This window comes from Verrucosispora sp. FIM060022 (assembly GCF_003977705.1).
GTDB classification, from domain to species: domain Bacteria; phylum Actinomycetota; class Actinomycetes; order Mycobacteriales; family Micromonosporaceae; genus Micromonospora; species Micromonospora gifhornensis.
Genome location: NZ_RQIV01000009.1, coordinates 111,866 through 169,227, shown reverse-complemented (window position 1 = coordinate 169,227; position 57,362 = coordinate 111,866). Strand labels below are relative to the sequence as shown.

Annotated in this window: 52 protein-coding genes, 1 pseudogene and 1 riboswitch (2 of these 54 running past the window's edge); of the genes and pseudogenes, 14 read left to right on the top strand and 39 right to left on the bottom strand. The window is 70.4% G+C overall.

The window, feature by feature from the left end; genetic code table 11:
* The 25 genes from EG812_RS22725 to paaA form a co-directional block, all read right to left on the bottom strand.
* Positions 1-331, bottom strand: the start of a protein-coding gene (locus EG812_RS22725) for a polyprenyl synthetase family protein (protein WP_126712755.1). 737 nt of this gene lie to the left of the window's left edge; 331 of the gene's 1,068 nt are visible here — the first part of the coding sequence; the start codon lies at positions 329-331; its stop codon lies beyond the left edge, outside the window.
* 107 nt (positions 332-438) lie between these two features.
* Positions 439-1,989: an NADH-quinone oxidoreductase subunit NuoN gene (gene nuoN / locus EG812_RS22720; protein WP_013731031.1), complete on the bottom strand. Its 1,551-nt coding sequence runs from the start codon at positions 1,987-1,989 to the stop codon at positions 439-441.
* A gap of 52 nt (positions 1,990-2,041) precedes the next feature.
* Entirely contained in the window at positions 2,042-3,565 is a 1,524-nt protein-coding gene (locus EG812_RS22715; RefSeq protein WP_013731030.1) for an NADH-quinone oxidoreductase subunit M, read from the bottom strand.
* A 100-nt stretch (positions 3,566-3,665) separates the two neighbouring features.
* Positions 3,666-5,624: an NADH-quinone oxidoreductase subunit L gene (gene nuoL / locus EG812_RS22710; RefSeq protein WP_126712696.1), complete on the bottom strand. Its 1,959-nt coding sequence runs from the start codon at positions 5,622-5,624 to the stop codon at positions 3,666-3,668.
* A gap of 12 nt (positions 5,625-5,636) precedes the next feature.
* Positions 5,637-5,954 carry an NADH-quinone oxidoreductase subunit NuoK gene (gene nuoK / locus EG812_RS22705; protein WP_013731028.1) on the bottom strand — a complete coding sequence of 106 codons (318 nt, stop codon included), beginning with the start codon at positions 5,952-5,954 and terminating at the stop codon, positions 5,637-5,639.
* A complete protein-coding gene (locus EG812_RS22700; RefSeq protein WP_013731027.1) occupies positions 5,951-6,721 on the bottom strand; it encodes an NADH-quinone oxidoreductase subunit J in 771 nt (256 codons plus the stop codon). The genes nuoK and EG812_RS22700 overlap by 4 nt, the downstream gene beginning before the upstream one ends.
* The gene (nuoI, locus tag EG812_RS22695; protein ID WP_013731026.1) at positions 6,718-7,359 is read right to left on the bottom strand and encodes an NADH-quinone oxidoreductase subunit NuoI; all 642 of its coding nucleotides are present in this window, start codon (positions 7,357-7,359) and stop codon (positions 6,718-6,720) included. The genes EG812_RS22700 and nuoI overlap by 4 nt, the downstream gene beginning before the upstream one ends.
* A 1-nt stretch (position 7,360) precedes the next feature.
* The gene (nuoH, locus tag EG812_RS22690) at positions 7,361-8,707 is read right to left on the bottom strand and encodes an NADH-quinone oxidoreductase subunit NuoH (protein WP_013731025.1); all 1,347 of its coding nucleotides are present in this window, start codon (positions 8,705-8,707) and stop codon (positions 7,361-7,363) included.
* Positions 8,704-11,199 carry an NADH-quinone oxidoreductase subunit G gene (locus EG812_RS22685; RefSeq protein ID WP_126712695.1) on the bottom strand — a complete coding sequence of 832 codons (2,496 nt, stop codon included), beginning with the start codon at positions 11,197-11,199 and terminating at the stop codon, positions 8,704-8,706. The genes nuoH and EG812_RS22685 overlap by 4 nt, the downstream gene beginning before the upstream one ends.
* Positions 11,199-12,515 carry an NADH-quinone oxidoreductase subunit NuoF gene (gene nuoF, locus EG812_RS22680; RefSeq protein ID WP_013731023.1) on the bottom strand — a complete coding sequence of 439 codons (1,317 nt, stop codon included), beginning with the start codon at positions 12,513-12,515 and terminating at the stop codon, positions 11,199-11,201. The genes EG812_RS22685 and nuoF overlap by 1 nt, the downstream gene beginning before the upstream one ends.
* Complete coding sequence (gene nuoE / locus EG812_RS22675; protein WP_013731022.1) at positions 12,512-13,549, bottom strand: NADH-quinone oxidoreductase subunit NuoE; 1,038 nt, start codon at positions 13,547-13,549, stop codon at positions 12,512-12,514. The genes nuoF and nuoE overlap by 4 nt, the downstream gene beginning before the upstream one ends.
* On the bottom strand, positions 13,546-14,871 hold the full coding sequence (locus EG812_RS22670) for an NADH-quinone oxidoreductase subunit D (protein ID WP_013731021.1): 1,326 nt from the start codon (positions 14,869-14,871) through the stop codon (positions 13,546-13,548). The genes nuoE and EG812_RS22670 overlap by 4 nt, the downstream gene beginning before the upstream one ends.
* Complete coding sequence (locus EG812_RS22665) at positions 14,868-15,599, bottom strand: NADH-quinone oxidoreductase subunit C (RefSeq protein ID WP_013731020.1); 732 nt, start codon at positions 15,597-15,599, stop codon at positions 14,868-14,870. Before EG812_RS22665 ends, EG812_RS22670 begins: the two co-directional genes overlap by 4 nt.
* Positions 15,596-16,273: a NuoB/complex I 20 kDa subunit family protein gene (locus EG812_RS22660; RefSeq protein ID WP_013731019.1), complete on the bottom strand. Its 678-nt coding sequence runs from the start codon at positions 16,271-16,273 to the stop codon at positions 15,596-15,598. Before EG812_RS22660 ends, EG812_RS22665 begins: the two co-directional genes overlap by 4 nt.
* A gap of 13 nt (positions 16,274-16,286) precedes the next feature.
* A complete protein-coding gene (locus EG812_RS22655) occupies positions 16,287-16,652 on the bottom strand; it encodes an NADH-quinone oxidoreductase subunit A (RefSeq protein WP_013731018.1) in 366 nt (121 codons plus the stop codon).
* A 97-nt stretch (positions 16,653-16,749) separates the two neighbouring features.
* Complete coding sequence (locus tag EG812_RS22650; RefSeq protein ID WP_126712694.1) at positions 16,750-18,024, bottom strand: geranylgeranyl reductase family protein; 1,275 nt, start codon at positions 18,022-18,024, stop codon at positions 16,750-16,752.
* 93 nt (positions 18,025-18,117) lie between these two features.
* The gene (locus tag EG812_RS22645; RefSeq protein ID WP_043719359.1) at positions 18,118-18,330 is read right to left on the bottom strand and encodes a hypothetical protein; all 213 of its coding nucleotides are present in this window, start codon (positions 18,328-18,330) and stop codon (positions 18,118-18,120) included.
* Positions 18,331-18,390: 60 nt separating this feature from the next.
* On the bottom strand, positions 18,391-19,101 hold the full coding sequence (locus EG812_RS22640; RefSeq protein WP_126712693.1) for a demethylmenaquinone methyltransferase: 711 nt from the start codon (positions 19,099-19,101) through the stop codon (positions 18,391-18,393).
* A 175-nt stretch (positions 19,102-19,276) separates the two neighbouring features.
* Positions 19,277-20,464 (bottom strand): COG1361 family protein, encoded by a 1,188-nt coding sequence (locus tag EG812_RS22635; protein ID WP_126712692.1) that lies wholly within the window; start codon positions 20,462-20,464, stop codon positions 19,277-19,279.
* A gap of 291 nt (positions 20,465-20,755) precedes the next feature.
* Entirely contained in the window at positions 20,756-21,946 is a 1,191-nt protein-coding gene (mqnC, locus tag EG812_RS22630; protein ID WP_126712691.1) for a cyclic dehypoxanthinyl futalosine synthase, read from the bottom strand.
* A 209-nt stretch (positions 21,947-22,155) separates the two neighbouring features.
* A complete protein-coding gene (gene paaE, locus EG812_RS22625; RefSeq protein ID WP_126712690.1) occupies positions 22,156-23,280 on the bottom strand; it encodes a 1,2-phenylacetyl-CoA epoxidase subunit PaaE in 1,125 nt (374 codons plus the stop codon).
* Positions 23,277-23,753, bottom strand: a complete 477-nt coding sequence (paaD, locus tag EG812_RS22620; RefSeq protein ID WP_013731011.1) for a 1,2-phenylacetyl-CoA epoxidase subunit PaaD — start codon at positions 23,751-23,753, stop codon at positions 23,277-23,279. The genes paaE and paaD overlap by 4 nt, the downstream gene beginning before the upstream one ends.
* Before the next feature lie 17 nt (positions 23,754-23,770).
* Positions 23,771-24,496 (bottom strand): 1,2-phenylacetyl-CoA epoxidase subunit PaaC, encoded by a 726-nt coding sequence (gene paaC / locus EG812_RS22615; RefSeq protein WP_013731010.1) that lies wholly within the window; start codon positions 24,494-24,496, stop codon positions 23,771-23,773.
* A 114-nt stretch (positions 24,497-24,610) separates the two neighbouring features.
* Positions 24,611-24,898, bottom strand: coding sequence for a 1,2-phenylacetyl-CoA epoxidase subunit PaaB (paaB, locus tag EG812_RS22610; RefSeq protein WP_013731009.1), 288 nt, complete (start codon positions 24,896-24,898; stop codon positions 24,611-24,613).
* Complete coding sequence (paaA, locus tag EG812_RS22605; RefSeq protein WP_126712689.1) at positions 24,895-25,950, bottom strand: 1,2-phenylacetyl-CoA epoxidase subunit PaaA; 1,056 nt, start codon at positions 25,948-25,950, stop codon at positions 24,895-24,897. Before paaA ends, paaB begins: the two co-directional genes overlap by 4 nt.
* 364 nt (positions 25,951-26,314) lie before the next feature.
* On the opposite strand from paaA, the gene EG812_RS22600 reads away from it, so the two are divergent.
* Both EG812_RS22600 and EG812_RS22595 read left to right on the top strand, forming a co-directional pair.
* Positions 26,315-27,292, top strand: a complete 978-nt coding sequence (locus EG812_RS22600; protein WP_013731007.1) for a serine hydrolase — start codon at positions 26,315-26,317, stop codon at positions 27,290-27,292.
* Entirely contained in the window at positions 27,292-28,236 is a 945-nt protein-coding gene (locus EG812_RS22595) for a serine hydrolase (RefSeq protein WP_013731006.1), read from the top strand. Before EG812_RS22600 ends, EG812_RS22595 begins: the two co-directional genes overlap by 1 nt.
* Before the next feature lie 152 nt (positions 28,237-28,388).
* On the opposite strand, the gene EG812_RS22590 is transcribed toward EG812_RS22595, so the two are convergent.
* A complete protein-coding gene (locus EG812_RS22590) occupies positions 28,389-29,240 on the bottom strand; it encodes a menaquinone biosynthetic enzyme MqnA/MqnD family protein (protein ID WP_013731005.1) in 852 nt (283 codons plus the stop codon).
* Positions 29,241-29,556: 316 nt separating this feature from the next.
* Between EG812_RS22590 and EG812_RS22585 the strand changes: the two genes are divergently transcribed.
* From EG812_RS22585 to EG812_RS22565, 5 genes and pseudogenes are all read left to right on the top strand, one after another.
* The gene (locus EG812_RS22585) at positions 29,557-31,968 is read left to right on the top strand and encodes a HelD family protein (protein WP_126712688.1); all 2,412 of its coding nucleotides are present in this window, start codon (positions 29,557-29,559) and stop codon (positions 31,966-31,968) included.
* Positions 31,969-32,001: 33 nt separating this feature from the next.
* Complete coding sequence (locus EG812_RS22580) at positions 32,002-32,907, top strand: ABC transporter ATP-binding protein (RefSeq protein ID WP_126712687.1); 906 nt, start codon at positions 32,002-32,004, stop codon at positions 32,905-32,907.
* A 12-nt stretch (positions 32,908-32,919) separates the two neighbouring features.
* Positions 32,920-33,657 carry an ABC transporter permease gene (locus EG812_RS22575; protein WP_102661048.1) on the top strand — a complete coding sequence of 246 codons (738 nt, stop codon included), beginning with the start codon at positions 32,920-32,922 and terminating at the stop codon, positions 33,655-33,657.
* Between the two features lie 98 nt (positions 33,658-33,755).
* On the top strand, positions 33,756-34,520 hold the full coding sequence (locus EG812_RS22570; protein WP_126712686.1) for a VOC family protein: 765 nt from the start codon (positions 33,756-33,758) through the stop codon (positions 34,518-34,520).
* Positions 34,521-34,765: 245 nt separating this feature from the next.
* A pseudogene (locus EG812_RS22565) lies at positions 34,766-35,991 on the top strand (IS110 family RNA-guided transposase).
* 233 nt (positions 35,992-36,224) lie between these two features.
* Here the strand turns inward: EG812_RS22565 and EG812_RS22560 are convergent.
* From EG812_RS22560 to mqnE, 7 genes are all read right to left on the bottom strand, one after another.
* On the bottom strand, positions 36,225-37,061 hold the full coding sequence (locus EG812_RS22560; protein ID WP_126712685.1) for an ABC transporter ATP-binding protein: 837 nt from the start codon (positions 37,059-37,061) through the stop codon (positions 36,225-36,227).
* The gene (locus EG812_RS22555; RefSeq protein ID WP_013730998.1) at positions 37,058-38,149 is read right to left on the bottom strand and encodes a FecCD family ABC transporter permease; all 1,092 of its coding nucleotides are present in this window, start codon (positions 38,147-38,149) and stop codon (positions 37,058-37,060) included. Before EG812_RS22555 ends, EG812_RS22560 begins: the two co-directional genes overlap by 4 nt.
* Positions 38,150-38,180: 31 nt before the next feature.
* Positions 38,181-39,116 (bottom strand): ABC transporter substrate-binding protein, encoded by a 936-nt coding sequence (locus EG812_RS22550; RefSeq protein ID WP_126712684.1) that lies wholly within the window; start codon positions 39,114-39,116, stop codon positions 38,181-38,183.
* 85 nt (positions 39,117-39,201) lie between these two features.
* A riboswitch (cobalamin riboswitch) is annotated at positions 39,202-39,334 on the bottom strand.
* Positions 39,335-39,462: 128 nt separating this feature from the next.
* A complete protein-coding gene (locus EG812_RS22545) occupies positions 39,463-41,343 on the bottom strand; it encodes a M14 family metallopeptidase (protein ID WP_126712683.1) in 1,881 nt (626 codons plus the stop codon).
* A gap of 164 nt (positions 41,344-41,507) precedes the next feature.
* Complete coding sequence (locus EG812_RS22540) at positions 41,508-41,861, bottom strand: DUF4229 domain-containing protein (protein ID WP_043722643.1); 354 nt, start codon at positions 41,859-41,861, stop codon at positions 41,508-41,510.
* A gap of 75 nt (positions 41,862-41,936) precedes the next feature.
* Positions 41,937-42,359, bottom strand: coding sequence for a hypothetical protein (locus EG812_RS22535; protein WP_013730994.1), 423 nt, complete (start codon positions 42,357-42,359; stop codon positions 41,937-41,939).
* A gap of 79 nt (positions 42,360-42,438) precedes the next feature.
* Positions 42,439-43,608, bottom strand: coding sequence for an aminofutalosine synthase MqnE (mqnE, locus tag EG812_RS22530; protein ID WP_013730993.1), 1,170 nt, complete (start codon positions 43,606-43,608; stop codon positions 42,439-42,441).
* 266 nt (positions 43,609-43,874) lie between these two features.
* On the opposite strand from mqnE, the gene EG812_RS22525 reads away from it, so the two are divergent.
* Positions 43,875-45,428, top strand: coding sequence for a C40 family peptidase (locus EG812_RS22525; protein WP_126712682.1), 1,554 nt, complete (start codon positions 43,875-43,877; stop codon positions 45,426-45,428).
* Positions 45,429-46,099: 671 nt separating this feature from the next.
* On the opposite strand, the gene EG812_RS22520 is transcribed toward EG812_RS22525, so the two are convergent.
* Positions 46,100-46,426: a hypothetical protein gene (locus EG812_RS22520; RefSeq protein WP_126712681.1), complete on the bottom strand. Its 327-nt coding sequence runs from the start codon at positions 46,424-46,426 to the stop codon at positions 46,100-46,102.
* Between the two features lie 560 nt (positions 46,427-46,986).
* Between EG812_RS22520 and EG812_RS29120 the strand changes: the two genes are divergently transcribed.
* The 3 genes from EG812_RS29120 (at position 46,987) to EG812_RS22510 (ending at position 49,903) form a co-directional block, all read left to right on the top strand.
* The gene (locus tag EG812_RS29120) at positions 46,987-47,154 is read left to right on the top strand and encodes a hypothetical protein (protein ID WP_158632533.1); all 168 of its coding nucleotides are present in this window, start codon (positions 46,987-46,989) and stop codon (positions 47,152-47,154) included.
* A 174-nt stretch (positions 47,155-47,328) separates the two neighbouring features.
* On the top strand, positions 47,329-49,074 hold the full coding sequence (locus EG812_RS22515; RefSeq protein ID WP_502697210.1) for a DEAD/DEAH box helicase: 1,746 nt from the start codon (positions 47,329-47,331) through the stop codon (positions 49,072-49,074).
* Positions 49,075-49,273: 199 nt separating this feature from the next.
* A complete protein-coding gene (locus tag EG812_RS22510; protein ID WP_199743925.1) occupies positions 49,274-49,903 on the top strand; it encodes a putative glycolipid-binding domain-containing protein in 630 nt (209 codons plus the stop codon).
* Positions 49,904-49,987: 84 nt separating this feature from the next.
* On the opposite strand, the gene cds1 is transcribed toward EG812_RS22510, so the two are convergent.
* Positions 49,988-51,079, bottom strand: a complete 1,092-nt coding sequence (gene cds1, locus EG812_RS22505; RefSeq protein ID WP_013730987.1) for an L-cysteine desulfhydrase Cds1 — start codon at positions 51,077-51,079, stop codon at positions 49,988-49,990.
* A gap of 37 nt (positions 51,080-51,116) precedes the next feature.
* The gene (locus EG812_RS22500; protein ID WP_013730986.1) at positions 51,117-51,575 is read right to left on the bottom strand and encodes an Lrp/AsnC family transcriptional regulator; all 459 of its coding nucleotides are present in this window, start codon (positions 51,573-51,575) and stop codon (positions 51,117-51,119) included.
* Positions 51,576-51,843: 268 nt separating this feature from the next.
* On the opposite strand from EG812_RS22500, the gene EG812_RS22495 reads away from it, so the two are divergent.
* Positions 51,844-52,110, top strand: coding sequence for a BldC family transcriptional regulator (locus tag EG812_RS22495; RefSeq protein ID WP_013730985.1), 267 nt, complete (start codon positions 51,844-51,846; stop codon positions 52,108-52,110).
* Positions 52,111-52,140: 30 nt separating this feature from the next.
* On the opposite strand, the gene EG812_RS22490 is transcribed toward EG812_RS22495, so the two are convergent.
* Positions 52,141-52,770 (bottom strand): UbiX family flavin prenyltransferase, encoded by a 630-nt coding sequence (locus EG812_RS22490; protein ID WP_126712679.1) that lies wholly within the window; start codon positions 52,768-52,770, stop codon positions 52,141-52,143.
* 169 nt (positions 52,771-52,939) lie between these two features.
* Here EG812_RS22490 and EG812_RS22485 point away from each other — a divergent pair, with 169 nt between their 5' ends.
* Positions 52,940-53,995 (top strand): terpene synthase family protein, encoded by a 1,056-nt coding sequence (locus tag EG812_RS22485; protein ID WP_126712678.1) that lies wholly within the window; start codon positions 52,940-52,942, stop codon positions 53,993-53,995.
* A 21-nt stretch (positions 53,996-54,016) separates the two neighbouring features.
* Here the strand turns inward: EG812_RS22485 and mqnP are convergent, their stop codons facing one another.
* Positions 54,017-55,018 (bottom strand): menaquinone biosynthesis prenyltransferase MqnP, encoded by a 1,002-nt coding sequence (gene mqnP, locus EG812_RS22480; RefSeq protein WP_126712677.1) that lies wholly within the window; start codon positions 55,016-55,018, stop codon positions 54,017-54,019.
* Positions 55,018-56,478, bottom strand: a complete 1,461-nt coding sequence (locus tag EG812_RS22475; protein WP_013730981.1) for a menaquinone biosynthesis decarboxylase — start codon at positions 56,476-56,478, stop codon at positions 55,018-55,020. Before EG812_RS22475 ends, mqnP begins: the two co-directional genes overlap by 1 nt.
* 146 nt (positions 56,479-56,624) lie before the next feature.
* Between EG812_RS22475 and EG812_RS22470 the strand changes: the two genes are divergently transcribed.
* Positions 56,625-57,362: the 5' portion of an aromatic acid exporter family protein gene (locus tag EG812_RS22470; RefSeq protein ID WP_126712676.1), read on the top strand. Its footprint extends 183 nt past the window's final position; 738 of the gene's 921 nt are visible here — the first part of the coding sequence; its start codon is at positions 56,625-56,627; the stop codon falls past the right edge of the window.

Here is a 57,362-nt window from a genome sequence, read left to right as displayed (position 1 = left end):
GCGTCGCGAGGTGGGTGAGCTCCACCACCACGGCGGCCGACACGATCTCCGCCCGGCTCGGGTCGCCGAACTGCGCGCCCAGCGCCACCAGCAGCGGTCGGAAACGCTTCCCACCGGCGTCCGCCAGGTGGCGGGCCGCCTCGGTCACGAACGGGTCGGCGCTGGCGACGGTGTCCCGCAGTTCCGCCTCTACCGCCTCCAGCAGACCCAGCACGGACTCCTCCGTGCGAGAGTCGGCGAGATGAAGGCCGAGCGCGCCGAACTGACCTGCGCCAAGCCGGTTCCGGCGGGCACCGGAGCCGGTGACACCTGAACCCTCGCCACCCCTGATCGCCACAGCTCCACCATGCCACACGGCCTCTACCTGCACCGGACCGGGGATACGCGGCGAGGGCCGGCCCACAGTCGTGGGCCGGCCCTCGTCAGCAGGGTCCGCAGCTACCGCACGAACTCGGCGGCGCCGGAGGCCAGATCCAGCAGCGGGCCCGGCGCGACGCCGAGCACCAGGGTGGCGATCACGCCGATCACCAGGGCCGCCGAGGTCAACCCACCGGGCACGGTGACCGTCGGAGTCGACTCACCCGGCTCGGACAGCCACATCATCACCACGACCCGCAGGTACGGGAAGGCCAGCACCATGCTGGTCAGCACACCGGCGATCACCAGCCAGACCTGCCCACCCTCCAGGGCCGGCCCGAACACCGCGAACTTGCTGGTGAAGCCGCTGGTCAGCGGGATGCCGGCAAAGGCCAGCAGGATGAAGGTGAACACCGACGCGTACAGCGGGGAACGCCGGCCCAGCCCTGCCCAGCGGGACAGGTGGGTGGCCTCCCCGTCGGCGTCCCGGACCAGAGTCACCACCGCGAACGCGGCCAGCACCGCGAAGCCGTACGCGACCAGGTAGAACATGGTCCCCGACAGCCCGTTCGCACCCGGCGCCAACACGCCGACCAGCAGGTACCCGGCGTTGGCGATGGACGAGTAGGCCAGCAGCCGCTTGATGTCGGTCTGGGTCACCGCGAACACCGCGCCGACCAGCATGGTGAGCACCGCCACCACGCCGAGCACCGGAGTGAAGTCCCAACGCGCACCCTCGAAGGCGACGTGGAACACCCGCAGCAGGGCACCGAACGCGGCCACCTTCGTGCAGGCCGCCATGAAGCCGGTCACCGGCGTCGGCGCGCCCTGGTACACGTCCGGGGTCCAGACGTGGAACGGTGCCGCAGCGGCCTTGAACAGCAGACCGATCGCCACCAGCGCCATACCGGCGAAGAGCAGCACCGGGCTCTGCGTCGAGTTGGCCACCGCCGCGTGGATGGTGGCGAAGTCGACCCCGGCCGGGCGGTCGCCCAGGCCGGCGGTGAAGCCGTACAGCAGGGCCAGACCGAACAGGAAGAAGGCCGAGGCGTACGCGCCGAGCAGGAAGTACTTCATCGCCGCTTCCTGGCTCAGGATGCGGCGGCGGCGGGCCAGCGCACAGAGCAGGTAGAGCGGCAGCGAGAAGACCTCGAGCGCGATGAACATGGTCAGCAGGTCGTTCGCCGAGACGAAGATCAGCATGCCGCCGATGGCGAAGGTGACAAGCGGGTACACCTCGCCGGCACCGCCGGCGTGCTGCGCCTGCCGCCGGTCGTCCGGCGAGTCGGCGGTGATGGCGGCCTGGGCGACGAACGCGCCACCGCGCTCGATCGCCCGCTCACCGATCATCAGCAGCGCCACCGCCGACAGGACCAGGATCCCGCCCTGGAGGAACAGCGTCGGACCGTCGATGGCGATCACCCCGATGGTGATCAGCCGCTTGTCGGCGTTGAACACCACCATGGTCAGCGCGGCGAGCACCGCCAGCAGCGCCAGCGGCAGCTGGATGGGGTGCCGCAGGCGGCGAGGCACGAACGCCTCGATCAGCACCCCGACCACCGCGGCGCCCATCATGATCAGGATCGGCGCGAGTGCCGCGTAGTCGATCGGCGGCAGTTCAAACTCGTTCACCAGACCAGCCTTTCGTTCGCGACTGCGGGGCTCGCAAGCTCACTCCTCGCGCTCACCGGGCGGCCTCCTGCACGGTCGGAGCCGGGTCGGTCCGGCCGACGTCCTCCATCGTCGCCTGGATGGCGGGGTTGATCACGTCCGTGACCGGCTTGGGGTAGAACCCGAGCAGCACGATCAGCGCGATCAGCGGCGCGACCACGAACTTCTCGCGGAGGTTCAGGTCCCGCTTCATCCCGTCGATCTCGGTCAGCGCCGGGTTGAGTGTGCCCTGCGTGGTGCGCTGCACCATCCAGAGCACGTACGCGGCGGCCAGAATGATGCCGAGCGTGGCGATCACCGCCACCGGCTTGTTCACCGTGAACGTGCCGATCAGCACCAGGAACTCGGAGACGAACGGCGCGGTGCCGGGCAGCGCCAGCGAGGCGAGACCGGCGAAGAAGAGCACCCCGGCCAGCACCGGAACCAGCTTGCCGGCACCACCGAAGTCGCTGATCAGGGCCGAGCCCCGGCGGGCGACCAGCATGCCGACCACCAGGAAGAGCAGGCCGGTGGCGAGCCCGTGGTTGACCATGTAGAGCACCGCACCCGTACCGGCCTGGGTGGTGAAGGCGAAGATGCCGACGCCGATGAAGCCGAAGTGTGCGATCGAGGTGTACGACACCAGTCGCTTCAGGTCGTTCTGTCCGACCGCCAGCAGCGCGGCGTAGATGATGCCGATCACCGCGATGGCCAGCGCCCAGGGCGCGAACCACTGCGCCGCGTCCGGGAACAGCGGCAGGCAGTAGCGCAGGATGCCGAAGGTGCCCACCTTGTCCAGCACGCCGACGAGCAGTGCGGCGGCACCGGCCGGCGCCGCGCCACCGGCGTCCGGCAGCCAGGTGTGGAACGGGAAGAACGGTGCCTTGATCGCGAAGGCGATGAAGAAGCCGAGGAACAGCCAGCGCTCCGCACCGGTGGAGATGTCCACCTCGGACAGCGCCACCCAGTCGAAGGTCTTGCCGCCGACCACCCAGAGGCCGATCACCGCGGCCAGCATGAACAGACCGCCGACCAGGGAGTACAGGAAGAACTTGACCGCCGCGTACTGCCGCTGGTGGCCGCCGTAGCTGCCGATCAGGAAGTACATCGGCACCAGCATGACCTCGAAGAACACGTAGAACAGGAAGACGTCGGCGGCGGCGAAGACACCGAGCATCGTGCATTCGAGGACGAGCAGCAGCGCGAAGTAGGCCGGTACCGACCGCTTCGAGGATTCGGCGTCGTGCCAGGAGGCCAGGATCACCAGCGGCACCAGCACCGCGATCAGCATCAGCATGACAAGCGCGATGCCGTCGGCGGCGAAGGTGAAGTTGACGCCCCAGTTGGGAATCCACGGGTACGACTCGCGGAACTGGAAGCGCTGGCCGTCGACCTGCCAGGTCACCCACATGACGATCGACAGCGCCAGCACCAGCAGGGACCAGCCGAGCGCGACCTGCTTGGCCAGGGTCGGCCGGCTACGCGGCAGGAGGGCGACCACCACTGCGCCGACCAGCGGCGCCACGGTGAGCACCGAGAGGAACGGGAAGTCGGACATTATGCGGCCTTACCTCCGTCGTCGAAGCGCGGTCCGCCGGCGACGGCCGCCTGGGAGAGTGTCGGGAAAGCCGCGCGGTTTCCCGACCCCGGAAGGTGGATCACGCGAACCACCCCGCCTGCACGGCCAGGAAGGCGGCCACCACCAGCAGCGCGCCGGTCAGGATCGAGGTGGCGTACGACCGGACGAAGCCGGTCTGCATCCGCCGCAGGCGACTCGAACCGCCGCCGACGCCGGCAGCCAGACCGTTGACCAGCCCGTCGATCCCCCGGTTGTCCAGGTAGACCAGCGCCCGGGTGAGGAAGATGCCCGGCTTCTCGAAGACCGCCTCGTTGACCGTGTCGGTGTAGAGGTTCTTGCGAGCGGCGGTGACCAGCACCCCGGCCGGCTGCGGCTCGATGGCCGTACCGCCCCGGAACAGGAACCAGCCGAGCAGGGCACCGAGCACGGTGACGCCCAGCGACAGCGCGACGATCGCCCAGTGCGGCAGCACCGCGTCGTGGTGCGCCTCGCCCGCGCTCAGCCCGGCGGTGGCGGTCAGCCAGTCCGGAACCGAGGTGGCCAGCAGCCAACCGGCGCCGAGGGAGCCGATGCCGAGCAGGATCAGCGGGATGGTCATCAGCGGCGGGGACTCGTGCGGGTGCTCGATGTCCGTGGTCCACCGCTTCGGCCCGTGGAAGGTGAGCACGAACAGCCGGGTCATGTAGAAGGCGGTCAGCGCGGCACCGAGTACCGCGGCCCCACCGAACAGCCAGGCGGTCCAGCCCTCCCGCTCGAACGCGGCGGCGATGATCGGTTCCTTGGAGAAGTACCCGGAGAACGGGAACATGCCGATGATGGCCAGCCAGCCCGCACCGAAGGTCAACCAGGTGATCTTCATGTACTTGGAGAGGCCACCGAAGCGGCGGATGTCCACCTGGTCCTTCATGCCGTGCATGACCGAGCCGGCACCGAGGAACATGTTGGCCTTGAAGAAGCCGTGCGCCAGCAGGTGCACGATGGCCAGCGCGTACGCCGCGCCACCCAGGCCGACACCGAGGAACATGTAGCCGATCTGGCTCACCGTCGACCAGGCCAGCACCCGCTTGATGTCGTCCTTGGCGCAGCCGATGATCGCGCCCATCACCAGGGTCAGCGCACCGACGCTCACCACCACCAGTTGCAGGGTGGTGTTGGCCGAGAAGATGATGTTGGACCGGGCGATCAGGTAGACGCCCGCGGTGACCATCGTCGCGGCGTGGATGAGCGCCGACACCGGGGTCGGGCCCTCCATCGCGTCCGGCAACCACGCCTGCAGCGGGAACTGACCGGACTTACCGGCGGCCCCGAGCAGCAGGAGCAGGCCCAGCACCAGCACGGTGCCACCGGCCAGCGCGCCGACGCCGTTGAAGACCTCGTCGTACTGGGTGGTGCCGAGCGTGGCGAACATGATGAAGATGGCGATGGCCAGACCGGCGTCACCGACCCGGTTCATCAGGAACGCCTTCTTACCGGCGGTGGCCGCAGCCGGCCGGGTGTTCCAGAAGGAGATCAGCAGGTACGACGCCAGACCGACGCCCTCCCAGCCGAAGTACAGCATCACGTAGTTGTTGCCGAGAACCAGCAGCAGCATGGCCGCGACGAACAGGTTGAAGTAGGCGAAGAACCGCCGCCGGCCCGGGTCGTGCGCCATGTACTCGACCGCGTACAGGTGGATCAGGAAACCCACGCCGGTGATCAGCAGGACGAAGACCCCGGCCAGCGGGTCGAAGAGCAGGCCGAAGTCGACGTGCAGGCCGCCGACCGCGATGAAGTCCCAGAGGCTCAGCTGGACCGACTTGTTCTCCAGGCCGCGCAGACCGAGGAAGTAGCTCAACCCGAGCACGAACGCCGCGCCGATGGCGGCGACGCCGAGCCAGTGTCCCCAACGGTCGGCCCGTCGCCCGAGCAGCAGCAGCACCGCGGCGCTGAGCAGCGGGATCGCCACCAGCAGCCAGACGCTGCTCAGCAGGCCGTCGGCCGTCGCGTACGAGACCGTCTCGGCCGGAGCAGCCTGGGCGTACGTCAGAATTTCGTCCACCGGTGGGCCCCTCTAGTACTTCAGCAGGTTGGCGTCGTCGACGCTGGCGGAGCGCCGGGTGCGGAAGATCGCCATGATGATGGCCAACCCGACCACGACCTCGGCCGCCGCCACCACCATCACGAAGAACGCCATGATCTGGCCGTTGAGGTCACCGTTCATCCGGCTGAAGGTGACCAACGCCAGGTTGGCCGCGTTGAGCATCAGCTCGACACACATGAACAGCACGATCGCGTTGCGCCGGACCAGCACCCCGGCCGCGCCGATGGTGAACAGCACCGCGGCGAGGACGAGGTAGTAGTTCGGCTCGACCGAGAAGAAGTCACTCATTTCTCAGTGCCCTTCAGGGTGGTCTCCTCGGCGGTCAGTTCGCGGACCGGCAGGATGTCCGGCGTGCTCCGGTCGCTGAGTCGCCCGTCCGGCAGGCGGGCCGGGGTGGCGACCGACGAGGAGGTGGCGAAGACACCCGGGCCGGGCTTCGGGCCGGGGTAGTTGCCGGGCGCGAAGCGCGCCTTCATGGTGGCCACCTGGTCGCGCCGGTCCTCCTTGCGCCGCTCGACGTGCGCCAGGATCATGCCGCCGATGGTGGCGGTGATCAGCAGCGCCGCGGTGAGCTCGAACGCGAAGATGTAGTCGGTGAAGAGCAGCCGGGCGATGCTCTGCACGTTGCCGCCGGCGTTGGCCTGCTCCAGGCCGACCGCCTCGGTGCCCTGAGTGGCCCGGTAGGCGCCGCTGCCGAGCAGGGCGGCGAAGCCGACGCCGAGCCCGATCGCGGCGATCCGCTGACCGCGCAGTACCTCGATCAGCGAGTCGGAGGCGTCCCGGCCGACAAGCATCAGCACGAACAGGAAGAGCATCATGATCGCGCCGGTGTAGACGATGATCTGCACCATGCCGATGAACGGCCCCGCCTGGAGCACGTAGAACACGCCCAGGCTGAGCATGGTCAGCACCAGCCAGAGCGCCGAGTGCACCGCGTTACGCGCCGCGATCATGCCGATCGCGCCGGCCAATGCGAGCGGGGCGAGGATCCAGAAGGTCACCGCCTCCCCGCCGGAGACCGCCCCCGCGGCGGCGAGCACCGTCGACGTGGTCATGCCGTCTCTCCCTTTTCCGCCGCGGCTCGCTGGGCGGCCTGCTCGGCACCGGGGAACGTGACGCCCGGGTGCTCGTCCACCTGGTAGCGGCCCGGTCCCATCGGCGAACGCTCGGCCCCGGCCGAGGTACCCGGGTTGGTCAGGCTGCCGACGTAGTAGTCCTTCTCGCTCTCACCCAGGCGCATCGGGTGCGGCGGCTGCTCCATCCCTTCCAGCAGGGGCGCGAGCAGCTGCTCCTTGGTGAAGATCAGGTCCTGCCGGTTGTCCCGGGCCAGCTCGTACTCGTTGCTCATGGTCAGCGAGCGGGTCGGGCAGGCCTCGATGCACAGTCCGCAGAAGATGCACCGCGCGTAGTTGATCTGGTAGACGCTGGCGTACCGCTCACCCGGCGAGAACCGCTGCTCGTCGGTGTTGTCGCCACCCTCGACGTAGATCGCGTCCGCCGGGCAGGCCCAGGCGCACAGCTCACAGCCGATGCACTTCTCCAGCCCGTCCGGGTGCCGGTTGAGGATGTGCCGCCCGTGGTAGCGGGGGGCCGGCGTCGGCGGGGTGAACGGGTAGTCGGTGGTGACGACCTTCTTGAACATGTGCGAGAAGGTGACCCCGAAGCCCTTGAACGTTCCGGTGATCGCGCCCACGTCACACCTCCTCAGAGTCCTGGCCGGCGGGGGCGTTGGCCGGCTCCCGCTCGGCGACCATGCGCCGGGTGCGCGGGCTCGGTGGTACCTGAAGATCCATCGGGGGCAGCGGGAAGCTGCCCTGCGGCCGGTTCTCGACCTGCTCGGCGACGGTCGGCTTCTGCTCCGGCTTGCGGTTCGGCCAGAACAGCGCGGCGATCAGTGCGATACCGCCGAGGATGCCGAACACCACAAGCCGGTCGTTGCGCTCCCAGTCCTGCACCTTGAGCCAGGTGGCCAGGAAGACGATCCAGACCAGGCTGACCGGGATGAGTACCTTCCAGCCGAGGCGCATGAGCTGGTCGTAGCGCAGCCGAGGCAGCGTGCCACGCAGCCAGACGAAGACGAAGACCAGCAGGATGACCTTGGCGAAGAACCAGAGCAGCGGCCACCAACCGGAGTTCGCACCCGACCAGATACTGATCGGCCACGGCGCGTACCAGCCGCCGAGGAAGAGCGTCACGGTGAACGCCGACATGGCCACCATCGCGACGTACTCGCTGAGCATGATCAGCGCGAACTTCAGCGAGCTGTACTCGGTCATGAAGCCCGCCACCAGCTCCGACTCCGCCTCGGGCATGTCGAAGGGCGGCCGGTTGGTCTCGCCGACGATGGAGATGAGGAAGACCACGAAGCTCGGGAAGAGCAGCAGTGCGAACCAGCCCGGGCCGGGAAGCTCGGCGCCGAACAGGTTGAGCGTGACGCCCTGCCCCTGTGCGGCCACGATCTCGCTTGTGGACATCGTGCCGGCGAGCATGAAGACCGCCACGATGGACAGGCCCAGCGACACCTCGTACGAGATCAGCTGGGCGGTGGAACGCAGACCACCGAGCAGCGGGTAGGTCGAACCGGAGGCCCAACCGGCGAGCACGATGCCGTACACCGCCATCGAGGACAGGGCCAGCACCACCAGCACCGACACCGACACGTCGGTGACCTGCAACGGCGTCTGGTGGCCGAAGATGCTCACCATCGGGCCGAACGGGATCACCGACAGCATGGTGACCGCGCAGATCATCGAGATGGCCGGGGCGATGAAGTAGATGACCTTGTCGGCGGCCTTCGGGAGGATGTCCTCCTTGAAGGCCATCTTCAGGCCGTCGGCGAGGGTCTGGAGCAGACCGAAGGGGCCCAGCTGGTTCGGGCCGGGCCGCACCGCCATCCGCCCCACGACCCGTCGCTCGAACCAGACACCGAGCAGCGTGCCGAGCAGCGCGACGACGAAGGCAAAGACGACCTTGCCGAGGATCAGCCACCACGGATCGTGGCCGAAGTCGGTAAGCGACGGTGGCTGAGCGAGCGGGTTCATGCGACACCCCCGGAGGAGTTGAGGAGCGGGCCCGGACGGCCGGCCGCGTCGGCGGCGACCGACTCGGCCGTGCCGGGCGCGGAAATCCGCACCACTGCGCCGGAGGTCGCGCCCAGGCTGCGCCGCACGGTCGCACCGGGCGAGTTGGTGGGCAGCCAGACCACCCCGTCCGGCATTTCGGTGATCGCCACCGGGAGGGTCAACGCCCCCCGGTCGGTGCCCACCGTCACCGGGTCGCCGTCGGCGACACCGAGCGCCTCGGCGGTGCCCTTGCCCAGCCGGACCACCGGCGGACGGGCGGTGCCACCCAGGTGCTCGTCACCGTCGGTGAGGCTGCCCAGGTCGATCAGCTGGTGCCAGGTCGACAGGACCGCCTCGCCGGCACCCGGCTGCGGCACCGCGGTCGGCGTGACCGACGGGGCGCTGGGCCGGGTCGTCCTGGTCTGCGGCAGTCCACCAAGCTCGCGGCGGACGCTCAGCACGTCCCCGGTGCCCAACCGCACGTCCAGCTGCGCGGCGAGCGCGTCGAGCACCCGACCGTCGGTCATCGCGGCGGTGGTCAGCACCGCGTCGAACGGACGCAGCCGGCCCTCCCAGTCCAGGAAGCTGCCGGCCTTCTCGACCACCGGCGCGACCGGCAGGACGACGTCCGCCCGGCGGGTCACCGCAGTGGCCCGCAGCTCCAGGCTGACCAGGAACGGCACCGCGTCCAGGGCCTGCTCGGCCAGCCGCGGGTCGGCCAGGTCGGCCGGGTCGACGCCGGCCACCACCAGGGCACCGAGCTGACCCGCCGCGGCGGCGGCGAGGATGCCGTCGGTGTCCCGACCGGCCTGGCTCGGGATCACCCCGGCCGGGATGTCCCAGGCCTCACCCAGCTCGGCACGGGCGGCCGGCTCGGTGACCAGACGCCCGCCGGGCAGCAGGTTGGGCAGGCAGCCGGTGTCCACCGCGCCACGGTCACCCGCGCGCCGCGGCACCCAGGCCAGCTTCGCGCCGGTACGCGCGGCCACCTCGGCGGCGGCGGAGAGCCCACCCGGCACGCTGGCGAGTCGCTCGCCGACGATCAGGATCGCGCCCTCGGCGCTGAGCGCCTCGGCGACCGTCGCGTGCTCGGCGAGCACCCCGGCCTCCTCGCCCGGCACCACCCGGGCCAGCTTGGCACCGAGCTTCTCCAGGCCGCGGGTCGCGAACGGGGCGATCGCGTACACCTTGAGCTTGTTCTTCAGGTACGCCTTGCGCAGGCGCAGGAAGAGGATCGGGCACTCCTCCTCCGGCTCCAGGCCGACAAGCACCACGGCCGGGGCCTTCTCGACGTCGGCGTAGGTGACGTCGGTGCTGCCGGCGACCGTGCTGGCCAGGAAGTCGGCCTCCTCGCGGGAGACCGGCCGGGCCCGGAAGTCAATGTCGTTGGTGTGCAGCGCGACCCGGGCGAACTTCGCGTACGCGTAAGCGTCCTCGACGGTCAGCCGGCCGCCGGTGAGCAGCGCCGAACCCTGGCCACCGTCACGGGCGGCCCGCAGACCGTCGGCGGCGACGCGCAGCGCCTCGCTCCAGGAAGCCTCCCGCAGCTCACCGGTGCTCTGGTCGCGGACCAGCGGGGTGGTGAGCCGGTCGGTGGCCCGGGCGTACTGGAAGCCCCAGCGGCCCTTGTCGCAGTTCCACTCCTCGTTGACCTGCGGGTCGTCGCCGGCCAGCCGGCGCAGCACCTTGCCGCGCCGCCAGTCGGTGCGCTGGGCGCAGCCGGCCGAGCAGTGCTCACAGACGCTGGGGGTGGAGACCAGGTCGAACGGGCGGGCCCGGAAGCGGTACTGGGTGCCGGTCAGCGCACCGACCGGGCAGATCTGCACGGTGTTGCCGGAGAAGTACGAGTTGAACGGGACGTCCCCCTCGTCGCCCTCCTCACCGTACGCCTCGTCCCGGTAGATGTTGATCTCCTCGGCGGAGGAGCGGTTCATCAGGTCGATGAACTTGTCGCCGGCGATCTCCTCGGAGAACCGGGTGCAACGCTGGCAGAGCACGCACCGCTCGCGGTCGAGCAGCACCTGGGTGCTGATCGGCAGCGGCTTCGGGTACTCCCGCTTGTGCTCGTGGAACCGGGAGTCGGTGCGCCCGGTCGACATGGCCTGGTTCTGCAGCGGGCACTCGCCACCCTTGTCGCACATCGGGCAGTCGAGCGGGTGGTTGAGCAGCAGCAGCTCCATGACCCCCTCCTGCGCCTTCTTGGCGACCGGGGAGGTGAGCTGGGTACGGACCACCATGCCCTCGGCCACCGTCTGGGTGCAGGAGGCGACGGGCTTGCGCTGCCCCTCCACCTCCACCAGGCACTGCCGGCAGGCGCCGGCCGGGGCCAGCAGCGGGTGGTCGCAGAACCGGGGGATCTCGGTGCCGATCTGCTCGGCCACCCGGATCAGCAGCGCACCCTTGGGGGCGGTGACCTCGACACCGTCGATGGTGAGGGTGACCGTCTCGGTCGACTTCGCTACGTCCGTCATTAGTGGGCTCCCACCAACTGCTTGTCGGACAACTTCGGCGCAGTCCGGCCCTCGATGTAGTCGAGGTAGTCCTGCTTGAAGTACTTCAGGGACGAGGTCACCGAGCTGGTGGCACCGTCACCCAGGCCACAGAACGAGCGACCGAGGATGTTGTCGCAGGTGTCGAGCAGGGTGTCCAGGTCGTCGTGGGTGCCCTGACCGGCCAGGATGCGGCGGTAGACCCGCACCATCCAGTAGTTGCCCTCCCGGCACGGGGTGCACTTGCCGCACGACTCGTGGTGGTAGAACTCCAGCCACCGGTAGGTCGCGTAGACCGGGCAGTCCTGGTCGGAGAAGATCTGGGTGGCCGTGGTGCCGAGGATTGACCCGGCCGCCGCGACACCCTCGAAGTCCAGCGGCACGTCCAGGTGCTCGGCGGTGAGCAGCGGGGTCGACGAGCCACCCGGGGTCCAGAACCGCAGGTTGTGCCCCGGCTGCATCCCGCCGGCCAGCTCGATCAGCTCGCGCAGGGTGATGCCGAGGCCGCACTCGTACTGGCCGGGGTTGGCGATCCGCCCGGAGAGCGAGTAGATCATCGGGCCGGCGGACTTCTCCGTGCCCATGGACTTCCACCAGTCCGCGCCACCGAGCACGATGTACGGCACGCTGGCGATGGTGCCGACGTTGTTGACCACCGTGGGGCTGGCGTACAGGCCGTGGGTGGCCGGGAACGGCGGACGCAGCCGAGGCTGGCCGCGGAAGCCCTCCAGCGAGTCCAGCAGCGCCGTCTCCTCGCCGCAGATGTACGCCCCGGCGCCGGAGTGCACCACCAGCTCCAGGTCGAAGCCGCTGCCCAGGATGTTCTTCCCCAGGTAGCCCTTGGCCTTCGCCTCTTCGACGGCGTTGCGCAGCCGACGCGCGGCGTGCACCGCCTCGCCCCGGATGTAGATGTAGGCCCGGTTGGCCCGGATCGCGTACGACGCGATGATCACGCCCTCGACCAGCGAGTGCGGGTCGTGCGTCATCAGCGGCAGGTCCTTGCAGGTCCCCGGCTCGCCCTCGTCGGCGTTCACCACGAGGTAGTGCGGCTTGCCGTCACCCTGCGGGATGAAGCCCCACTTGAGGCCGGTCGGGAAGCCCGCGCCGCCGCGGCCCCGCAGCCCGGAGTCCTTGACCAGCTGGATCAGGTCGTCCGGGTGGGCCTTGAGCGCCTTGCGCAGCGCCGCGTAGCCGTCGAGCTTCTCGTAGGTGCCGATCTGCCAGGCGTCGGGCGACAGCCAGCGCTTGGTCAGCACCGGCGTCAGCTTGGCCAGGGTCTCCGGCCGAGGCGTGGTCACTTCTGACCCCCCTTGTCGTTCGCAGAGCCACGGCCGGTGGACTCCGCTTCACTGAGGTTGCGCTCCTGCGCCTCGGCGTCGTCGCCGGCGGGCTTGGCGTCGCTGGCCGGCTTGTTGGCCGCCACACCGGCCGCCTCCGCCGCCTGGGCGTCCCGCGGCCCGGGTGCCGCACCGTCGGTCGGGACCTTCGTACCGGGAGCGTCCGGCACGGCGGTCTTCGCGTCCGGCTGGCGGGTCTCGGCCGTACGCAGCTGCGGCGACTTGCGGTCGGGAGCCGCCACGTCGGGTGCGGTGGTCCCGGTCGGTGCCGCCTTCGGCGGGGTGGCCGGGGCCGGCTTGTCACCGGCCTTGCTGCTGCGGATCGGGGTGTTCGGGTCGAAGCCCGGCGCCGACACGCCGTGCTGCTGCGCCAGCCGCAGGCCGCGCAGCGAAGGCTCGCCCGGCACGCCGTCGGCGACCGCGCCCTCGCGCTCGTCGGCGAATCCGGCGAGCTGGACCGACATCTCCTTGAGGGTGCAGAGGCGGGCGCCCCGGCTCGGCGTGGGCCGGTTGCCGGCCCGAAGCTCGTCGACCAGGCCCACCGCACCCTGCGGGTCGACTCCGTCGAAGAAGTCGTAGTTGACGGTCATCACCGGGCCGTAGTCGCAGGCCGCCAGGCACTCGGCGTGCTCCAGCGTGATCTTGCCGTCCTCGGTGGTCTCGTCGTGCCCGACGCCCAGGTGCTCGGCGAGGGTGTCGTAGACCTCCTGGCCACCGAGCACGTTGCACATCGTGTTCGTGCAGACGCTGACCAGGTAGTCGCCGGTGGGCCGGCGCTTGTACATGGTGTAGAAGCTGGCGACCGCGCCGACCTGGGCCTTGTTCAGGCCGAGGACCTCGGCGCAGAACGCCACGCCGGCCGGGGAGACGTAGCCCTCCTCGGACTGCACCAGGTGCAGCAGGGGCAGCAGGGCCGAACGCGACCGGTCGGCCGGGTAGCGGGCGATGATCTCCCGCGCCCGGGCCCGGGTCTCGTCGGTGAAGACCGTAGTCACCGGTCACAACCTCCCATCACGGGGTCCAGCGAAGCGCCGCCGGCGATCACGTCGGCGATCAGGCCGCCCTCGGCCATCGCCGGCAGGGCCTGGAGGTTGACGAAACTCGGCTCCCGGTAGTGCACCCGGTACGGCCGGGTGCCACCGTCGGAGACCGCGTGCACGCCCAGCTCGCCACGGGGCGACTCGACCGCCACGTAGACCTGCCCCGGCGGCACCCGGAAGCCCTCCGTCACCAGCTTGAAGTGGTGGATCAGGGACTCCATCGACTGCCCCATGATCTTGGCGACATGCTCCAGCGAGTTGCCCATGCCGTCGACGCCGATGGCCAGCTGCGCCGGCCAGGCGATCTTCTTGTCGGCCACCATCACCGGGCCGGGCTTGAGCCGGTCGACCGCCTGCTCAATGAGCTTGAGCGACTCGCGCATCTCGGCCATCCGGACCAGGTAGCGGCCCCAGACGTCACCGTCGGCGTGCGTCGGCACGTCGAACTCGTACGTCTCGTAGCCGCAGTACGGCATCGTCTTGCGCAGGTCCCAGGCCAGGCCGGCGGAACGCAGCACCGGACCGGTGACGCCGAGCGCCACGCAGCCGGTCACGTCGAGCACCGCGACCTCGCGCGTCCGCTCCAGCCAGATCGGCTGACCGGAGAGCAGGTCCTCATACTCCTTGAGCCGCTTCGGCAGGAGCTTGAGGAAGTCGCGGATCTTGACGATCGCCTCGTCCGGCACGTCCTGGGCGACACCGCCCGGCCGGACGTACGCGTGGTTCATCCGCAGCCCGGTGATCAGCTCGAAGATCTCCAGGATGTACTCGCGCTCCCGGAAGCCGTAGAGCATCATGTTGATCGCGCCGAGCTCCATGGCCGTGGTGGCCACCCAGACCAGGTGCGAGGAGATCCGGTTCAGCTCCATCATGAGCACCCGGATGGTGTTGGCCCGCTCGGTCACCTCGTCGGTGATGCCGAGCAGCTTCTCCACCGCGAGCGCGTACGCCGTCTCGTTGAAGATCGGCGAGAGGTAGTCCATCCGGGTCACGAAGGTCGAACCCTGGACCCAGTTGCGGTACTCGAGGTTCTTCTCGATGCCGGTGTGCAGGTAGCCGACGACCGAGCGGGCCTCCCGGACCGTCTCGCCCTCCAGCTCCAGGACCAGCCGGAGCACGCCGTGCGTGGACGGGTGCTGCGGACCCATGTTGACGACGATGCGACCCTCGTTGATCGGGTCGACCCCCGACACCACGTCGTCCCAGTCCCCGCCGGTGACGTTGAAGACGCGACCCTCGGTGGTCTCGCGTTCGGTGGCGTAGTTGGAAGCGCTCACTGGTACGACCTCCGCTTGTCGGGCGGCGGGATCTCGGCGCCCTTGTACTCCACGGGCACACCGCCGAGGGGGTAGTCCTTACGCTGCGGGTGACCCTCCCAGTCGTCCGGCATGAGGATCCGGGTCAGCGCCGGGTGGCCGTCGAAGATGACGCCGAACATGTCGTACGCCTCCCGCTCCTGCCAGTCGGCCGTCGGGTAGACGGCGGTGACGCTCGGCAGGTGCGGCTCCTCGACGGAGACGGCGACCTCCAACCGGACCCGCCGCCGGTAGGTCATCGAGGTCAGCTGGTAGACCACGTGCAGCCGGCGGGCGTCGGCACCGAGGTAGTCCACCCCGGAGACCGAGGAGCAGAGCTCGAAACGCAGCGCCGGGTCGTCCCGCATCACCTGGCAGACCTCGGCGATGCGCTCCGGCCGGATGTGCAGGGTCAGCTCGCCGCGGTCGACCACCACGTGCTCGATCGCCTCGCCGAAGGCCGGGTACGCCTCCTCCAGCGCGTCGCGGACCTCGTCGAAGTAGCCACCGTACGGCCGGGGCGAGTCCTCGATGGTGCGCTGTGGCCGGACCAGGCCACCGAAACCGGAGACGTCACCGCTGCCCTGGTTGCCGAACATGCCCCGGCCGGCCGGCGCCGACGGAGGAAGCTCGGCGGGAGCGCCACTGGTCGCCCCGGCCGGCGTCACCGGAACCGGTACGCCGCCGGTGCTCGGCTTGGAGTCAGTCACTTGATCCCCCGGTACGGCTGGAGGTGGTTCTGGGCCTTCATCCAGTTCTCGATCCGCAGCTGCTCCTCGCGGCCCTCGCGGACGGCCTTCGTCCACTCGGCCCGCCGGGCCTTGTCGCTGCGGTACGACGACGGCATCGAGCCGTACGGCACCACCGGCACGTCACCGCGTGCCTCGCGGGCGGCCAGCATCTTGCGACCGTTCGCCCCGAGCGGCTCGTGGCCGATCTTCTCGCGCAGCTTGAGGATCGCGTCGATGAGCATCTCCGGCCGGGGCGGGCAGCCGGGCAGGTACATGTCGACCGGTACGACGTGGTCGACGCCCTGCACGATGGCGTAGTTGTTGAACATGCCGCCGCTGCTGGCGCAGACGCCCATGGAGAGCACCCAGCGGGGCTCGGCCATCTGGTCGTAGATCTGGCGCAGCACCGGGGCCATCTTCTGGCTGACCCGGCCCGCGACGATCATCAGGTCGGCCTGGCGGGGCGAGGCCCGGAAGACCTCCATGCCCCAGCGGCCCATGTCGTAGTGCGGCCCACCGGCGGCCATCATCTCGATCGCGCAGCAGGCCAGGCCGAACGTGGCGCCCCAGACCGAGGACTTGCGCGACCAGTTGACCAGCTTCTCCACCGAGGTGAGCAGGACACCGGCGGGAAGTTTTTCCTCGATACCCATCTGGGTTCCTCCCTCAGTCCCAGTCCAGGCCGCCGCGACGCCACTCGTAGGCGTACGCGACGAAGACCGCACCGATGAACACGAACATGGCCACGAGCCCGAACACCGGCAGGGCGTCGAAAGAGACGGCCCACGGGTAAAGGAAGATCATTTCCACATCGAAGACGATGAACAGCATCGCCGTCAGATAGAACTTGACCGGAAAGCGGCTGCCACCGATCGGCTGCGGGCTAGGCTCGATTCCACACTCGTAGGCTTCGAGCTTTGCTCGGTTGTAGCGCCGAGGCCCGGTGAACCGGGTGGCGACCGTCGAGAACAGCGCGAAGGCCGCGGCAAGGGCGAACAGCCCGATGATGGGTACGTAAGGCGAGAGCGACATATTCTTCTCCTGCTCGTCCTTCCCTGCCCTCGTTCGTTGGCGAAATTCACACTATTCACATCCCACCCGACGACCTTCGGCGGGGTGGCCTTGCGTCCTAGACCGCTGGCGCGACCCGGGTCATCGCATTGATCACCCGGTCCATCGCGTCACCGCCCCGGGGGTCGGTGAGGTTGGCCAGCAGCTTGAGCACGAAGCGCATCAGCGTCGGGTGCGGCATGCCGTGCTTCGTCGCCACCCGCATGACCTCCGGTCGGCCGATCAGCTTCACGAAGATCCCGCCGAGCCGGTAGTAGCCGCCGAAGCGCGTCTTGAGCTCCTGCGGGTAGGCCATCAGGGCCCGCTCCCGCTCGGCACCGGCGGGTCGGGCCAGCGCCTGCGCCGCGACCTCCGCGGCCAGTTCGCCGGACTCCATCGCGTACGCGATGCCTTCGCCGTTGAAGGGGTTGACCATGCCGCCGGAGTCGCCGACAAGCATGACGCCACGGGTGTAGTGCGGCACCCGGTTGAAGCCCATCGGCAGCGCCGCGCCGAGGGTCGGCCCTTCGGCGTTCGCCTCGTCGGTCATGCCCCACTCCGGCGGGGTGTTGGCCAACCAGTCGGTGAGCAGCCGTCGGTAGTTGGTCTTGCCGAAGGCCGAGGAGGAGTTCAGGATGCCGAGCCCGACGTTGACCCGGCCGTCACCGAGGCCGAAGATCCAGCCGTACCCGGGCAGCAGTTCGCCGGTGCCCTTGGCCCGCAGTTCCAGCCACGACTCCAGGTAGTCGTCGTCGTGCCGGACCTCGGAGCGGTAGTAGCGGCGCACCGCCACGCCGATCGGACGGTCCTCGCGCTTGGCCAGTCCCAGCGCGAGAGGGAACCGACCGGAGACGCCGTCGGCGGCGACCACCAGCGGCGCGTGGAAGGTGGCGGGGACCTTGTCCGGGCCGGTCTCGGCCTCGACGCCGACCACCCGGCCGTTGCCGTCGAGGACCGGGCCGATGACGTTGACGCTGGTGCGCAGGTCGGCACCGGCGGAGACCGCCCGCTGGGCGAGCAGGTCGTCGAAGTCGAGGCGGGTCCGCACCAGGCCGTAGTTCGGGAAGCTGGCCAGATCCGGCCAGTCGAGTTCCAGCCGGACGCCACCACCGATGACCCGCAGGCCCCGGTTGTGCAACCAGCCGGCCTCGGTCGAGGTGTCGACGCCCATGCGGATCAGTTGGCGCACCGCGCGGGGGGTCAGCCCATCACCGCAGACCTTCTCCCGAGGGAACTCGGTCTTCTCCAGCAGCAGCACGCGTACGCCGTGCCGAGCCAGGTGGTAAGCGGTCGCCGAGCCACCGGGACCGGCGCCCACGACGATCACGTCGGCGTCGTTCTCCACCGCAGTCATTTGCGCCTCCTCCCCGCGTGCTCGTGAAATGCTTCACAAGCCAGCCGAGACGAGTCTAGGACTGTGGCCGTACGCTCGGTTTGTTAGGGCTACCTAACCTCGCGGAACCGGGCTGGACGCGTCGAGACCAGCCCGGATCGTCTCCGGCAGGTGCTCGCGCAGGGCACCTCCCGCCGCCCGGTCCAGGGCCGCCAGCACCTCGGACACCACCTGCCGCACCTCCGCCGGATCCGCGCCGGCCAGATCCCGCAACTGCTCCACCAACTCGGCGGCGTCGCCGTCGGCGACATCCCTCGGATCCGTCATGCCGGCCAGCGTAAGCCGCAAATCAGGCCGAATGACCGATTTTCCCCTAAATATCGCCAATCATTGCCGAATGCCGCGATGCAGGGCCACCACACCACCGGTCAGGTTGCGCCAGGCCACCCGACCCCAGCCGGCCGCCTGCACCCGGGCGGCCAGGGCCGCCTGATCGGGCCAGGCCCGGATCGACTCGGCGAGGTAGACGTACGCGTCGGGGTTGCTGGAGACGGACCGCGCCACCGCGGGCAGCGACCGCATCAGGTACGACAGGTAGACCGTACGGAAGGCCGGGTTGACCGGCGTACTGAACTCGCAGACCACCAACCGGCCACCCGGACGGGTCACCCGCGCCAGTTCGCGCAGCGCGGCGTCGGTGTCGTTGACGTTGCGCAGGGCGAAGGAGATGGTCACCGCGTCGAAGCTGGCGTCGGCGAACGGCAGCCGCAGCGCGTCCCCGGCCAGCAACGGCACCTGCGGCCGGGTGCGCTTGCCCGCGTACAGCATGCCGAGGGACAGATCGGCGCCGACCGCGTACGCCCCGGAGTGGGCCAGTTCCTCGGTGGAGACACCGGTGCCCGCGCCGACGTCGAGCACCCGGTCACCGGGGCGCAGTTCGAGCGCGGACCGGGTGGCCCGCCGCCAGAACCGGTCCTGGCCGAAGGAGAGGACGGTGTTGGTCAGGTCATAGCGGGCCGCCACGCCGTCGAACATCGCGGCGACCTCGTGCGGCTGCTTGTCCAGGTTGGCGCGCTGGCCCTGCGGGGAACGGCTCACCCCTCCACTCTGCCAGCCCGACCGGTGCCGGATCACCGCCAGGGTCGCCTGATGTCGGCGATCTTCGCCACCCGGCGACGCGCTCCGGACACAGTCAGGGCGAGATGGTCACCCATCTCGCCCTGACTGCCTTGCGTTATGTGAACGGCCCCTGCGGGCCGATAGAGGACGTGCCTCAGGCGTTGGACTTCTCGTCACCCGGGGTCACCAGGACCACCCGGCGACGACGGGACAGCAGGAACAGCACGGCACCGGCGACCACCACGGCCGCACCGACGCCACCGATCAGACCGGCCTGCACACCGGTGACCGGCAGGCCGCCGCCACCGCCGCCGCCACCGGCCGGGGCGGGAAGAATCACCGCGAAGTCGTCGGTGTTGTCCGACGGGTCGAGGTCGGCGAAGTCCGACTCCTCGACCTTACGCACCTGGGCCCTCGCGAAGGCCGGCTTGGCCGCACCCTTGTGGATGGCCGGCGCGTCGACCGGCAGGGCACCGAACGCGGTGACCGCCAGCGAGCCGCCCTTCAGGGTGGCCGGTGCCTCGAGGCTCTCGTCCACCGTGATCGGCAGCGGGAACTCCAGGTACCTGTCCGGCTCGAGCAGGTAGTTCTTGTCCTCACAGACCACGGTACGCCCGTCGTCGTCGGCCTCGCAGCCGTCAATCGCGAGGAACGTCGCGCCCTTCGGCAACTGGTAGGTCAGCCTGAGGCCCTTGGCCGTCTGGTCTCCCTGGTTCATGACCAGGCTCCCGACCAGGGTGGTGTCACCGGGCCGCAGCGGACCCTTCTCCTCGAGCGTGTCGAGGTCGAAGCGGGTCTTCACGTCCGGCACGACCACGCCGAGGTCGACGCCGCTCTCCGGGGTCAACTCGACATCGACGTCGATGCTGTTGTTGCTGTCGTCGGTGTCGTCGGCGGACTCGATGCTGATGGTCACCGGCGCGGTGTACGGTCCGGTGACGTCGGCGTCCATCTTGACCAGGAAGACCAGCACCTCGGTCGTCTCACCCGGCCCGGGGATCTCGTCCTTGTCCAGCTCGCAGGTGAACAGTTCGAGCTTGGAATCGCCGGTGATGTCGCACCCACCAAAGGTGACCGGGACCAGCACCATCTTATTGTCGTCCACCTTGGACACATCGACCTTGACGAGCAACTTGCTCGGGGTGCCCTCGCCCTGGTTCGCGACCTTGATCCAGGCGAACTTGCCTTCGACGCCGTCGGTCATCCGGGTGCCGGCGGCGGTGACCGCCAAATCCGTCTCGGTGCCGGCGGCGTGTGCCGGCGCGCCGAACGCGGCAACGGCGCTCGAGGCAAGCAGCGCGGCTGCGGCGAGGCTCGCGGCGCGGCGGGTACGGAAGATCATAAAATGGTCTCCCCCGTGGGGTATGGGAAATGTACGGGCGGGGACGTTATCGGTCATCGATCAACCGCGCCACCCCGCAACACCACCACGGAGGAACTGGTCAGCTAATCTTTATTTAAGGATCGGCTGAATCGATGACCGCTGCCACCCGGCCGTATCAGCAGCCAATCCGTAACGGCCTCACGCATTCGGCCGGACAGATGGGCACAGTGGCCCGATCGGCCCATGAACACGGGCCGCGCACACACGACCCATGGTCATGACGCCACCACCGACCGTCAGTGCGGAGGGTCAGTTCGCCTCGACCAACGGCAGCGAACGACCCGCACCGCCGCCGGGCAACGCGATCGAGGAGAAGTGGGACACCACCCGCTCGTCGGTCGGATCGTCGGCGGGCGTCCGGTGCACGGCCAGGCGGTTGTAGAGGGTGTCCCGCTGGGCCGGAATCCGGTCGGCGGAGCGGATCATCCCGATCAGCTCGTGCAGGTTCGACCGGTGCCGCGCGCCGGCCGAGGAGATGACGTTCTCCTCCAGCATGATCGAGCCGAGGTCGTCGACCCCCATGTGCAGCGCGAGCTGGCCGACGTCCTTGCCGGTGGTCAGCCAGGACGCCTGCAGGTGCGGCACGGTCTCGAAGAAGAGCCGGGCCACCGCCACCAGCCGCAGGTACTCCAGGGTGGTGGCCTGCGTGCGGCCCTTGAGGTGGTTGTTCTCAGGCTGGTACGTCCACGGGATGAAGGCCCGGAAACCCTGCGTACGGTCCTGCACGTCGCGGATCATCCGCAGGTGCTCGATCCGCTCGGCGGCGGTCTCGCCGGTGCCCATCATCATCGTCGCGGTCGACTCGACGCCCTGCCGGTGGGCCAGCTCCATGACCTCCAGCCAACGCTCGCCCGACTCCTTCAGCGGGGCGATCGCCTTGCGGGGTCGCGCGGGCAGCATCTCGGCACCGGCACCGGCGATCGAGTCCAGCCCGGCGGCCTTGATCCGGGCGATGGCCTCGTCCAGGCTCACCCCGGACACCTTTGCCATGTGCAGGATCTCGCTCGGCCCGATCGAGTGGATGGCGAGCTGCGGGTACGCCTTCTTGACCGAGGAGAACAGCTCCTCGTAGTACTCCACGCCGTAGTCCGGGTGGTGGCCGCCCTGGAGCATGACCTGGGTGGCGCCCAACTCGACGGCCTCGCCGCAGCGCCGCAGGATCTCCTCGGTCGGGTGGGTCCACCCTTCCTTGTGCTTCGGCGCCCGGTAGAAGGCACAGAACTTGCACGCCGTCACACAGACGTTCGTGTAGTTGATGTTGCGGTCGATCAGGTACGTGACGATGTTGTCCGGGTAGCGCCGCCGGCGCACCGCGTCCGCCGCCTCACCGAGGGCGTGGAAGGGCGCATCGGTGTAGAGCAGCAGGGCCTCCTCGGGCGTGATCCGCCCGCCGTCCGCGCCACGCTGCAGGATGTCGTCGATCTCCCGGCTCTCCGTCACGCTCCCGAGCCTACGCCGCGCCCCCCGGCACGGCCGGGGGGCGCACCCCACCTGTGACGCACTCCCCTCGTCGATCCTGCGCGCCACGCTGCGCGCGCCGTTTCGCCGAGAGGGCGGCATGCCTCCGGTGCGAAACCACCGTTTCGCCGAAACGGAGTTGATCACCGCAGCCAGCCGTCCCACCTGCTCGCGCGGGCGGTCCTGCCCGGCTAGGCGTCGTAGTCGACGGTGAGAGTGTCGGTGCGCGGGCTGGACTGGCAGGTCAGCACGTACCCGGCGGCCACCTCGTCGGGCTCCAGGGCGTAGTTGCGGGCCATCTCGACCTCGCCGGAGACCACCTTCGCCCGGCAGGTCGAGCAGACCCCGCCCTTGCAGGCGTACGGCAGCTCACCGCGGACCTTGAGCGCGGCGTCCAGCACCCGCTCGTCACGGCGCATGGAGAAGCTCGACGAGCGGCCGTCGAGCACGATCGTCACCTCCGTGCCGCCGGCCGACTCGTCCGGCCGGCGGACCGGCTCGGGTGCGGCGTCGACGTGGAACAGCTCGGTGTGCACCGCCGACTCCGGCACGCCCCGCCCGGCCAGCACCTCACGAGCGTCCACCACCAGGCCGTACGGGCCGCAGAGGAACCACTCCTCGATCATGTCGCCGGGGACGATGGTGTCCAGCAGGCGACCCAACCGCTCGGCGTCGATGCGCCCGGACAGCAGCGGCGACTCGCCCTGCTCGCGGGAGAGCACATGCACCAGGTGCAGCCGGGTCGGGTAGCGGTCCTTCAGGTCCGCCAACTCCTCGGCGAACATCACGCTGTTGGCCGTGCGGTTGCCGTACACCAGGGTGAAGGTGCTGGCCGGCTCGACGGCCAGGGCCGTGGCGACAAGCGACAGCACCGGGGTGATGCCGGAACCGGCGACCACCGCGCCGTAGCGACGCACCCGCTCCGGCGCGAACGCCGTGGTGAAGTGACCGAGCGGTGGCAGCACCTCGACGGTGTCGCCGCTGCGCAGGGCCCCGCAGGCGTACGACGAGAAGGCCCCGCCGGGGATCTCCCGCACGCCGATGCGCAGCCGCCCGTGCCGGGCCAGCTCCTCGGGCGTGGAGCAGATCGAGTACGAGCGGCGCACGTCCTCGCCATCGGGCAGCGCCGCGGCATCGGCCGGCGGCCGGCGTACCGTCAGGTGCTGGCCGGCCCGGAACGCGAAGGCCGCACGCAGCTCCTCGGGCACCGCGAAGGTGACCGCGACGGCGTCGGCGGTGAGCCGGTCCACGGCGACGACGGGCAGCGGATGGAACACCGGCCGGCGACGGACCGGGCGGGTGATGGTGACAGTCACAGCGCCTTCACATGGTCGAACGGTTCGGAGCAGGCGCGGCAGCGCCAGAGGGCCTTGCAGGCGGTGGAGCCGAAGCGGCTGAGCTGCTCGGTCTCCGGCGACCCGCAACGCGGGCAGCGTACGGCCAGGGTCAACGGGACGACCCCGTCGCGGCGGACGGGGGCCGGTGGGGCGATGCCGGCGGCGGCCAGCTTGGCCCGCCCGGCGTCGGTGATCCAGTCGGTGCTCCAGGCGGGACTGTGCACCGTACGCACCTCGGCGTCGGGGTGACCGGCCACGGCCAGGGCCCGGCGGATGTCGGCGCGGATGACGTCCATCGCCGGACAGCCGGTGTACGTGGGAGTGATCGTCACCACCACTCGACCGGTGGCCGGTTCCACCTCGACCGAGCGCAGGATGCCGAGGTCGGCGATGGTGATCACCCGGATCTCCGGGTCCACCACCGCCGCCACGGCCTCGTGGGCCGCGTTCACCGTCGCTTGGCCGCTACTCACCAGCGGGCACCGGGGTGGGCACGATGCAGCACCTGCATCTCGGCGAGCAGGAACGACAGGTGCTCGGTGTGCAGACCGTCCCGCCCACCGGCCGGGGCCCAGCTGGGCGCGGGCACGGTGAGCGTCGCCTCGGCGAGCACCGCCGAGACCGTCGCGTCGAAGTCGGCCCGCAGGGTGGCCGGGTCGACCGGGGCCTGCGGCTGCGCGGCGAACAGCTCCGGGACGTACGGCCAGACCTGGTCGAGGCCGGCCTGCATCCGCCGGTGCGACTCCTCGGTGCCGTCGCCCAGCCGGCGCACCCAGAGCGAGGCGTGGTCCAGGTGGTACGCGGACTCCTTGCGTGCCTTGCCGCCGATCGCGGCCAGCCGCTCGTCGGCGCAGCCGGCCAGCGCGGTGTAGAGCGGCAGCTGGTAGGCCGACAGGACGAGCAGCTTCGCCATGGTCACCGCGAAGTCGCCGTTGGGCAGCTCGACCAGCAGGCAGTTGCGGAACTCCCGGTCGTCGCGCAGGTACGCCAGCGCGTCCTCGTCGCGGCCCGCGCCCTCCAGCTCGCCCGCGTACGACAGCAGCAGCCGCGCCGCGCCGAGCTGGTCCAGAGCGATGTTGGCCAGCGCGATGTCCTCTTCCATCTCCGGCGCCCGGGTGGTCCACTCGGCCAGCCGCTGCGCCGCGATCAGCGCGTCGTCGCCGAGGGCGAGGGTGAAGTCAAACGGACCGTTCACAGCGACATCTCCGTTCGCGACTGCGGGGCTCGCAGACCCGGCTCACTCCTCGCGCTCACAGGGCCGTCTCCGTTCGCGACTGCGGGGCTCGCAAACCCGGCTCACTCCTCGCGCTCACAGGTGGGCCACTCCGTCCGGTACCTCGTAGAAGGTCGGGTGGCGGTAGATCTTGTCGGCGGCCGGGTCGAAGAAGGCGTCCTTCTCGTCCGGGCTGGACGCGGTGATCGCGCTCGCCGGCACCACCCAGATCGACACGCCCTCCTGGCGACGGGTGTAGAGATCACGGGCGTTGCGCAGAGCCATCTCGGCGTCGGGCGCGTGCAGGCTGCCCACGTGCGTGTGCGCCAGCCCGCGCCGGGCCCGGACGAAGACCTCCCAGAGGGGGGTGGTGTGCTGGCTCATGCCGCGACCTTCTCCTTGCTTACCTGCTTGGCCGCGTACGCCGCGGCAGCCTCGCGTACCCAGGCGCCCTCGGCGTGGGCGCGACGACGGTGCTCCATCCGCTGCCGGTTGCACGGCCCGTCGCCGGTGATGACCCGCATCAGCTCGTCGTAGTCGGGCTGGGTGAAGTCGTACGCCTGACGTTCGTCGTTCCAGCGCAGGTCGGGGTCGGGGATGGTCAGCCCGAGCACCTCGGCCTGGCCGACGCACATGTCCACGAAGCGCTGCCGCAGCTCATCGTTGGAGAAGCGTTTGATCTTCCAGGCCATCGACTGGGCGGAGTGGGTGGAGTCGCTGTCCGGCGGGCCGAACATCGCCAGCGACGGGTACCACCAGCGGTCCAGCGCGTCCTGGGCCATCGTCTTCTGGGCCGGGGTGCCGTGCGCCAGGGTGTGCAGGATCTCGTAGCCCTGCCGCTGGTGGAACGACTCCTCCTTGCAGACCCGGATCATCGCTCGCGCGTACGGGCCGTAGGAGCAGCGGCAGAGCGGGACCTGGTTGACGATCGCCGCGCCGTCCACCAGCCATCCGATGGCGCCGACGTCGGCCCAGGTGAGGGTGGGGTAGTTGAAGATCGAGCTGTACTTCTGCCGGCCTTCGAGCAGCAGGTCGACCAACTCGTCCCGGCTGATGCCGAGGGTTTCCGCCGCGGCGTAGAGGTACAGACCGTGGCCGGCCTCGTCCTGGACCTTGGCCAGCAGGATCGCCTTGCGCTTGAGCGACGGGGCGCGGCTGATCCAGTTGCCTTCCGGCTGCATCCCGATGATCTCGGAATGCGCGTGCTGGGCGATCTGGCGGATCAACGTCCGCCGGTACGCCTCGGGCATCCAGTCCCGCGGTTCGATCTTCTGGTCGGCGTCGATGACCTCCGCGAAGTACGCGGCCAGGTCGACATCCTGACCCGGGATGCCCCGGTCTCGTTCCGCGGCAGCACGCAGCGCCGCCTCTGCCGCTTCGACCTCGCCGAGCAGGCCGCCGGGCGCGTCCTCGCCCGAGAAGTCGTTGCCATACATGCCCTAAGTGTTACAGCTAGCAGCTCAAGAAACCAGAGGGTGTCACAGAAATGCGAAGCAGCATCGAGCTACGCAGCGGGCATGAAAAGTAACGCTCAGCAGCTATGACTTGCCTCACAAATTTCCCCATAAATGAGCGCAACTGGCTCACAACCGTTCGTTAACCCGCCTTCATGGCCGGTTGGCCGGTGTCGAAACCTGGCAACCCGGCGATCCGCACGTAGACTTCGCACGTCACACCGATCGGCTAGCAGCGATCGCCGACCAGAAGAGGGCCAGAGTCCCCCGGCCCGCAGGCGACCCAGGCCGGTCAGTCCTGGCAACAAGCCGGCCCCCCGGCCTGACATCTGGAGCTCACCCGCTCATGCGATCCCGCGTGACCATGGTGTTCGCCGTCACAGCACTGGTGCTCGGCGGCGTCATGTTGGTGCCCGCCGCGTACGCCCGGCTCTCTGCCGGGACGAGCGACGGCGCGGTGGCCAGCGTCGCCGCACCCACCCCGCAACCCCCGCCACCACCGACCCTGGCGCCGGCCAAGGTCTCGGTGAACTTCAAGGGGGAGTTCTTCTCCTGGGCGCTCATGGATCGCGAGACGGGCAAGGTCTCCGGCTCGAAGAACATGGCCGCGACCAGCTCCACCGAGTCCATGCTCAAGGCCTGGATCGTCGCCGACTACCTACGCCAACTGGGCGACAAGGAGCCGACGGCAGCCCTGAAGAAGGCCGCCAGCCTGGCCATCCGGGACAGCGACGACGATGCGACAAACGCCGTCTACCGTGCCGCCGGCGGCTCCTACGCGGTGCCGGCCGGTGGGCAGCCCGGGCCGGTGGTCAAACGAGCAATCAAGACCTGCGGCCTCACCGACACCAAGCGGGGCAACGTCCCCGGCTACGAGGGCTGGTGGAGCTTCACCCGGATGTCCCCGCGTGACGCGGTGCGGCTCGGCGACTGCATCGCCGACGGCAAGGCCGCCGGCCCCAAGTGGACCAAATGGGTGCTCGCCGAGATGAGCAAGGTGCGCGGCAGCACCGCCGCCAAGGATCAACAGGAGCGCTCTGGCGGCGGCCGGTGGGGCATCATCGACGGCCTGCCCGAGTCGATCCTCAGCCAGGGGCCGGTAAGCATCAAGAACGGCTGGACACCGCTCAGCTATGACGGCAACTGGCACGTCAACTGCCTTGCGGTGACCGAGAAGTGGAGTCTTGCGGTGATGCTTCGCTATCCGTACAGCCAAGGGCTCGACTACGGCTCGGACGTCTGCGCGAGCGTGACGACGCAGCTGGTCACCCCGCAGCCCGGCGGTGCCATCAAGGTGCCCCAGCAGCCGATCGGCAAGCTCTGATGGCCGGCCACATCCGACGCCGTGCGCGTACGGCGTCGCGATTACGTCTCGTCGCCATCGCCTCCGTCCTGGTCGGCCTGGTCCTGGTGTCCTTACGACTGCTGCCCGGCTCGCCGTTCGAATCCACCGCCGCCGCTCAATGGGGACAGGCAGGATCATCAGACAGCCGCGGCAGCGACCTGACCGATCGCAGCACCCGACCCCCGCCGCCCTCCGCCAGCCCCACACCGCCGCCCGAGCCGCTGCCGTTCGAGGCGAAGGAACTCGACCTCGACATCGACGGCTGGTACGCCTGGAGCGTGCTGGACCGCCGGTCGGGCGAGATCATCGGCTCGGACAACATGGCCGAGACCAGCACCACGGCTTCCCTGATCAAGTCCTGGATCGTCGCCGACTTCCTGCGACGCAGTGACGACGCCGGGCAGACCCCGAGCGACGCGAAGCTGGCCGACCTGACGAAAATCATCAGGGACAGCGACAACGAACGCACCCAGACGCTGTACACGCAGATCGGCGAATCCGCCTCGATCAAGCGCCTGCTGTCCACGTGCGACCTGACCGACAGCAAGGTCTCCAGCGACCTCGGGTGGAGCCGCACCGAACTGTCACCCCGGGACGTGGCCCGACTCGGCAACTGCATCGCCGACGGCCGGGCGGCCGGCCCCACCTGGACCAAGTGGCTGCTCAACGAGATGCGACTGGTACGCGGTGCCGGCGACTTCGGCATCCGCAAGGCGTTCCCGGCCGCCGAGGCCAAGAAAATCGCCATCAAGAACGGCTGGGTCGACCGGGAGCAGGAGCAGGAGATTCACGTCAACTGCCTGGCCATCGGCGACACCTGGACGATGGGCGTCATGCTCCGCTACCCCATCAACAAGGGCTACGACTACGGCATGACCACCTGCCAACAAATCACCAGAGCCCTCCAAACCCCCACCCCCTAACCCACCCACCCCCTCGCCCCGCCCGCCGCCCCCTGCGCCTCGCCCCCCTCGCCGTCGATCTTGCACTTTTGGTCGCCGAAACGCGGCTTATGCCCGAGAAGTGGCGACCGAAAGTGCAAGATCGCGGAGGTCTTGGGGCGTGAGGGGGTGGGTTAGGGGGTGAAGAAGGTGGGGCCTTGGGGTGGGAGGGGTGGGGTTTGGCCCAGGGCGGTGGCGTGGCGGGCGAACTCGCGCAGGCCGGCTACCTGGCGGTCGCCCAGGGAGAAGTCCAGCGCCTGGTAGTAGGAGGCCAGGGTGGCCGCGTCGAAGGGCTCCCAACGGGCCGCCGACTCGACGACCTGGTCGAGCTCGGCCAGGCAGAGGTCACGCGAGCGCAGGAATGCGTCGTGCACCCCCTTGACCAGACCGGGGTGGGCGGCGGCGAAGTCGCGACGGGCGGCCCAGACGGCGAAGACCATCGGTAGTCCGGTCCACTCCCGCCAGGCCTGGCCCAGGTCGGTGACCGTCAGGCCACGGCTGGGTGCCTCGTAGAGGGCGCGCAGGGCCACGTCGCCGATCAGCACCGCCGCGTCCGCCTCCAGCAGCATCTGGGTCAGATCGGGCGGGCATCGGAAGTACTCGGGCTGCACCCCGTACCGCTCGCGCAGCAGGAGTTGCGCGAGCAGGACCCCGGTCCGCGAGGTGGAGCCGAGGGCCACCCGGGCCCCGTCCAGCTCGGCCAGCGGGCGGGTGCTGACCAGGTTGACCGACAGCACCGGGCCGTCGCTGCCGACCGCCAGGTCGGGCAGGAGCAGCAGTTCGTCCGCGTGACGCAGGTACTCGACCAGGGAGATCGGCCCGATGTCCAGGTCACCGCCGACGAGTGCGGCGTTGAGCCGGTCCGGCGTGTCCTTGTACAGGTCGACGTCGAGCAGGGCACCGGAGCGCATCAGGCCCCAGTAGATCGGTAGGCAGTTGAGGAACTGGATGTGCCCGACCCGGGGGCGGGCGACGCGCTCGACCATGCCCCGACCGTATCCCCGTCCCCGCTGACCGGCTCAGCGGACCGGCACCTAAGTGGCCAACCCCGCACCAGGCGACCCCGTCCCTGACCCATCGGACCCGACTCGGCCGCAGTGTCTCCTCGCACCGGCCCGGCCCAGGCCTGCGCGGTGCTGCGCGCGGTGTGGCCGAAATTCGGTTGCTGCCGACGCAGTGAAGGGTAGGCTTCCTGTCCCGCCCGACGGCCGCGGTGAGTAGCACCGGAGCGGACGTCCCCCGCGCCGGCCGACAGTCGGAAACGCGAGCGGCAGCCTTCTTCCCGTGTCAAGGAGTACGTGGATGAGCCTGCACGCCCAACAGCTCCCGCAACCTACGCAACCCACACCGCACCGCCCGCCGACGCTCGACGACGAACTGGCCGCCGAGCGGGCACACCTGTCCGACTCCCGAGCCGCGCTGGCCCGGATGCGAGAACGCGCCGAGGCGCTCTTCGCCACCGGCGACAAGGTCGCCGGGGACCGGTACACCGCCGAGCAGCTCGGCCGTCACCTTGCCCGCCGGGTCGCGGAACTGGCCGACGACCCCCGCACCCCACTCTTCTTCGGCCGTCTCGACTTCGGCACCACCGACACCCCAGCCATCACCGACACCCCAGCCACCAGCAACACCGCCACCAGCGACGTCGCGACCACCACCGATACCGCAGCCACCACCGGCCTCGACCTCGCAGCCACCGCCGACACCGGAGCCACCGCCGACACCACGCCCACGAACACCGCCGGCGCCGCGGCCACCACCGGCATCGAGGACGGCGACTACACGGAGCAGGCCGCCAGCGCCGGGTACGGCGAGCACGCCGGGCGGCGCTATCACGTCGGGCGCCGGCACGTGACCGACGAGCAGGGCGAACCGCTGGTGCTGGACTGGCGGGCACCGGTGTCCCGGGCGTTCTATCAGGCCAGCGCCCGGGACCCGCAAGGGTTGACGGTACGGCGTCGGTTCGGGTTCGACAACGGGATGCTGACCAGCTTCGAGGACGAGCACCTGGATCGAGGCGAGGAACTCGGCACCGCCAGCCGAATCCTGACCGCCGAGATCGAGCGGCCTCGGGTGGGGCCGATGCGGGACATCGTCGCCACCATTCAGCCCGAGCAGGACGAGTTGGTCCGCGCCGACCTGGCCCAGTCGATCTGTGTGCAGGGTGCGCCGGGCACCGGGAAGACCGCGGTCGGGCTGCACCGGGCCGCGTACCTGCTCTATCTGCACCGGGAGCGGTTGCGCCGGTCGAAGGTGTTGGTCGTGGGGCCGAACCGGGCCTTCCTGGCGTACATCGCGGCGGTGCTGCCCGCCCTCGGTGAGGTGGAGGTCGAGCAGGCGACCGTCGAGGACCTGGTCGACCGGGTGGTGGTGCGGGCGGTGGACCCGCCGGCCGTGGCGGTGATCAAGCACGACGCCCGGATGGCCGAGGTGCTGCGCCGGGCGGTCGACGCGTACGTCGGTGAGCCGACCGAACCGATCGTCGTCTCCGACGGCTCGTTCCGTTGGCGGATCGGACTGGAGCCGTTGCACCGGCTGGTCCAGGAGACCCGGGCCGAGCAGTTGCCGTACGCCCTCGGTCGGGAGCGGGTGCGCGCCCGGGTGGTCGCGCTGCTGCAACGGCAGGCGGAGGCCCGGCGGGCGGAGTCGCCGAGCGAGGCGTGGCTGCGCCGGATGGGCCGGTCGAAGCCGGTGACGACCTTCCTGGACACGGTCTGGCCGGCGCTGACCCCGGACGGGTTGGTGCACGCGCTGCTCGCCGATCCCGCCCGGCTCGCCGCAGCGGCCGACGGCCTGCTCACCCCCGCCGAGCAGGCGCTGCTGACCGGCCAGGACACCACCCGAACGACCACCGACGCCCCTTCCGGCACGCCAGAGGCCACCGCGCCAGAAAGCAGCGGCACGCCAGCAAGCAGCGGCGGCGCACCAGGGAGCAGTAGACCTCGGTCCGGGACGAAGCTGGGGCGTACGCCGAAGGCCACCCGGTGGAGCGCCGCCGACGCGGTCCTGATCGACGAGGCGGCCGGGCTGATCGAGCGGCCGGGCAGCTACGGGCATGTGGTGGTGGACGAGGCGCAGGACCTTTCGGCCATGCAGTGCCGGGTGATCGCCCGGCGCAGCGAGCACGGTTCGCTGACCCTGCTCGGGGACCTGGCGCAGGCGACCGCGCCGTGGGCGGCCACCGACTGGCGGGTGACCCTGCGTCACCTCGGTAAACCGGACGCGACTGTGGTGCCGTTGACCGTCGGTTTCCGGGTACCGGCTGACGTGCTCGCCTTCGCCAACCGGTTGCTGCCGTCGCTCGCCGTGGACGTACCGCCGGCCGAGTCGTTGCGCCGCGACGGGGTGCTCACGGTGCGTACCGTGACGGATCTTGTCGGGGCGACGGTGGCCGAGGTGGGCGCGGCGCTCGCCCACGAGGGGTCGGTCGCGGTGATCGCCGCCGCCGACGCGGTGGACCGGTTGGGCGCGGCGCTCGCGGCGGCCGGGATCGAGACCGCTACCGCCGCCGACGCGGGCGGCGGCCCGCGCGTCACGGTCGTCCCCGCCACCGAGGTCAAGGGCCTGGAGTACGACCACGTCATCGTGGTCGAACCGGCCGATATCGTGGCGGCCGAGCCACGCGGGCTGCACCGGCTCTACGTGGTGCTCACCCGGGCGGTCTCCCGGATGTCGGTGCTGCACCGCGCGCCACTGCCCGCACCGCTGGGCTGACCGGCGGTATTGCCACCACCTGGTGAACCGAGAATGATCAAGCTCGTGGAAAGAGACATCCTCGCCCGTGCCGAGCGGGTCAGCCGCCGGTACGGCGACGTCCTCGCCCTGGATCAGGTCGACCTTGAGGTACGGGCGGGTGAACTGGTCGGCCTGCTGGGGCCCAACGGTGCCGGCAAGAGCACGCTGATCAGCCTGCTGGTCGGGCTGCGTAAGCCCACCTCCGGTCGGGTGGAACTCAACGGCGGTGACCCGCGTGACCCGGCGAGTCGGCGGCAGATCGGCGTCACCCCGCAGGAGACCGGGCTGCCCGGCACGCTGCGGGTCGGCGAGGTGGTCGACTTCGTCTCGGCCCACTACCCGGATCCGGTGCCCAGGGGCGACCTGCTCGACCGATTCGGCCTGGCAGACCTGGTCCGGCGGCAGTGCGGCGGGCTCTCCGGTGGGCAGAAGCGTCGGCTCGCGGTGGCGCTGGCCTTCGTCGGCCGCCCCCGGTTGGTGGTGCTCGACGAGCCCACGACCGGGCTGGACGTCGAGGCCCGCCACACCCTGTGGGAAGCCATCCGGACATTCCACGCCGACGGCGGCACGGTGCTGCTGAGCAGCCACTACCTGGAAGAGGTGGAGGCGCTGGCCCGTCGGGTGGTGGTCATCGGCCAGGGACGGGTGCTCGCCGACGACACCGTGGACGCGGTCCGGGCCGTGGTCGGCGTACGCCGGGTGAGCCTGACCGCTGACACGCTCCCCCCGCTGCCGGGGGTGGTACGCACCGAGCACGTCGACGGCCGTACCCACCTGCTCACCGCCGACGCCGACCAACTGGTGCGGGACCTGGTCACCAGCGGGGTCGAGTTCCGCGACCTGGAGGTGCGCCCGACCTCGCTGGAAGAGGCGTTCCTGGCCATCACCGCCACCGACGCCGCGCCAGCCGCCGCCTGAGGGGATCTCGACGTGCAACTCGCCCTGGTACACGCGCGTTACCAACTGCTGGAGACCGTCCGCATCCCGGTCGCGATCTTCGGTAGCGCGTTCTTCCCCGCCGCCGCGATGCTCTTCTTCGTGGTGCCCTTCGCCGGCAAGGACCCGGTCGGTGCCACCTACGCCACCGCCGCGATGGTCACCTTCTCGGTGATGAGCGCCAACATCTTCCAGTACGGCGTGGGTGTCGCCGAGGACCGTGACCAGCCCTGGAACCCGTACACCCGGACGTTGCCGGCCGGGTCGGCCCCGCGTTTCGCCGGCCGGGTCATGGCCGGTCTGGTCCTCACCTACCTCTCGCTGGTCCCCGTGGTGGTGATCGCCGCGACCCTGACCGAGGCCCGGATCGACCCGGCGTCGTTCCTGCTGGCCCTGGTCACCGTCACCGTCATCTCCGTGCCGTTCACCCTGATGGGGCTGACCATCGGCTATTCGCTGCCCAGCAAGGCGGCGATCGTGGTGGCGCAGCTCGTCTTCTTCCCGCTCGCCTTCGGTGGTGGCCTGCTCTCCGCCCCGGATCAGGCACCCGGTTTCATCGAGGCGATCGCGCCGTACCTGCCCACCCGGGGTGCGGTGGAGCTGATGTGGGCGGCGGTCGGCGACTACTCGGTCAACCTGCTCTCCCTGGTCATGCTCGGTGTCTGGGTGGTGGTGCTGGCCGCCCTGGCCGGCTGGGCGTACCGCCGGGACGAGGGTCGCCGGTTCAGCTGACGTTCCCCCGGTTTCCGGCCCGGATCATGCTCCGGCGGTGCCACGATGCCGGTGAGGGTGGTCGGGCGGCGGCCACCGCCGGGTCGAGAGGGGTAGCCGTGGCCAGCGTCCCGTCGGGCACGCCGTGCTGGGCCGACCTGGCCACGCCAGGGCTCGACCGGGCCCGGCGGTTCTACCCGGAACTGTTCGGCTGGACCGGGCGGGTGGACCCCGAACCCGAGGCGGGCGGCTACACGACCTTCCAGCTCGACGGTCGGGCCGTCGCCGGGGTGGGGCCGCCGGCCGTACCGGACCAGGTGCCGATCTGGTCGACGTACGTCGCCACCGATGACGCCGACCTGGTCACCGGGCGGGTGGAGCGAGCCGGTGGGCAGGTGGTCGTACCGCCCTTCGAGGTCTTCGACCGAGGGCGGATGGCGGTCTTCAGCGACCCGGCCGGTGCCGCGTTCAGCGTCTGGCAGCCGATGGCGTTCTCCGGGGCCGAGGTCTTCGACGTACCCGGCGCGATGTGCTGGACCGAGCTGGTCACCCCCGATCCGGACGGCGCACGGATCTTCTACGAGCTGGTCTTCGGGTGGCAACCCGAGGAGGAGCCGATGGGACAGACTTCGTACACCGGTTGGCGGCTCGGCGACCGGATGGTGGCCGGCATGATGCCCCCGCGCGAGGAGGCGTTCGCCGCCGACTCCCCCGCCTACTGGACGCTCTACTTCTCGGTCGCCGACGCCGACGCCACGGCCGCCCGCGCCGCTGAACTCGGCGGCACCATCCTCGTCCCACCCCGCGACATCCCCGCCGGCCGCGTCACCGCCCTCCGCGACCCCGACGGCGCCCTCTTCTCCCTGATCGCCCTAACCCCCTAATGGGAGCTACCGGGTCAGCCGTTGGCAGACTCGGTGCCTGGTAGCCGCGGGCGGGTGAGCACTTTCATCCCCTGGACCGGTGTCGAGTTCTAGGGTCAGACCGTGCCCCCGCTCGTGGTCGGGAGACGGATGGCTGATGGGGTGTCGTGCCTGCCGAGAACGTTGGCGTGAGCACTGGTCCATTAGGGCGCTGAGGTCTTCCGCGGGCTGCTGACATGGGAGCCGTGACGCAGCGGAGGCATGTAGTGCTGTTCGTGGGTGACGATTGGGCCGAAGACCACCACGATGTGGAGGTACAGGACGAACATGGCCGGGCGATGCGCACCGCCCGGTTGTCTGAGGGCGTGGACGGGATGGCCCGGTTCCATGAGCTCGTCGCCCGGTTCCTGCCTGAGGACGCGAAACCGTCGGATGTCCTCGTCTGCATCGAGACCGACCGCGGCCCGTGGGTACGGGCCCTGATCGCGGCTGGCTACCAGGTCTACGGGGTGAACCCGAAACAGGCAGCCCGGCACCGTGAGCTGCTGTCATTGTCCGGGGCCAAGAGCGACAAGGCCGACGCGCACACCCTGGCCGACATGGTCCGGACCCGTCGCCACCAGCTGCGCCAGGTCGCTGCGGACTCCGACATCGCCGAGGCAGTCAAGGTCGTGGCCCGGGCCCACCAGACGCTGATCTGGGAACGCACCCGGCACATGCTGCGGCTACGGGCGGCACTGCGTGACTACTTCCCGGCCGCGCTGGCCGCCTACCAGGTGTTGACGCTCACGGGCGCCGACGCTCTCGAACTGCTGGCCAAGGCGCCCACGCCCGCCGCGGCGGCGAAGCTGACCATCGGGCAGATCAGCGCCGTGTTGAACAAGGCCCGCCGCCGGGACATTCCGGCCAAGGCCGCCGCGATACAGCGGGCCCTGCGCACCGAACACCTGGGCCAGGCCGACATCGTCGCCGGCGCCTACGCGGCCACCGTCCGCGCCACCGTCGCGGTCCTGCAAACCCTCAACACCGAGATCCGCACCCTCGAAGGGCAGGTCGAGGCCCATTTTGGCCAGCACCCGGACGCTGAGGTCTACCTCAGCCAGCCCGGCATCGGCGTCATCCTCGGCGCCCGGGTGCTCGCAGAGTTCGGCGACGCGGCAGGCCGCTACGCCAGCGCCAAGTCCCGCAAGAACTACGCCGGCACCGCACCGATCACCCGCCAGTCCGGCAAATCCAAGACCGTCCACGCCCGGTTCATCCACAACGATCGCCTCGTCGACGCCTTACACATGCAGGCCAGCGCCGCGGTCCTGCACGACCCCGGCAGCCGCGCCTACTACGACGAACTCCGCGCCCGCGACATCGGCCACAACGCCGCCCTACGCCAGGTCGGCAACCGCCTCGTCGGAATCCTCCACGGCTGCCTCAAACCACCACCGTCTACGACAAGAACACTGCCTGGTCACACCGTGAGCTAACCGCCGCAGCTTGACACCTCAGCCCCTGGGGTGTCTGACCCACCCCCACCACGCCACGCGATCTGCCCCGCGACGCGCTGCCACCCCCTCGCCGCCGATCGCGCCCCGCCGCCCGCCGCCCGCCGCCCCGTCGATCTTGCACTTTTGGTCGCCCATATACCCTTCATGTCCTTTATGCCCCGACCAAAAGTGCAAGATCGCGGGGCCCGGGGCGGGGCGCGGGGCGCGGGGCGCGGGGCGCGGGGGGTTAGGGGTGGGAGGGGCGGGTGGGGAGGACCAAAGGGCCGTGGGGGCCGGGGATGACGGTGACGTGGGCGCGGTAGTGGTGGGAGAGGAGGTCTTCGGTGAGGACCTGGTCGGGGGTGCCGGTGGCGGCGATGCGGCCGTTCGCGAGCAGCACCATGCGGTCGGCGTACTCGCCGGCGATGGAGAGGTCGTGCATGGTGGCCACTACGGTCAGGCCCTCGGTACGGCGCAACTGGTCGACCAGTTCCAGCACCTCCTGCTGGTGGCCGATGTCCAACGCGCTTGTCGGCTCGTCGAGCAGCAGCAGGGTGGCGCCCTGGGCCAACGCCCGAGCGAGGAAGACCCGCTGGCGTTCCCCGCCGGAGAGGGTGGCCAGTTCGCGGCCGTGGAACCCGTCGAGGTCCAGCCGGTCCAGCAGTTCGTGCACGACGGCCAGGTCGGTGGCGGACTCCCGGCCCAACGGCGGGATGTACGGGTTCCGACCGAGCAGCACGTAGTCGAGCACCGCCATCCCGGGCGGCACGACCGGGGACTGGGCCACCGTGGCCACCACCCGGGCCCGTTCCCGGCGGCGCAGGTCGCGCAGGGGCGTACCGAAGAGGTGGACCGCGTCCGGTGCGGGCAGCAGGCCGCCGACGGCGCGCAGCAGGGTCGACTTGCCGGCGCCGTTCGGACCGATCACGGTGACCCACTCGCCGGAGCGCACGGTCAGGTCGATGCCGGCGAGGATGGGCACCCCGTCGAGCTTGACCTGAAGACCCCGCACCTCGACGGCAGGCACCTCGACGGCAGGCACCTCGGCGGGGGGCACGACGGCGGGCACCTCGGGCCGGGTCATGTCAGCACCCTTCGGGCGGTACGCAGCACGAGGACGAAGAACGGCCCGCCGAGCAGCGCGGTGACCACTCCGATCGGGATCTCCTGCGGCGCGGCGGCGGTCCGGGCCACCACGTCGGTCAGGGCCAGGAAGGCGCCGCCGAACAGCAGTGACAGCGGAAGGATCACCCGGTAGCTCGACCCGGCCAGCATCCGTACGGTGTGCGGCACGATGATGCCGACGAAGCCGATCAGGCCGGAGGCGGAGACCGCGGCGGCGGTGCCCAGCGAGGCGGCGGCGATCAGCAGGTACCGCGACCGCTGCGGGTGCAGGCCGAGGCTGGCCGCCTCGTCGTCACCGACCGAGAGCACGTCCAACTCCCGCCGGTGCAGCAGCACGACCACAGTGGTGATCAGGAAGTACGGCAGGACCAGCCGGACGTCCTGCCAGCCGGCGGTGGCCAGTCGCCCGAGCAGCCAGGAGTAGACGGCCTGGATGCTGTCCGCGTTGCGTTGCAGCAGGTACGTCTGCCCGGCGGAGAGGAACGCGGAGACGGCCACCCCGGCCAGGATCAGCGCGGCCGGCGAGCGACTGCGCCCACCGGCCGCACCGAGCAGGTACGTCATGATCACCGCCCCGAGCGAGCCGACGAAGGCGGCGAGCGGAATGGTGGGCGGCAGGCCGGTCAGCGCACCGCTCGCACCGACGCCACCGATGGTCAGCACGACGGTGACCGCCAGCCCCGCTCCCGCGGCCACCCCGAGCAGGTACGGGTCGGCCAGCGGGTTGCGGAACACGCCCTGGTATGCACCGCCGGCCAGGGCGAGCAGCCCGCCGACCAGCAGTCCGAGCACCACCCGGGGCAACCGCAGCTCGGTGACGATGGCGACTTCCCGCTCGGTCAGTCCACTGTCGACGTGCACCCCGGGCAGCAGGTTGAGCAGTTCGAGCGCGACACTGCCGGGGGGCAGGCTGACCGGGCCGAGTGAGACACCGGCGACGACCGCGACGAGTACGGCGACGACACCGGCGGCGAGCCAACGTTTCCGCAGGCCCGCCGGCCGGGTCGCGGGCGAGACGGACGGTCCCCTTTTCAACGCCTGGCGCATGGGAAGGGTCCCTGTCAACGCCTGCCGTTCGTCACTTCTCGGCCTTGGTGGTGGCGTCCACGATGGCGCGCAGCAGGTCCACCACGCGCGGGCCCCAGCGGGAGGCGACGTCGTCGTCGAGTTCCACGATCTGGCCCTCGCGTACGGCGTTGATGCCCGCCCAGCCGCTGCGCGCCGAGACCGTCGCGGCGCTCTGCTGGCAGCACTTGACGTCGGAGAGGAAGACGAAGTCCGGGTTGGCCGCGACGATCATCTCCTGGGAGAGCTGCGGGTAGCCGCCGCTCCTGCCGTCCGCGTCGGCCGCGTCGGCGATGTTCTCCAGGCCGGCGAGGGAGTAGATCGAGCCGATGAAGGTGTTGCTGGTGACGGTGTACAGCTCCGGGCCCAGCTCGTGGAAGTAGGTGGGTGCCTGAACCCGCTGCGGCACCTCGGCCACGATCTTCGCGATGTCGTCCTTCATCCGCTGCACGACGTCGGCACCGGCGGTGGCGTTGCCGGTGAGCACACCCAGGTCGGTGATCTGCTGGTACGTGTCGTCGAGCGTCTGCGCCGCGGGGGTCAGGTAGACCGGGATCTTCAACGCCGCCAACTGGTCGACGATCTTGTTCCGGTCGTCGCTGAGCACCACCAGGTCAGGGTTCTTCGCGGCGATCGCCTCGGCGTTGGGCTGGTAGCCGGACAGGTCCGTCTTCGGCGCGTCGGCCGGGTGGTTGGACTGGTCGTCGACCGCGACGACCTGCGGGCCGGCGCCGACCGCGAAGAGCATCTCGGTGGCGGTCGGCGCCAGCGAGATGATCTTTTCGGGACGCTGTTCCAGCGTCAGCGATCCGACGGTGACGGGAAAGGCGCCGCCGGCCGGGCTGCCGCTGGCCGTGGGGGTCTCGGTGGTCTTCTCGGCGCAGGCACCGAGCGCCAGCGCGGCCACCGCGAGGGTGGCGGCGAGAATCCGGGGGGTACGTCTGAACATCGGTCCTCCTGTCGGTCGAGGAGTGTGGTGCTTCGCCGACAGGGAGCCACAGGCACCCGTGGGCGAGGCGCCCTTCCTCGAGAGCGCGTGTCGCGACCGCGCCACAGGCGACCTGGCTCGTCCCCCTTTCGGGGGCATCACAGTTGCGGGACAGCGCCGGTTTCACACCGACTTCGCTGTGGCGGGTCGGTAGAACCGTAGCGCACGCCCGGTGGCCGCCCCGCCGAGCCGTGGGGAGCAGCCACGTGGGTCGGCTCGACGTCGAGCCGACCCACGCATCTGGTACCCGAGTCATTTCCTGAAGACGGGGCCCCGCGCGAGGGGGGTGTGGCGGGGCCCCGTCGGTTCAGGAGGCGGTGATGGTGACGTTGTCCACAGCCGCCTCGACCAGGCTGGCCGTCGAGGCGTCCGCAGCCTCCACCAGGATTCGGATCGACTGCCCCGCGTACGGGGTGAGGTTGAGGTTCGAGGTGGTCCAGGCGCCGTTGCGGTTGCTTGCCGCGCCGGCCTGGCTGAGCAGGGTCGTGGTGCCGCCGTTGTGCACCACGCTGACCCGGAAGTAGTCGGCCGACGACGAGTTCGAGCCGTGGGCCAGGTACCAGGCCAGGGAGAGCGTCAACGTGCCGCTCGACGGCAGGGTGATCGCCGGGGAGCGGGCGCTTGTCACGCCGCCGTCCAGGTCGTAGTCACCGGCGGCGGAGCCGGCGAGCCGGCCGGTGACCAGGTCGTTGCTGCCGGCGTACGGGGTGAGCTGCTTGGCCCCGCTGGAGTTGGTGGCCTGGGCGGCACCCCGCTCCCACTGGCCCGACGTCGCGGTGTCGGTGCCGTTGGGGTTGATCGTCCAGCCGGTGTTGGTCTCGAAGGTGTCCGACCAGACAGTCGTACCGCCGCTGCCACCGCCGCAGTACTGGGCCTGCTTGTTGATCGCCCGGTACGGGCAGTCGGCGTACTCGGCGAGGATGAGCACCGCCTCCCGGTTGCGCGAGGTCTGCTGCGGGATCACCTCGTCGGGCGGGTAGAAGCCGCCGCCGGAGGCCGAGCGCGGGTACAGCTCGAAGGTGTACGCCCAGATGCCGTGCACCGCCCACATCCAGTCGATGCTGCTGCCGTCGGTGATGTACAGGTCACTGGACTGCTGCGGGGTGAAGTTGTTGGTCGCGGCCATCTGCCGACCGATGGTGGCGAAGGTGTTGTACTGGTCGGCGTTCATCCCGGTGGCGGTGTCGTTGTACGTGTAGCCGTACGGCCAGAGCACCAGCTCGGAGTAGGTGTGGAAGTCGATGTTGGCCTTGATCTGCTGCACGCCACCGACGACCCGGCTGTTGACGAAGTTGCGCAGCGCCTGGGTCTCCGGCGCGGAGAAGGCCGAGGGACCCCGGTAGGTGTCCGACGAGGTCGAGCTGGAGGAACCGCCGCAGCAGCCCCAGTTGTAGCTCCAGTTGCGGTTGAGGTCCGTGCCGACGTACGACGATCCGCTGTTGGGTTGGCGGTTCTTGCGCCAGGACCGGTAGGAGCCGGTGGCGATGTCGTACTCGCTGCCGTCCGGGTTGACCGACGGCACGATCCAGATCTCCCGGTTGTTGACCAGGTTGGTGATCCGGGAGTCGGTGCCGTAGCTGTCGGTGAAGAGGTTCATCAGGTAGATGGCCATCTCGACCGTCAGGTGCTCACGGGCGTGCTGCTGCGAGTTGAACAGGATCTCCGGCTCGTTCTCGTCCGTGGCGACGTTGTCGGAGATCTTGATCGCGACCAGGTCCCGACCCTCGTACGAGGTACCGATGCTGATCTTGCGGGCGATAGCCGGATGGTCCGCGACGACCTTGTTGACCACGGCGACCATCTCGGCGTAGTCGTGGTAGTTCGCGTCGGCCGGCGGGAAGGCCAGGGCACCGACGTCCCCGTGGTCGTGCCCACGGTCTGTCGGCGGCGCGGCGATCGGCTCCAACGTGAAACCGAGCCGGGTGATCGCGGCAGCCTCGGCACGGGTGGCCGAGATGTGCAGCACCCCGTGCTCGGAGTAGTCGATCGCGGCACCGGTGCGGGCGACCGCGGTGCGGTCGGCCAGCGTACGCGGGCCGAGCACCCGGTAGGGCGCGGCAGCCGGCTGTTCATCCCGGTCCGGTGCGGGTCGGGCGGAGACCGGTGGTGCGGAGAGTGCGAGCAGGCCGAGACCGGCGGCGACGATCATCGCCAGCGTCCGGCGGACAGGGATGGATCGGAAGGCCATGGACAACCTCCTGGAGGCGCGGGGTTTTCCCGCTCGGTAGCGGCCAGCCCACCACCGGTCACATGGTCATATCAACATCGATCGCTGTTTCGCCCATCCCAACCTGATCCTCACGTCGGCAACATGGTTCCGCCGACGGATGCTCGACGAAGCCGAGCGCCTGCTCAGGCCGCCGGACCGCGCCCGGAATCGGAGCTGCCCGGCTGCTCGGTCGAGGAACCGGCGTCGCCGGTGGCCTGGTCGGTCGAGGTGCCGGCGTCACCGGTGGCGGCCTGGTCGTCGCCGGCCAGGGCGGAGCGCAGTTGCTCCTTCTCGGTACGGCGTCGTTCGGCGGCGGCGGCCATCTCCTCGGCCATCTCGTCACGCCAGCCCTTGAGCAGGAAGAACGACAGTGCGGCGGAGAACAGCAGCGCCACGATCAGCTTCAGGAAGATGTCGATGTCGACAGGCCAGAGGGCCGCCACCACGACCGCGAACAACCCGACCCGGCCGAGTGTGTACTTGACCGCCGCACTCACGTTCATCCACTCCGCTCGTTCACGTCGCCATGTGCGTTCCGACCAGCCCACTCCGGGCGGTCCACCCGACCCGGATCAGCTCGTCCGGTTGACCAACCAGCGCACGCCGGGGAACCAGACCAGCGCGTAGACCACGGTGAAGGTCACCGCGGCCAACCCGCCGGACGCCAGCGGCGGCAGCCCGGTCGCGAGCCCGGCCACCAGCAGCCCGGACACCACCGCCACGGCGACGGCCACCAACGCGGCCACCACCCGGGGGGCACCGAACTCCCAGGACCGGAAGTCCTCCCAGAAGAGCCAGGCGGGCAGGATCACCGCCAGCCAGCCGTTGGCCTGGCCGAAATCACCGGCACCGAACCAGGCGAAGGCCCCGTCGAAGAGCACCAGCACCAGCATCCCGATGACCGCACCGGCCAGCGCCACGCCGATCAGGTCACCCAGGTGTTGGATGCGCCCCTCGGCGTCCCGCCGGGGAAAGGTGCTCTGCTGCTCGCTCATCTCGCTGACGAGGGTACGCGAGCCGGGTCGACGCCCTCGCGCTGGCCAGCGCGAGGGCACTGGCCGACGCGTCGAGAGGTCAGGCCCAGACCTGCTGCGGCTCGGCCCGACGCTGCGCCAGGGTCGGCGCGGCATCGTACTCGCGGACCACCTCGTAGCGGGTGTTGCGCTCGACCGGGCGGAAACCGGCGTCCCAGATCATGTGCAGCAGGTCGTCGCGGTGCATGGTGTTCGGCGTGCCGTACGAGTCGGCGTCGTGGGTGATCTTGTATTCCACGACGGAGCCGTCCAGGTCGTCCACGCCGAAGTTGAGCGACAACTGGGCCACCGAGAGCCCGTGCATCACCCAGAAGCACTTGACGTGCGGGACGTTGTCGAACAGCAGCCGGGAGACCGCGAAGGTCTTCAGCGACTCGGCCGGCGAGGCCATCGTGGTGCGGGCCTGGATCCGGTTACGGATCTTGCCGTCCGCCGAGTCCACGAAGTCGTGCTGGTAGCGCAGCGGGATGAAGACCTGGAAACCGCCGGTCTCGTCCTGCAACTCGCGCAGCCGCAGCACGTGGTCGACCCGGTGCCGGGGCTCCTCGATGTGGCCGTAGAGCATCGTGGACGGCGTCTTCATGCCCTTGCTGTGGGCCAGCCGGTGGATCCGCGACCAGTCCTCCCAGTGGCAGGCGTGGTCGACGATGTGCTGCCGGATCTCCCAGTCGAAGATCTCCGCGCCACCGCCGGTCAGCGACTCCAGGCCGGCGTCCATCAGCTCGTCCAGGATCTCGTCGGCGCTCAGCCCGCTGATCTTCTCGAACCACTGCACCTCGGTCGCGGTGAACGCCTTGAGGTTGACCTTCGGCAGCGCGGCCTTCAGCTCACGCAGCACCTTGGGGTAGTAGCGCCAGGGCAGGGTCGGGTGCAGGCCGTTGACGATGTGCAGCTCGGTGAGCTGCTCGTCCTCCATCTCCTTGGCCTTGCGGACCGCCTCGTCGATGCGCATCGTGTACGCGTCCTTCTCGCCCGGCTTGCGCTGGAACGAGCAGTACGCGCAGCTCGCGCTGCACACGTTTGTCAGGTTGAGGTGCCGGTTGACGTTGAACATGACCCGGTCACCGTTGAGCTCGGTGCGCTTGTGGTGGGCCAGTCGCCCCAGCCAGGTCAGATCGTCACTGGCGTAGAGGGCGATGCCGTCCTCCCGGGTCAGTCGCTCTCCCGCGTACACCTTCGCTTCGAGCTCACGCTTGAGTCCGGCGTCCATCGAAAGCCCCGTCCCCTCCCAGTGCGGTCACGACCGGACCCCGGTCGCAATCCAGAGCCTACGTCGGGCACCCGGGCAGCTCACAGCGCCCTCTGCCGGACAGCACGCCGCTGATCGGACTCTCAGGCTTCTGTGACCCGCTCAGACATCGACACCGTCGTACCGGTGAGGTAAGACAGGGTGGGGGACGACACACCCTGGTACCGTCCCCGATCCGCCGCGTCCTCACCACGACGCGGTTGCAGCACCACCGGACGAGGAGCGCAATGGTCGACAGCGGGCATGGGCGACGGCAGCGGCGACGACCTCCGGTGATCTCACCGGTGCTCCGGCCGATGCTCTGGTCTGCGCTGCTCAGCGCCGTTGCCACCACCGTCCTCGCCGCACCGGCGTACGCCGAGCCGGGCGTGCCCGTCACGGTGCCCGATACCGGTTCCCGCCCGGTGGTCACCGGCCCGCTGCAACTGCCCGGCGGCACCCCGGCGACCGTCACCCCCGGTGTGATTCCCACGACCTCGTCGCCCGGCGCCAGCGCCCTCGAGCAGCAGATCAACGCCGCCGAGGCGCGGATCGGTGAGCTGGGCACCCAACTGCTCGACCTCAAGCAGCAGCTCACCGAGGCCGAGACCCAGCAGGCGACCGCCGCGCGCGACCTGGAGTTCGCCCAGGCCGCGCTGCAGCAGGCACAGCAGTTGGCCGACCAGGCCGCCGCCCAGGCGATCAAGGTCGACGCCGCCCTGCCCACCGCCGGCTTCGCTGCCGACCTGCTCGAACTGGACCTGCTCCGGCGGGTCAACCGCGGCGAACGGGCCGAGCACGACACCGCACCGGCCGCCGGTGAGCTGGCCCGCGCGCAGACTGACGCACAGGTCGCCACGCAGGCGCACACAGCGGCCGAGTCCCGGCTGCGCGGCGTCCAGGAGCAGCACACCGCGACTGAGAAGGCGCTGCGCGACGAAGAGGCCAAGCTGGTCAAGCTGCGCGAGCAGAACGCCACCCAGCTGGTCGAGCTGGCCCGCCAGCAGGAACGCGCCGAGCAGCAACTGGGCGCCGACTACCCCACCCAGTCGGCGGACGGGCTGGTCGCGCATCCCACCGCGCTGGCCGCCCTCGCGTACGCGCGCCGGCAACTGGGCGACCCGTACGTCTGGGGGGCCACCGGGCCCAACTCGTTCGACTGCTCGGGTCTGGTCTGGTCGGCGTACCGGTCGGCGGGCTACTACAAGCTGCCCCGGGTCGCCCGCGACCAGTACTACGCGACCAGGTCGCGCACCGTGTCGCGGGCCGCGCTGCTCCCCGGCGACCTGCTCTTCTTCGCCAGCGGCAGCAGCTGGCGGACCATCCACCACATGGGGATGTACGTCGGCAACGGCAAGATGATCCATGCGCCGACCAGCGGTGACGTGGTGAAGATCTCGACGGTCCGCTGGTCCCGGCTCTACGCCGCGACGCGGGTGGTCGGTGCGGTGCCGGCTCCGTCGGTCACCCCCACGCCGACGCCCAAGCCCACGCCGAAGCCCACTCCGACCACGCCCAAGCCGACGCCCACCACGCCGAAGCCGACGCCGACCACGCCACGGCCCACACCGACGACGCCATCGCCGACGCCGAACCCCACACCCACCCCGTCGGACACCCCGCCGCCCTCCGCCACGCCACCGGGCACCACCACACCGACGCCGACGTCGACGTCGTCGGGCACGCCCGGCGACAACGGCGACAGCGACGGCGGCGACGACACCAGCCCGACCACGGCGGCGAGCAGCCTCGCTCCGCAGGAGAGCGTCTCGGCCACCCCGTCGGCGGTGGGCGGGCGCTGACGCGGCTGAGTCCCGACCCACCGATCGACAGCTGGCCGGCGCCGTACGGCCCCACTCGGAAGACTGTGGGCACTCCGGCTGTGCCATCCCGCCGGAATGTGGCACGGTGTCACTCAGGCACTCCCGGTCGCGTTGAGGATCCGGGTGCGAGCGTGGCGCGGAGGCACGGATGAGCGAGCACGAGGTTCCGGCGACAGCCGACTCTGGATCGACTCCCCCCGCCTCCGCCACACCGGCATCCGATGCCGTTGGCGCATCGGCTCCCGCCGCCTCCGCCAGCGAGCCGGCCCCGGGCGTCACGCCCAGCACCACAGCCGGGCCGCCGGCCTCGGCCAACCAGCCTGCGGTGGGACGGGCGGGTGTCCCGCGACCGGCCGACCGGGAACCCGCCCTGACCGCCCCAGCCGCGGGAACCGCGCCCACCTCGCCGGCCGGCCCCACCGGACCCGCGCTACCGGCCGCCGCGATCAGCCCCGCATCGCCTCCCGGCGCAGCCGGGCTCGTGTCGCCTCCTGGCGCAGCCGCAGTCGTGTCACCTGCTGGCCCCGGCGGGGTGGGTGGACCGGTGCGGGCCAGCGTCCGAGTGCCGGGAATGAGCCGGGTGAGCGTCGACGAGGCGCAGGCCGCCGGTGCCGGCGGCAGGGCCTCCGGGGTGTACCGGTCAATGCCGGTCAGCCCCGAGCCACCAGAGCCCGCCCAACCGCCGGAACCAGCCCAACCGCCAACCCCGCCGACGCCCGAGCCGGAACCCGCGCCACGTCCACCAGCACCGGTTCCACCGGTACCGGGGCCACCCGCGCCGCCGTCCCCGGCACCACCGATACCTGGTCCGCCCGCGCCGCCGGCACCGGGTCCGCCTGTGCCGTATCCGCCGGGACCGGTGCCTGCGCCGCCTCCCACACCCCGACCCTCGCCGCCACTGCCGGGGCCACCGACGCCACCGCCGGCTCCGCCGATGCCGGCACCACCGCCTCCGCCGGGCCCGATGCCCGCGCCACCGTTCCCGCCTCCACCTGCATCCAGCACGAGCGTGTCGTCGGGATCGGCTTCGCTACCAGCCGGGCGGATCACCGGAACGGCTCCGGGGGCGTCGAACCGGGGCGGCGGCACCACCGGCCAGGAATCCGCTGGCGCGGCACCGGTCGTACCGGCCCCTGCGCTGCCGGTCTGGCCACCACCGGTCACTCCCACCGGACGCCGGGACGAGCCTGCCCCGAGTTCACCGGGAGCAGCACCCCGGCAGTCGACCCGCCCGGGTCTGCTGCCGGCCGCTGCCCCCGCCGTGGAGCCGGCAGCCGGAACTGGTCCACGCCCGTCAACGCCCCCGTCCGCAGCCGGACCGCACGGGGCGCCGAGTTCCTGGCGAGCAGCCGCGAGTGCCGGCGGCTCCGTCGCGAGCCCCCTGGCTACGGGCGGATCCGTCGGGGGGCCCTCGGTAGCGGGCGGACCGCCCGCTGCGCCGCGGGCCGGCGACGCCGACCTGAGCTCCTACTACGCCGGTGGCTCGGGCTCCGCGACCGTGGCCTTCCCGGCCGGGGAGCCCGACAATTCGGGCTCGTTGACCGGGCACATTCTGGCTCAGGGCTGGGCGGACCACGGCACCGAACGCTCCAGCAGCACCACTCGGGTGGTGATCGTGATGGCCGTCGCCCTGGTACTGCTCGTGGCGATCAGTGTGCTGGTCGTACTGGTCGCGAACAATGCGCTCAGCGGTCTGCTGGAGTAACGACGATCGGTGAATCGACGGGTGAAACCGCACACTACCCCCCGCCGACGCGGGTGGCGGCTCGCCGTTCGCCGTACACTTGGGGCTGATCACTGACCCGGCGCGCTACCGTGCGCGCCTCTGGGCGTTCTTGCTGAAGATCCGGCGGCGTCGTGCCGCGGCGGGACATCGCAAATGTGCGCCCCGCTCGAAAGGCTTTTGTTGACCACCTCCGCTGTCTCCAGCACCCCGCTGTCCGCCCCAGACATCGACATCGACCCGACCTCGCCGTCGGCCGACGCTGCCGCCTCCGACGACTCGATCACCTTCGAGGCGCTGGGCCTGCCCGAGCCGCTCGCTCGGGCACTCGCCCGGCAGGGCATCACCACCCCGTTCGAGATCCAGCGCGCCACCGTGCCCGACGCCCTCGCCGGACGGGACGTGCTCGGCCGGGGGCAGACCGGTTCCGGCAAGACTCTCGCCTTCGGGCTGCCGCTGCTCGCCCGGATCGCCGACGGCGACCGGGCCCGGCCGTCCCGCCCGCGAGCCCTCATCCTGGTGCCCACCCGAGAGTTGGCCATGCAGGTCAACGACGCCCTGGCCCCGCTGGGTCGCACGGTCGGCGTGTTCCTCAAGACCGCCGTGGGTGGGGTGCCCTACGACCGCCAGATCGATGCCCTGCGGCGCGGCGTGGAGGTCATGGTGGCCACGCCCGGCCGGCTCGCCGACCTGATCGAACGCGGCATCTGCAAGCTCGACGACGTGGAGATCACCGTCCTCGACGAGGCGGACCAGATGGCCGACATGGGCTTCCTGCCCGAGGTCACCGACTTGCTGGCGAAGACTCCGGCGCACGCGCAGCGGCTGCTCTTCTCGGCCACACTGGACGCCGATGTGGACGCGCTGGTGCAGCGCTTCATGACCGACCCGGTCACCCACTCCACCGCCCCGGCGACCGCAGCGGTGTCCACCATGGATCATCACCTGCTGCTGATTCCGCCGAGCGACAAGTTCCCGGTCACCGCGTCGATCGCGGCGCGCGCCGGCCGGACCATCGTGTTCGCCCGTACCCAACTCGGGGTGGACCGGCTGGTCAGCCAACTCGCGGCGGTCGGTGTGCGGGCCGGTGGGCTGCACGGCGGCAAGACCCAGCGGATGCGTACCCGCACCCTGGCCGAGTTCCGCGAGGGGCGGACCAACGTCCTGGTCGCCACCGACGTGGCGGCCCGGGGCATCCACGTCGACGGGGTCACCCTGGTGCTGCACGTCGACCCGCCGAAGGACCCGAAGGACTACCTGCACCGCGCGGGCCGTACCGCCCGCGCCGGGGAGACCGGCGCGGTGGCCACGCTGGTCCTGCCCAAGCAGCGACGCACCACGCTGGCAATGCTGGAGAAGGCCGGGGTGCAGCCGGCGGAGACGCGGGTACGCGCCGGCGACCCTGCGCTGACCGAGTTGACCGGGGCACGGGAGCCGAGCGGGGTGCCCGTACGCGACGAGCCGGAGGCTCCCCGCCGGAGCAGTCGGCCCGGCGGTCCCCGCCGCTTCGACGGCCCGACCACCGAGCGCCGCTACCGTGACCGCCCGGTCAGCGACCGCCGTTACGGCGATCAGCCCCGTGACGACCGCCGCTACCGCGACGACTCCCGAGGCACGGGTCGCTATGGCGACGACTCGCGGGGTGCGGGTCGCTATGGCGACGAGTCCCGAGGTGCGGGTCGCTACGGTGCGGACAGCCGGGGCGAGCGCAGCCATGGCGATTCGAGCCGCAGTGAGCACAGCTACGGCGGTCACGCGCGGGGCGAGCGCCGGTTCGGCGAGCCGGTCCGTGGCGAGCGTCGGTACGGCGACCGGCCGCGCTCGGATGGCCGGGGCCCGCAGGACCGGCCGCGGGAGGACTGGCGCGGGCCGAGTGGGCGCTCCCGTGCGCGTACCTACTGACCGACGCAGCATCTAGGCAGCAAGATCACGCTCGAACTGGGATCGAGTGGTCTCACGGTCGACCCGAGGCCACTCGATCCCAGATCGAGCACGATCAAGCAGCCCCCACCGCCCGGATCAGGCAGGGGTGGCGCGGGGGGACTGGTGTTCGGTGCAAAGGCGGTGCCGTGCCTGGGGCCGGTGGCGTAACGTCCGATTCATGCCGACCATGTCGAAGTCGCTGCTGTGGACCCGGATCGACACCGCCGGTGCCGAACATGCCCTCGCTGATGACAGTCACGGCCTGGCGGCACACGGCACGCAGGTGGCCGCCGACCCGATTCCCTACACCTGCCGCTACCAGCTGCTGACCGACCCTCAGTGGGCGAGCGTCCGGGTCGAGGTCGAGGTCGAGGGAGCGGGCTGGCGGCGCAGCGTACGCCTGGAACGGGCCGTTGATCGATGGCGGGTGACCGCCGCCGAGCAGGGTGACCTGGACGCGGCCCTCGCCGCCGCCGGGCATGCGCCGGCCGGGCTGCCCGGCGTCGAGGATCCGGACCGGTTGGCCGACGCCCTCGACGTGGATCTGGGCGGCTCGCCGCTGTTCAACACGCTGCCGGTACGCCGGCTCCGGCTGGCCGACCAGGCCGCCGACACGAGCTATCCGCTCACTGTGGTGTGGGTGCTGGTGCCGAGCCTGACGGTGCTGCCGGCCGAGCAGGTCTACACCGGGCTGGGCCCGACCCGCTTCCGGTATACCAGTGGCGGCTTCAGCGCCGACATCGAGATGGACGCCGACGGCTTCGTCCGGCACTATCCAGGCCTGGCGCAGCTCTCCACGACCCGCTGACAACCCGCCGCCACTCGACCGTTGCGCAGCCGGAGCGAAAACTCGACCCGTGCCGGGCCGAGCAGACGCAAGCTCGAGCCGAAGCTAGGACGGCCAGCTGCCGTCGGTCAGGAAACGGTCGATCGTGGCCAGGTGGGGGGCCAGGTCGAGGCCCTGCGCGCTCACCCACTCGTCGGAGTAGTACGTGTCGGCGTACCTGTCGCCCGCGTCGCAGATCAGGGTGACCACCGAGCCGGTCCGGCCGGCGGCCAGCAGCTCGGCGATCAGTCCGAAGGCGCCCCACAGGTTGGTGCCGGTCGAGCCACCCACCTGTCGGCCCAGCACCGCCGAAGCGGAGCGCATCGCGGCCAGCGAGGCCGCGTCGGGTACCCGCATCATCCGGTCCACCACCGAGGGCAGGAACGACGGCTCGACGGTGGGCCGGCCGATACCTTCGATCCGGGAGCCCTGCCCGGTGCGAACCGACCAGTCAGCTGCCTGCCAGGCGGGATAGAACGCCGAGTTCTCCGGGTCGACCACGCAGAGTTTGGTGGGCAGTCGCCGGTAGCGGGCGTACCTTCCGATTGTCGCGCTGGTGCCGCCGGTGCCGGCGCCGACCACGATCCAGGCCGGTACGGGATGGCGCTCCAGCGACAGCTGCGCGTAGATCGACTCGGCGATGTTGTTGTTGCCCCGCCAGTCGGTGGCGCGCTCGGCGTAGGTGAACTGGTCCATGTAGTGCCCACCGGAATCCTCGGCGAGCCAGCGCGCCTCGATGACCACCTTCGCCGGATCGTCGACCAGGTGGCACCGACCGCCCTGGAACTCGATCTGCGCGATCTTCTCCGGCGAGGTGGAGGCGGGCATCACCGCGATGAAGGGCAGGTCCAGCATCCGGGCGAAGTACGCCTCGGAGACGGCAGTGGAGCCGGACGACGCCTCCACGATTGTGGTGTCCGGCCCGATCCAGCCGTTGCAGAGCCCGTAGAGGAACAGCGAGCGCGCCAGCCGATGCTTCAGCGATCCGGTCGGGTGGACCGACTCGTCCTTGAGGTAGAGGTCGATGCCCCAGCGCCGGGGCAGCGGGAACGGCAGCAGGTGGGTGTCGGCGGACCGGTTCGCGTCGGCCTCGACGGCGGCGATCGCCTCGGTCACCCACCGCCGGCTCGCCTCGTCACACCGGTCGAGTTGAGTCACCGTCGGAACCTAGCAAGCGAGCCTGGGAGCTGGGAATTCAGGAGGAGGACGGGCCGACCGGCTGCGGACGGTTCTCCCACTTGGTCGACAGGGCGATGCTGGTACGGGTCGAGGCCACCCCGGGCGTACGGTTCAGCCGTACGATCAACTGCTCCAGTTCGGCGATGGTGCTCACCCGGGCCTTGAGCAGGAACGACTCGACGCCGGCCATGAAGTAGCAGGACTCGATCTCCGGCATGGCGCGGATCGCCTCCAGCACGTCGTCGGTGTCCGCGCCGGAATCCTCGACCACGCTGATCAGGGCGGTCACGGCCAGGCCGATGGTCTCCGGCTCGACTTCGGCCCGGTAGGCCCGGATCACCCCGCCGGCTTCCAGCTTGCCGACGCGTTCGTGCACTGCGGGAGCGGAGAGGCCGACCTGGCGGGCGAGTTCGGCGTACGAGAGGCGGGCGTTGCCGCGGAGCAGGTCCACGAGGGCGAGGTCGATGGCGTCCACGGACTGTAGACCCTAGTCGGCACCGCGTGACAGCAGGACGCCGGCACCCGTTGCACATTACCGAGCGCGACAGTTCCCATACCGAGGGTCCGAAGGGCGGGACGCCGGTACCATTACTAACTTCCCACTCAGTGCATTTTTCGCGTTTGGCGGACACGCCTGGTCGCTGGTGCTGTAATTGCCATACGTCCCTCATGACGGCTCTGGGCTCGCACCGGCCGGGGGCAGTGTGTTCAGCCGGGGGCTTCGTCGACGCGAGGAGGGGGCTGTGGACACTGGAGATCGCCTGCTGACACCGGGTGAGGTCGCCGCGCTGTTTCGGGTTGACCCGAAAACCGTGACGCGCTGGGCGGCAGCGGGCCGGATCGGCAGCATCCGGACTCCAGGAGGGCACCGCCGGTTTCGGGAATCCGAGGTGCGGGCCCTGCTTGAAGGGGAGGGCATGCTGGAAGAGGCGGACGAGATGGGCAGAGCGCGCAATGTGGGCCCAGCCGCCACGACCGGGCCAGGCCCGGCCAACGCCGGCATGTACTGAAGTGGTGCGGATCGAACGCGGGCCGGCTCGTCAGGTCCGGTCCGCGTTCAACGTTCCGGTCCAGCGGTGGAACAGGGCGTGTGGCACGCCGAGAGCGTCGAGCACCTTGCCCGCCACGAAATCCACAAGCTGCGCCGCGGAAGCGGCGGCGCCCGCACCGTAGAAGCCGGGACTTGCCGGCAGCACCACCGCGCCGGCATCGTGCAACGCGATCAGGTGTTCCAGGTGGCTGCGGGTCACCGGCGTCTCGCGCGGCACGACGACCACCTGCCGGCGTTCCTTGAGGTTGACCTCGGCGGCCCGCTGCAACAGGTCTTTCGACAGCCCGATCGCGATGCCGGCGCAGGCCGCCGTGCTCGCGGGCACCACGGCCATGCCGCGCACCGGGTACGAGCCGCTGCTGGGTCCGGCCGCCAGGTCGCCGGCGGGCCAGTGCCGCACATCCGCGCCATCCAGATCACGGCCGAGCCAGGCGGACAGATCCTCGGCCCAGTGTGCGTCGCGGAACGGACGTCCGGTCTCGTCGAGGATGGTCAACCGGGCGGCTCGGGAGACGATCAGGTCCACCGGCTGCCCGGCGTCGAGTAGTCCGCGTACCACCGCAGCCGCGTACGGCGTCCCCGACGCCCCGGACACCCCGACCACCCATGGTTCACGCATGCCTCCAGCCTGCCTGGTCGCTGCCGGCCGCCGGGCAGCCACCTCGGGGAACGGGCTGGTATCGACCCCGATGTCCGACCGGGCACCGACGGCCGGCCACCACCTGGCATGCTGCCCGAGGCCGAACGCGTGGGCTCGGGCAGGCGTGGCTCGTGGGAGAGGATCCGGGATGGCTGATCACACCCTGCCGACGCGACACGCTGACGAGAACCGCCCCGTACGGATCGTCACGGACATCCTGCCGGCGTTACGCGATGCCTGTCCGGTTCCGTCCCGACAGTCCCCGTACGCCGATGAAGTGCAGCGCTGGCTGATGGGCTGGCTGCCGCAGACCGGGCTGCCGCTCGACGAGCCGGCGCGGCAACGGCTGGCCGGTGCCCGCTTCGCCCACTACGCCGGGCGGCTCTATCCGGACGCCACCGAGGCCGACCTGCGCGTCCTGTCCGCGCTGTTCACCTGGTTCTTCCTGGTCGACGACGCCTGCGACGGGCCGGGCCGGCTCGAACTGGCCGAGATCCGCGGGTTGCGGGACGGTGCCGTACTGCTGCTGCAAGGTCGTTCCCGGCCGCGACATCCCGGGCTGCGCGGCCCTCTGCGCCGGCTGCTGGCCAACGCCTGGCGGGAACCGCACCGTCGGATGCCGACCCGTTGGCGCTTGCGCTTCGCCGACGCGGTGGCCCGGCACCTCGACGGCACCTGGCAGGAGGCGACGAACAAGTCCCGCGGTCACGCGCCCGGCGTCACCGAGTACGTCGCGCTGCGCCGGGCCACCTCGGCGGCGGACGTCTCCTATCCGCTCGCCGAATTCGTGACCGGCCGACCGCTGCCCGACGCCGTCTACCATCATCCGCTGCTACGCGAGTTGCGCGACCTCGGCAACGACCTGCTCTCCTGGTACAACGACCTCGCCTCGCTGGCCTCCGACGCAGCCACCTCGGGCGGGCACAACCTCGTCCTGGCGACGGCCACCGAGCGTCAGGTGCGGGTGGATGACGCGGTCGAGGTGGTGACGCGACGCTGGCACGAGTCGATGCGACGGTTCGTCGACCGACGCGCGGCGGTGCCGTCGTTCGGACCGGCGCTGGACGCGGCCGTCACCACCCATCTCGACGGGGTCTCCCGCGCCGTCCGCGGCACCATCGACTGGACCCTCGAAAGCACCCGCTACGTGGGTAAGGAAGGGCACCTTATTAACGCCTCCGGTAGTAAAGGGGCCCCTTCTTAACGTCCCCCACCGCCGGTTGCGTCAGGGGCGCAGGTCCAGGCGGGTCACCAGGTCGAGCAGGGCGAAGACGAACAGGGCGATGCTGACGAACCCGTTGGCGGTGAAGAACGCCCGGTTGACCTTGCTCAGGTCGTCCGGCTTGACCACCAGGTGCTGGTACCCGAAGGCGAGCGCGGTCAGCGCCAGCCCGATCCACCAGAGCCAGCCGAGACCGACCAGCGCACCGAACCAGAGCAGCAGCGCGAACGTCACCACGTGCGCGACGGTGGAGGCGTGCAGCGCGAACCGCAGCCCGTACCGGGCGGGCACGCTGTGCACCCCGATCTTCCGGTCCACCTCGGCGTCCTGGCAGGCGTAGATCAGGTCGAAGCCACCGATCCACAGGCCGACAGCGGCACCGAGCACCCAGGCCGGGCCGGAGCCGGCGAACGTGCCGGTCACCGCGAGCCAGGCCCCGATCGGGCCGACCATCTGGGCGATGCCGAGGATCGCGTGCGGCCAGTTGGTGAACCGCTTGCCGTACGGGTAGACGATCAGCGGCACCACCGCCAGTGGCGCCAGCACCAGGCAGAGCGGGTTGAGCAGGGCGGCGGCGGCCAGGAAGAAGGCAAGCGCCACGCCCGCCCCGGTCCAGGCCGTCCGCAGGCTCACCGCCCCCGTCACCAGTTCCCGATTGACGGTACGCGGATTCCGCGCATCGATCCGCCGATCCAAGATCCGGTTCGCCGCCATGGCGAAGGTCCGCGCCCCCACCATCGCCACAGTGATCAGCGCCAGATCCCCCCACCGCACCCGCCCCCCGTCAACCGCCATAGCCGTCAACGCCGACAAGTAAGCAAACGGCAACGCGAACACCGAGTGCTCAATCGCCACGAGCCGCAAGAACGCCTTCACCCGCCCCCGCGATCTTGCACTTTCCGTCGGGGCAGAGCTGGATGAAGCGGACGAATCGGCGACCGAAACCGCAAGATCGCGGGGAGAGGAGGGGTCGCGGGGGGAGGAGGGGGTGGTGGGGGTGGGCATTAGATGCCGTATTCCTTCCAGCGCTTGTCTACCAGGGAGATGACTTCGGGGGTCATGGTCATTTCCTCGGGCCAGCCTCGGGTGTAGCCCTCGCTGGGGAGCTTGCGGGTGGCGTCGATGCCGGCCTTACCACCCCAGAACTGCTGGTACGAGGAGTGGTCCAGGTGGTCCACCGGGCCCTCCGTGAGCAGCAGGTCGCGGGCGTAGTCGACGTTGCCGAAGGCGCGGAACGCGACCTCGTTGTAGTCGTGCACGTCGCAGTCCTCGTCCACGATCACGATCAGCTTGGTCAGCGACATCATGTGCGCGCCCCAGATCGCGTTCATCACCTTCTGCGCGTGCTTCGGGTAGCGCTTGCGGATCGACACGATCGCGCAGTTGTGGAAGACCCCGGCGGCCGGCAGGTCGTAGTCGACGATGTCCGGGATGAGGAAACGCAGCAGCGGCGCGAAGATCCGCTCGGTGGCCTTGCCCAGGCCGTGGTCCTCCTGCGGCGGCTTCGAGGTGACGATCGTGTGGTACACCGGGTCGCGCTGCATGGTCATCGCCTCGACGTGCAGCACCGGGAACGGCTCCACCGGGGTGTAGAAGCCGGTGTGGTCGCCGAAGGGGCCTTCCGGCAGCCGCTCGCCCGGCTCCAGGTAGCCCTCCAGCACCACCTGGGCGTGCGCCGGCACCTGCAACGGCACGGTCAGGCAGTCGACCATCTCCACCCGCTCACCGCGCAGGAACCCGGCGAACAGGTACTCGTCGATGTCGGCGGGCAGCGGTGCGCTCGACGCGTAGCTGACCACGGGGTCGCAGCCGATCGCGATGGCGACCGGCAGCCGCTGGCCGAGCCGCTCGGCGACGGCGTGGTGCGCGGTGGAGTTCTTGTGGATCTGCCAGTGCATGCCGAGGGTGTTGTGGCTGTGCTGCTGGAGCCGGTACAACCCGAGGTTGCGCTTGCCGGTCTCCGGGTGCTTGGTGTGGGTCAGCCCGAAGTTGTGGAAGATCCCGCCGTCGCCCGGCCACACCTGAAGTCCCGGCAGCCGGTTCAGGTCGACGTCGTCGCCCCGGTAGATCACCTGCTGGCAGGGGGCGGTCTTGACCTTCTTGGGCGGCATCGACTTGAGCTGCATCACCTTGCCCAGGCCGCCCATCATGCCGGAGAAACCCACAGGCAGTTCCGGCTTGAGCAGCTCGCCGATCCGGTTGCCGATCTCGTCCAGCGACTCGACGCCGAGCGCCATCGCGGTCCGCTTCTCGGTGCCGAACAGGTTGATCGCCACCGGCATCTCGCCCCGGGTCGGCCGCTCGAACAGCAACGCCGGCCCGTCGGCCCGCACCGTACGGGTCACCACCTCACTGATCTCCAGTGTCGGGTCGACCGGCACGCCGACCCGGCGCAGTTCGCCGGCGCGCTCCAGCGCGGCCAGGAAATCCTTCAGATCGGTGTAGGGAAACCCGCGAGCAGCCATGTCAGCAAGTCTCCCCCACCGTGCTGCCGTTCCGGCCGCCCGGGTCAGGTGGTGTGGGCGGCATGGTGTGCGTTGCACCACAGCCTGTGCCAGAACCGGGCGACAGCGACGGAACCCCGGTCACCTCGTTGAACGGCGTGTCCCGGGTGACGAACTGGTTCCGTACCGCCGGAGGCCGGCTGCGTGACAGTTGGCTGCTCGTGGTCGAGGTGACGCTGGCCACCACCGCCTCCTGGTTCGTCGCCAGTCGGCTGCTCGGCGGCCCACACGGCAGCGGTGACCCCTCGGCGTTCTACGCCCCGGCCGCCGCGCTGGTGCCGCCGGGCGGGGAACTCGAACCGACCCGCCTCTACGACGCGCTGATCGGCGGCTCCATCGCGTTGCTGATCACCCAGGTCGTCGGCGCACAGTCGCCGCTGCGGCCGCTGGACACCGAGGGACGACGGACGTTCGCGGAGCTGTCCGGGGTGCTCGACGACATCCGTCAGGCGGTGCAGCGGCACGACGAGCAGGCGGCCCGGTCCGCCTTCGGGCGGGCTCAGCAGTTGGACTCGCGTACCGCCGCGCTGCGCCGGGCGGTGTCGGTCGCCGACGAGAACCTGCGCCTCGCGGTCTGGGAGCGGGGCAGCCGGTCCCGCGTCGATGCCGCCCGGTCCGCCGCCGACCACGTCGACTACGCCGTCCGCAACACCCGTACGCTGGCCCGCTCGACGGTGGTGCTGGCCCGGCTGCCGCAACCGCCGCCTCCGCAGTTCGCCACCGCGCTGGCCGGGCTGAGCCGACTGGCCGGTTGCGCCGCCGCGGTGCTCACCGCCGTCGTCGCCGGCGACGGCGACACGGCCGACCGGCACGTCGACCGGGCGGGTGCGGTGGCGCTCGACGCG

Excerpts from the sequence above, each read along its gene's own strand:
- EG812_RS22560 (WP_126712685.1), bottom strand. The coding sequence starts at position 37,061 with ATGACCCGGCCCGAGGTGCCCGCCGTCGTGCCCCCCGCCGAGGTGCCT.
- EG812_RS22635 (WP_126712692.1), bottom strand. The coding sequence starts at position 20,464 with ATGATCTTCCGTACCCGCCGCGCCGCGAGCCTCGCCGCAGCCGCGCTG.
- EG812_RS22585 (WP_126712688.1), top strand. The coding sequence starts at position 29,557 with ATGAGCCTGCACGCCCAACAGCTCCCGCAACCTACGCAACCCACACCG.
- mqnE (WP_013730993.1), bottom strand. The coding sequence starts at position 43,608 with ATGGACGCCGGACTCAAGCGTGAGCTCGAAGCGAAGGTGTACGCGGGA.
- EG812_RS22535 (WP_013730994.1), bottom strand. The coding sequence starts at position 42,359 with ATGAGCGAGCAGCAGAGCACCTTTCCCCGGCGGGACGCCGAGGGGCGC.
- EG812_RS22595 (WP_013731006.1), top strand. The coding sequence starts at position 27,292 with ATGGCCGGCCACATCCGACGCCGTGCGCGTACGGCGTCGCGATTACGT.
- EG812_RS22475 (WP_013730981.1), bottom strand. The coding sequence starts at position 56,478 with ATGGCTGCTCGCGGGTTTCCCTACACCGATCTGAAGGATTTCCTGGCC.
- EG812_RS22545 (WP_126712683.1), bottom strand. The coding sequence starts at position 41,343 with ATGGCCTTCCGATCCATCCCTGTCCGCCGGACGCTGGCGATGATCGTC.
- EG812_RS22685 (WP_126712695.1), bottom strand. The coding sequence starts at position 11,199 with ATGACGGACGTAGCGAAGTCGACCGAGACGGTCACCCTCACCATCGAC.
- EG812_RS22485 (WP_126712678.1), top strand. The coding sequence starts at position 52,940 with ATGGCTGATCACACCCTGCCGACGCGACACGCTGACGAGAACCGCCCC.
- EG812_RS22645 (WP_043719359.1), bottom strand. The coding sequence starts at position 18,330 with ATGACGGATCCGAGGGATGTCGCCGACGGCGACGCCGCCGAGTTGGTG.
- EG812_RS22490 (WP_126712679.1), bottom strand. The coding sequence starts at position 52,770 with ATGCGTGAACCATGGGTGGTCGGGGTGTCCGGGGCGTCGGGGACGCCG.
- EG812_RS22555 (WP_013730998.1), bottom strand. The coding sequence starts at position 38,149 with ATGCGCCAGGCGTTGAAAAGGGGACCGTCCGTCTCGCCCGCGACCCGG.
- EG812_RS22525 (WP_126712682.1), top strand. The coding sequence starts at position 43,875 with ATGGTCGACAGCGGGCATGGGCGACGGCAGCGGCGACGACCTCCGGTG.
- paaB (WP_013731009.1), bottom strand. The coding sequence starts at position 24,898 with ATGAGCCAGCACACCACCCCCCTCTGGGAGGTCTTCGTCCGGGCCCGG.
- EG812_RS22655 (WP_013731018.1), bottom strand. The coding sequence starts at position 16,652 with ATGTCGCTCTCGCCTTACGTACCCATCATCGGGCTGTTCGCCCTTGCC.
- EG812_RS22715 (WP_013731030.1), bottom strand. The coding sequence starts at position 3,565 with ATGTCCGACTTCCCGTTCCTCTCGGTGCTCACCGTGGCGCCGCTGGTC.
- EG812_RS22510 (WP_199743925.1), top strand. The coding sequence starts at position 49,274 with ATGCCGACCATGTCGAAGTCGCTGCTGTGGACCCGGATCGACACCGCC.
- nuoH (WP_013731025.1), bottom strand. The coding sequence starts at position 8,707 with ATGAACCCGCTCGCTCAGCCACCGTCGCTTACCGACTTCGGCCACGAT.
- nuoK (WP_013731028.1), bottom strand. The coding sequence starts at position 5,954 with ATGAGTGACTTCTTCTCGGTCGAGCCGAACTACTACCTCGTCCTCGCC.
- EG812_RS22550 (WP_126712684.1), bottom strand. The coding sequence starts at position 39,116 with ATGTTCAGACGTACCCCCCGGATTCTCGCCGCCACCCTCGCGGTGGCC.
- EG812_RS22600 (WP_013731007.1), top strand. The coding sequence starts at position 26,315 with ATGCGATCCCGCGTGACCATGGTGTTCGCCGTCACAGCACTGGTGCTC.
- EG812_RS22650 (WP_126712694.1), bottom strand. The coding sequence starts at position 18,024 with ATGACTGCGGTGGAGAACGACGCCGACGTGATCGTCGTGGGCGCCGGT.
- paaA (WP_126712689.1), bottom strand. The coding sequence starts at position 25,950 with ATGTATGGCAACGACTTCTCGGGCGAGGACGCGCCCGGCGGCCTGCTC.
- EG812_RS22660 (WP_013731019.1), bottom strand. The coding sequence starts at position 16,273 with ATGGGTATCGAGGAAAAACTTCCCGCCGGTGTCCTGCTCACCTCGGTG.
- mqnP (WP_126712677.1), bottom strand. The coding sequence starts at position 55,018 with ATGCCCACCCCCACCACCCCCTCCTCCCCCCGCGACCCCTCCTCTCCC.
- EG812_RS22580 (WP_126712687.1), top strand. The coding sequence starts at position 32,002 with ATGATCAAGCTCGTGGAAAGAGACATCCTCGCCCGTGCCGAGCGGGTC.
- EG812_RS22590 (WP_013731005.1), bottom strand. The coding sequence starts at position 29,240 with ATGGTCGAGCGCGTCGCCCGCCCCCGGGTCGGGCACATCCAGTTCCTC.
- EG812_RS22700 (WP_013731027.1), bottom strand. The coding sequence starts at position 6,721 with ATGACCACGTCGACGGTGCTCGCCGCCGCGGGGGCGGTCTCCGGCGGG.
- EG812_RS22515 (WP_502697210.1), top strand. The coding sequence starts at position 47,329 with ATGTGCGCCCCGCTCGAAAGGCTTTTGTTGACCACCTCCGCTGTCTCC.